This is a genomic window from Xanthomonas sp. NCPPB 3583, assembly GCF_041475715.2.
Taxonomy (GTDB): domain Bacteria; phylum Pseudomonadota; class Gammaproteobacteria; order Xanthomonadales; family Xanthomonadaceae; genus Xanthomonas; species Xanthomonas euvesicatoria.
In genome coordinates, this window is the sequence record NZ_CM191263.1 from 458551 (window position 1) to 516221 (window position 57671).

General features: G+C 65.2%; 41 protein-coding genes and 1 pseudogene (2 of these 42 only partly in view). 29 read left to right on the forward strand and 13 right to left on the reverse strand.

Annotated features, from left to right (window positions below):
* The 3 genes in view from sctP to sctU are tightly spaced (each overlapping or abutting the next) and all read right to left on the reverse strand, a layout consistent with a single transcriptional unit that may run on beyond the window.
* Positions 1 to 468, reverse strand: the 5' portion of a protein-coding gene (gene sctP, locus ACCQ07_RS02040; RefSeq protein ID WP_372363730.1) for a type III secretion system protein SctP. The gene continues 171 nt to the left of window position 1, outside the view; 468 of the gene's 639 nt are visible here — the first part of the coding sequence; its start codon is at positions 466 to 468; its stop codon lies beyond the left edge, outside the window.
* Positions 468 to 2405 (reverse strand): FHIPEP family type III secretion protein, encoded by a 1938-nt coding sequence (locus ACCQ07_RS02045; protein WP_372363731.1) that lies wholly within the window; start codon positions 2403 to 2405, stop codon positions 468 to 470. Before ACCQ07_RS02045 ends, sctP begins: the two co-directional genes overlap by 1 nt.
* Positions 2399 to 3472 carry a type III secretion system export apparatus subunit SctU gene (gene sctU, locus ACCQ07_RS02050; protein ID WP_136733333.1) on the reverse strand — a complete coding sequence of 358 codons (1074 nt, stop codon included), beginning with the start codon at positions 3470 to 3472 and terminating at the stop codon, positions 2399 to 2401. The genes ACCQ07_RS02045 and sctU overlap by 7 nt, the downstream gene beginning before the upstream one ends.
* Before the next feature lie 214 nt (positions 3473 to 3686).
* On the opposite strand from sctU, the gene ACCQ07_RS02055 reads away from it, so the two are divergent.
* The 9 genes from ACCQ07_RS02055 to sctC all read left to right on the forward strand — a co-directional run bounded on the left by ACCQ07_RS02055 (position 3687) and on the right by sctC (position 11206).
* Positions 3687 to 4142 (forward strand): HrpB1 family type III secretion system apparatus protein, encoded by a 456-nt coding sequence (locus ACCQ07_RS02055; protein ID WP_014089140.1) that lies wholly within the window; start codon positions 3687 to 3689, stop codon positions 4140 to 4142.
* A gap of 33 nt (positions 4143 to 4175) precedes the next feature.
* On the forward strand, positions 4176 to 4568 hold the full coding sequence (locus tag ACCQ07_RS02060) for a type III secretion protein HrpB2 (protein ID WP_008575450.1): 393 nt from the start codon (positions 4176 to 4178) through the stop codon (positions 4566 to 4568).
* 1 nt (position 4569) lies between these two features.
* Positions 4570 to 5331 (forward strand): type III secretion system inner membrane ring lipoprotein SctJ, encoded by a 762-nt coding sequence (gene sctJ / locus ACCQ07_RS02065; protein WP_031420805.1) that lies wholly within the window; start codon positions 4570 to 4572, stop codon positions 5329 to 5331.
* Positions 5332 to 5338: 7 nt separating this feature from the next.
* Positions 5339 to 5968, forward strand: coding sequence for a type III secretion protein HrpB4 (locus tag ACCQ07_RS02070; RefSeq protein WP_031420806.1), 630 nt, complete (start codon positions 5339 to 5341; stop codon positions 5966 to 5968).
* Positions 5953 to 6654 carry a type III secretion system stator protein SctL gene (gene sctL, locus ACCQ07_RS02075; RefSeq protein WP_031420807.1) on the forward strand — a complete coding sequence of 234 codons (702 nt, stop codon included), beginning with the start codon at positions 5953 to 5955 and terminating at the stop codon, positions 6652 to 6654. The genes ACCQ07_RS02070 and sctL overlap by 16 nt, the downstream gene beginning before the upstream one ends.
* Entirely contained in the window at positions 6644 to 7972 is a 1329-nt protein-coding gene (gene sctN / locus ACCQ07_RS02080) for a type III secretion system ATPase SctN (protein WP_057682066.1), read from the forward strand. The genes sctL and sctN overlap by 11 nt, the downstream gene beginning before the upstream one ends.
* Complete coding sequence (locus ACCQ07_RS02085; RefSeq protein WP_057682065.1) at positions 7965 to 8474, forward strand: type III secretion protein HrpB7; 510 nt, start codon at positions 7965 to 7967, stop codon at positions 8472 to 8474. The genes sctN and ACCQ07_RS02085 overlap by 8 nt, the downstream gene beginning before the upstream one ends.
* On the forward strand, positions 8471 to 9301 hold the full coding sequence (gene sctT, locus ACCQ07_RS02090) for a type III secretion system export apparatus subunit SctT (RefSeq protein ID WP_029818425.1): 831 nt from the start codon (positions 8471 to 8473) through the stop codon (positions 9299 to 9301). Before ACCQ07_RS02085 ends, sctT begins: the two co-directional genes overlap by 4 nt.
* Before the next feature lie 81 nt (positions 9302 to 9382).
* On the forward strand, positions 9383 to 11206 hold the full coding sequence (gene sctC / locus ACCQ07_RS02095) for a type III secretion system outer membrane ring subunit SctC (protein WP_029818426.1): 1824 nt from the start codon (positions 9383 to 9385) through the stop codon (positions 11204 to 11206).
* A 737-nt stretch (positions 11207 to 11943) separates the two neighbouring features.
* Here sctC and xopA read toward each other — a convergent pair.
* Positions 11944 to 12309: a XopA/Hpa1 family type III secretion system protein gene (xopA, locus tag ACCQ07_RS02100; protein WP_218556846.1), complete on the reverse strand. Its 366-nt coding sequence runs from the start codon at positions 12307 to 12309 to the stop codon at positions 11944 to 11946.
* A gap of 417 nt (positions 12310 to 12726) precedes the next feature.
* On the opposite strand from xopA, the gene ACCQ07_RS02105 reads away from it, so the two are divergent.
* Positions 12727 to 13293: a lytic transglycosylase domain-containing protein gene (locus tag ACCQ07_RS02105; RefSeq protein ID WP_057682288.1), complete on the forward strand. Its 567-nt coding sequence runs from the start codon at positions 12727 to 12729 to the stop codon at positions 13291 to 13293.
* A 458-nt stretch (positions 13294 to 13751) separates the two neighbouring features.
* On the opposite strand, the gene ACCQ07_RS02110 is transcribed toward ACCQ07_RS02105, so the two are convergent.
* Positions 13752 to 15317 carry a hypothetical protein gene (locus tag ACCQ07_RS02110; RefSeq protein WP_372363732.1) on the reverse strand — a complete coding sequence of 522 codons (1566 nt, stop codon included), beginning with the start codon at positions 15315 to 15317 and terminating at the stop codon, positions 13752 to 13754.
* A 789-nt stretch (positions 15318 to 16106) separates the two neighbouring features.
* Here ACCQ07_RS02110 and ACCQ07_RS02115 point away from each other — a divergent pair.
* Positions 16107 to 16508, forward strand: coding sequence for a hypothetical protein (locus ACCQ07_RS02115; RefSeq protein WP_372165047.1), 402 nt, complete (start codon positions 16107 to 16109; stop codon positions 16506 to 16508).
* Positions 16509 to 16750: 242 nt separating this feature from the next.
* Here ACCQ07_RS02115 and ACCQ07_RS02120 read toward each other — a convergent pair whose 3' ends face one another.
* A complete protein-coding gene (locus ACCQ07_RS02120) occupies positions 16751 to 17092 on the reverse strand; it encodes an HPF/RaiA family ribosome-associated protein (RefSeq protein WP_007974834.1) in 342 nt (113 codons plus the stop codon).
* A gap of 464 nt (positions 17093 to 17556) precedes the next feature.
* Here ACCQ07_RS02120 and ACCQ07_RS02125 point away from each other — a divergent pair, with 464 nt between their 5' ends.
* Positions 17557 to 20058, forward strand: a complete 2502-nt coding sequence (locus ACCQ07_RS02125) for a DUF3772 domain-containing protein (protein WP_206516367.1) — start codon at positions 17557 to 17559, stop codon at positions 20056 to 20058.
* 96 nt (positions 20059 to 20154) lie between these two features.
* Here ACCQ07_RS02125 and ACCQ07_RS02130 read toward each other — a convergent pair whose 3' ends face one another.
* Positions 20155 to 22263, reverse strand: coding sequence for a phosphoglycerol transferase I (locus ACCQ07_RS02130; RefSeq protein ID WP_372363733.1), 2109 nt, complete (start codon positions 22261 to 22263; stop codon positions 20155 to 20157).
* A 694-nt stretch (positions 22264 to 22957) separates the two neighbouring features.
* Positions 22958 to 24859 carry an ABC1 kinase family protein gene (locus ACCQ07_RS02135; RefSeq protein WP_011346118.1) on the reverse strand — a complete coding sequence of 634 codons (1902 nt, stop codon included), beginning with the start codon at positions 24857 to 24859 and terminating at the stop codon, positions 22958 to 22960.
* Positions 24860 to 24918: 59 nt separating this feature from the next.
* Between ACCQ07_RS02135 and ACCQ07_RS02140 the strand changes: the two genes are divergently transcribed.
* Entirely contained in the window at positions 24919 to 25860 is a 942-nt protein-coding gene (locus ACCQ07_RS02140; RefSeq protein WP_031420813.1) for a DUF808 domain-containing protein, read from the forward strand.
* 86 nt (positions 25861 to 25946) lie between these two features.
* Here ACCQ07_RS02140 and ACCQ07_RS02145 read toward each other — a convergent pair whose 3' ends face one another.
* Positions 25947 to 27575, reverse strand: a complete 1629-nt coding sequence (locus ACCQ07_RS02145; protein ID WP_014089156.1) for a GGDEF domain-containing protein — start codon at positions 27573 to 27575, stop codon at positions 25947 to 25949.
* A 487-nt stretch (positions 27576 to 28062) separates the two neighbouring features.
* Between ACCQ07_RS02145 and glgA the strand changes: the two genes are divergently transcribed.
* The 8 genes from glgA (at position 28063) to ACCQ07_RS02185 (ending at position 41322) form a co-directional block, all read left to right on the forward strand.
* On the forward strand, positions 28063 to 29646 hold the full coding sequence (glgA, locus tag ACCQ07_RS02150; RefSeq protein WP_008575489.1) for a glycogen synthase GlgA: 1584 nt from the start codon (positions 28063 to 28065) through the stop codon (positions 29644 to 29646).
* On the forward strand, positions 29643 to 31874 hold the full coding sequence (locus tag ACCQ07_RS02155; protein ID WP_372363735.1) for a 1,4-alpha-glucan branching enzyme: 2232 nt from the start codon (positions 29643 to 29645) through the stop codon (positions 31872 to 31874). Before glgA ends, ACCQ07_RS02155 begins: the two co-directional genes overlap by 4 nt.
* Before the next feature lie 2 nt (positions 31875 to 31876).
* The gene (treZ, locus tag ACCQ07_RS02160; protein WP_071118543.1) at positions 31877 to 33634 is read left to right on the forward strand and encodes a malto-oligosyltrehalose trehalohydrolase; all 1758 of its coding nucleotides are present in this window, start codon (positions 31877 to 31879) and stop codon (positions 33632 to 33634) included.
* Positions 33631 to 35580: a 4-alpha-glucanotransferase gene (locus ACCQ07_RS02165; RefSeq protein ID WP_372363736.1), complete on the forward strand. Its 1950-nt coding sequence runs from the start codon at positions 33631 to 33633 to the stop codon at positions 35578 to 35580. The genes treZ and ACCQ07_RS02165 overlap by 4 nt, the downstream gene beginning before the upstream one ends.
* Positions 35577 to 38186: a malto-oligosyltrehalose synthase gene (gene treY, locus ACCQ07_RS02170; RefSeq protein WP_372363737.1), complete on the forward strand. Its 2610-nt coding sequence runs from the start codon at positions 35577 to 35579 to the stop codon at positions 38184 to 38186. Before ACCQ07_RS02165 ends, treY begins: the two co-directional genes overlap by 4 nt.
* Positions 38187 to 38207: 21 nt before the next feature.
* Entirely contained in the window at positions 38208 to 38393 is a 186-nt protein-coding gene (locus tag ACCQ07_RS02175; RefSeq protein WP_008575499.1) for a DUF2934 domain-containing protein, read from the forward strand.
* 117 nt (positions 38394 to 38510) lie between these two features.
* A complete protein-coding gene (glgX, locus tag ACCQ07_RS02180; RefSeq protein ID WP_008575501.1) occupies positions 38511 to 40673 on the forward strand; it encodes a glycogen debranching protein GlgX in 2163 nt (720 codons plus the stop codon).
* Between the two features lie 16 nt (positions 40674 to 40689).
* The gene (locus ACCQ07_RS02185) at positions 40690 to 41322 is read left to right on the forward strand and encodes an NAD(P)H-binding protein (protein WP_029818445.1); all 633 of its coding nucleotides are present in this window, start codon (positions 40690 to 40692) and stop codon (positions 41320 to 41322) included.
* Positions 41323 to 41492: 170 nt separating this feature from the next.
* On the opposite strand, the gene ACCQ07_RS02190 is transcribed toward ACCQ07_RS02185, so the two are convergent.
* Positions 41493 to 42251: an SDR family NAD(P)-dependent oxidoreductase gene (locus ACCQ07_RS02190; RefSeq protein WP_008575504.1), complete on the reverse strand. Its 759-nt coding sequence runs from the start codon at positions 42249 to 42251 to the stop codon at positions 41493 to 41495.
* A 376-nt stretch (positions 42252 to 42627) separates the two neighbouring features.
* Here ACCQ07_RS02190 and ACCQ07_RS02195 point away from each other — a divergent pair, with 376 nt between their 5' ends.
* The gene (locus tag ACCQ07_RS02195; RefSeq protein WP_011346129.1) at positions 42628 to 44037 is read left to right on the forward strand and encodes an FAD/NAD(P)-binding protein; all 1410 of its coding nucleotides are present in this window, start codon (positions 42628 to 42630) and stop codon (positions 44035 to 44037) included.
* Between the two features lie 230 nt (positions 44038 to 44267).
* Positions 44268 to 44699, forward strand: a complete 432-nt coding sequence (locus ACCQ07_RS02200) for a VirK family protein (RefSeq protein WP_136733324.1) — start codon at positions 44268 to 44270, stop codon at positions 44697 to 44699.
* 123 nt (positions 44700 to 44822) lie between these two features.
* Here ACCQ07_RS02200 and ACCQ07_RS02205 read toward each other — a convergent pair whose 3' ends face one another.
* Positions 44823 to 46331 (reverse strand): efflux transporter outer membrane subunit, encoded by a 1509-nt coding sequence (locus tag ACCQ07_RS02205; protein WP_218507207.1) that lies wholly within the window; start codon positions 46329 to 46331, stop codon positions 44823 to 44825.
* Positions 46332 to 46419: 88 nt separating this feature from the next.
* Between ACCQ07_RS02205 and ACCQ07_RS02210 the strand changes: the two genes are divergently transcribed.
* The 5 genes from ACCQ07_RS02210 (at position 46420) to ACCQ07_RS02230 (ending at position 52813) form a co-directional block, all read left to right on the forward strand.
* Positions 46420 to 47037, forward strand: coding sequence for a TetR/AcrR family transcriptional regulator (locus tag ACCQ07_RS02210; protein WP_008575513.1), 618 nt, complete (start codon positions 46420 to 46422; stop codon positions 47035 to 47037).
* A 78-nt stretch (positions 47038 to 47115) separates the two neighbouring features.
* Positions 47116 to 48264, forward strand: a complete 1149-nt coding sequence (locus ACCQ07_RS02215; RefSeq protein WP_057681070.1) for an efflux RND transporter periplasmic adaptor subunit — start codon at positions 47116 to 47118, stop codon at positions 48262 to 48264.
* Positions 48261 to 51359, forward strand: coding sequence for an efflux RND transporter permease subunit (locus tag ACCQ07_RS02220; protein ID WP_277574511.1), 3099 nt, complete (start codon positions 48261 to 48263; stop codon positions 51357 to 51359). Before ACCQ07_RS02215 ends, ACCQ07_RS02220 begins: the two co-directional genes overlap by 4 nt.
* Before the next feature lie 15 nt (positions 51360 to 51374).
* Positions 51375 to 52298 (forward strand): oxidoreductase, encoded by a 924-nt coding sequence (locus ACCQ07_RS02225; protein WP_372363738.1) that lies wholly within the window; start codon positions 51375 to 51377, stop codon positions 52296 to 52298.
* 179 nt (positions 52299 to 52477) lie between these two features.
* Positions 52478 to 52813, forward strand: a complete 336-nt coding sequence (locus ACCQ07_RS02230) for a DUF6172 family protein (RefSeq protein ID WP_109291299.1) — start codon at positions 52478 to 52480, stop codon at positions 52811 to 52813.
* Between the two features lie 435 nt (positions 52814 to 53248).
* Here the strand turns inward: ACCQ07_RS02230 and ACCQ07_RS02235 are convergent, their stop codons facing one another.
* Entirely contained in the window at positions 53249 to 54541 is a 1293-nt protein-coding gene (locus ACCQ07_RS02235) for a DEAD/DEAH box helicase (RefSeq protein WP_071118538.1), read from the reverse strand.
* 1570 nt (positions 54542 to 56111) lie between these two features.
* Between ACCQ07_RS02235 and ACCQ07_RS02240 the strand changes: the two are divergent.
* Positions 56112 to 56741: pseudogene (locus ACCQ07_RS02240) on the forward strand (IS5 family transposase); the annotation flags it as partial.
* A gap of 2 nt (positions 56742 to 56743) precedes the next feature.
* On the opposite strand, the gene ACCQ07_RS02245 reads toward ACCQ07_RS02240, so the two are convergent.
* A protein-coding gene (locus ACCQ07_RS02245; protein ID WP_372165061.1) for a dihydrolipoamide acetyltransferase family protein crosses the window boundary here: on the reverse strand, positions 56744 to 57671 show its 3' portion. It continues 587 nt past the right edge of the window; 928 of the gene's 1515 nt are visible here — the last part of the coding sequence; the start codon falls outside the window, past its right edge; its stop codon occupies positions 56744 to 56746.

Consider the following 57671-nt stretch of genomic DNA (forward strand, 5'->3'; position numbering starts at 1 on the left):
GACCTCTTGGTCGATATCCAGCCACGCTTCCCAGCTCCCTGCGCTGCGCACCGGTTGGGCATTGCAGAACTCGGCCACCCGCAGCGCGATGCGGTCGATCGCCATTTGGGCGCGTTGGGTGCGTATCCACTCGGTCGCAATCTGTCGCCCCACTGCGCCATCGTCGTTGCCTTGGGACGGCTCTTGGTGTTTCGTCATCTCGATACGTAAGGGCGGGTCGGTTTGCACGGGCACGCTGTCATGCGCCTCGGTGAAGCCCTCCTCGGCATCAGGCTGGGGCCGATCCTCGTCGCACTGCGGTGGCAACACCATGCAGGGAAGCGCGAGCTGTGCGCTGCGCAAGCGCTGGCGCAGTTGCAGGAAGCTGGAGCGCAGCGCCGACCGGGCCGGCGTGGCTGGAGCCGCCGGCCGCTGCAGTGCGCCGCTGACCGGCAGGATGCGCACATGGCGGAGGGGCGGCTTGCGCATCACACCACCACTCTACCGATCGGCTGCAGCTGCACCTCCGAACCCAGCTCCTGGAACGAATAGACCTGCAGCCAAGTCAGCCGTGCTTCGATCATGCGGCGCACATACCTGCGCACGTCCATCGACGCGACCACCGCCAGCGGATGCTGCGCATGGTCGCCGACGATGCGTTCCACCTGTTCGACAAGCTGGTTCGCCTGCTCGGGCGGAAGTGCCAGGAAATTGCCGGCCGCGGTCGCGCGAATCGATTGCCTGATCAGTTGTTCGACAGCATGGTCGAGCATTACCGCGGGCAGCTGCCCGGTGCCTGCGGTTGCGGTATGCGCCAGATAACGGCCCAGGTCGCAGCGCACATATTCGGTCAACATCAGATGATCCTTTTCCTTCGGCCCCCAGACCACCAGACTCTCCAGGATGCTCTTGATATTGCGCACCGGAATCCTTTCTTCCAGAAGACGCCGCAACACATCGGCTATGCGCTGGGCGGGCATCGCCTTGTTGACCTCCGCAACCAGCCCGGGATAGTCCACGGCCACCTGCTCCAGCATCCACTGCGTCTCCTGGATGCCGACGAACAAGTGCGCCCGTGCATGCAGGGGCGCGATGGCCTGCCGGGCCAGTGCGGCCTGCATGTCGTCGGTGTTCTCCAGTTCGGCGCGTGTCTCGGGGACATCGTGGATCAACACTTCGTATTGCATGCCTTGCAGCGACTCGGTCTGCCATATCGCGATCCCGGGAAACGGCAAGCCCAGCAGTTCGACCAATTGCCGCCGCTCGCTTTCGATCGCCTGATCCAGCCGCGCGGGGTCGAGCAGAGCGGCCAGCTGCGGCGACAGCCGCATCGACAAAGGGGAGGCGAAATCCGGGGCGTTTTTGCGAATATGTGGCGCCTCGCCTTTGGCACCTTTACGGCTCGCCGAAGGCAACTTGCGCTGATCGGTGCCGCTGATGTCGCGTTGCTTGCGCCAGATCGTATAGCCGCCGGCGCCGACGGCCGCTGCCAGCAGCAGGAACAGCACGGCGGGAAAGCCGGGGACGAACGCAAAGCAGGCCAGCAGCACGCTCGCTGCCATCAGGGCCCGCGCATTGCTGGTGAGCTGACGGCCGATATCGAGCCCGAGCGAGCTGAGCCTGGTCTCGTTCTCGTTGGCCACGCGGGTGATCATGACGCCGGCGGCCACCGATATCAGCAGTGAGGCGATCTGCGACACCATCGCATCGCCCACCGACAGAATCGCAAAGCGGTTGGCGGCGTCGCCGGCCGTCATGCCGTGGTAGGTCACGCCGACCACGATACCGGCCAGGATGTTGACCATGGTAATCACCAGGCCGGCGATCGCATCACCCTTGACGAATTTCATGGCGCCATCCATGCCGCCGTGCAGTTGGCTTTCCATGGCCAGCCGCGCGCGTTTGCGGCGTGCCTCATCTGCGGTCAGGTTGCCGCCACGCAGGTCGGCATCGATACTCATCTGCTTGCCGGGCATTGCGTCCAACGTGAAGCGCGCACCGACCTCGGCAACGCGTTCGGAGCCCTTTGCGATCACGATGAACTGCACGGTGGTGATGATCAAGAAAACCACCAGGCCCACCACCAGATTGCCGCCGACCACCAGCTCGCCGAAGCTCTCGATGATATGGCCCGCCTCGGCATGCAGCAGGATCGACTTCGTCGAGGCGATATTCAAGGACAGCCGCAGTAGCGTGGTGAACAGCAGCAGGGAAGGAAACGACGAGAGCGAGATCGAGTCGGGCACATACATCGTGACCATCAACAGCACCACGCTCAGGGTGATGTTGATGCCCAGCAACGTATCGATCATGGGCGTTGGCAGCGGCAGGATCATCAGCCCGATGACCGCCACCACCAGGGCGGCGATGGCCACTTCGCCGCTATAAGCGAAATACCTTGTCGCTCGCACGCGGTCTCCTAGCATGGCAGGGCTCCATCGCCGTCGCCGTGGTCGCGACCGAGTTCATCGACCCAGCGCAACACCACCGCAACCGTTTCGAACAGTGGCTCGGGGATTGCATCGCCCAATTCAACCTGATACAGCGCACGCGCCAGTGGCGGATTGGCAACGATCGGAATGCCCTGGTTATGCGCGAAAGCGCGCAGTTCCAGTGCGCCGTCGTCCACGCCCTTGGCAACGACCTGCGGCAAGCCGAAGTCGTCGGGCTCGTAGGCCAGCGCCACTGCGTAATGGGTCGGGTTGACCACCATCACCTTGGCCTTGGCCACGCGCTCGCGCGGGTCGCCGAAGACCAGCTCCTTGGCGAATTCCTTGCGCTTTCCCTTGATTTCGGGGTCGCCCTCGCTTTCCTTGAATTCGCGCTTCTGCTCGTCCTTGCTCATTCGCTTGTCGCGGATGAACAGCCAGCGCTGCACGCTCCAGTCTGCAGCGCCGACCAGGACGAACAGCAGCACGCCCAGTGCGAAGAGCATGCCCAGGGTGCGCCAGGCAATTTGCGCAACGTCAAGCGGTGTCTCGTAGGCAAGCCCAATGATCATCGGCATGAGGGCGCGGATACCGACCCACAGCACTACGCCGATCAAGATGGCCTTGATGATCAACTTCAGCAAGTTGATGAGGCTTCGCAACGAAAAGAGTTTCTTGACCCCGGTTGCGGGATTGAGGGAATCGAACTTGGGCGCCACCGGCTTGAGCGAGGCATTCAGGCCAGTCTGGAACGCACCGCCCGCCATACCAGCCACCAGGCAGGCAGCAAGGAACGGCAGCATTAACAGCAATCCCTGGATGCCGATATGGCCGAGTGCGCGGTTGATGGCCGCTGCATCGCGTGTATGTTCCGAGAAATCGAAGCCGATCGTCATCAATGCGCGCATGTGATCGGAGAAGTAATCGCCGGCCGATTTCATCACCAATAACGCGCCGAAGAGCACCGCCGCTGCAGTGACGTCCGGGCTGACCGGAACTTCCCCGTCCTTGCGCGCATCCCGCAGTTTCTTCTCGGTCGGCTTCTCGGTTTTTTCTTCCGACATTGCCTTCTCCTTCCGCGATTGCTGCGCCCCCGATTGTGGGCAGCTGCGGTGGAGTGATCCGTTTTCCAGGCGAATGTGTGGATGGGCTGGCGAAGCCGGAATGATTTGTTCGCCAGCGAATTCCGATATTCGCTTCCGAAAGGATCCGGCCGGCGTGGCGCGCGTAGCGTTCCCCACGTGTACTGTCCGCATGCCATTAAAAACGAGGTGCAGTGTGGAGAAGATTCAATGTCCCGGGTCGGTCGTGAGTGGGCTCATCGAACTGATCACGGTCGGACTCACCCATGAAAAGATTCAGGACGCTGCCGCTGTGCTGGCCGCAGTCCGCGTCCTGCGGCCGGAGCTGAAGGCGCTGGACACCTTCGATGCATGGATTTCGATCAAGCGCGGCAATTACGTCGAAGGTGCGCGCCTGTTGCGCGAACTGGAGAGCGACGCCGGCTCCAAGCCGCTGTGCAGGGCCTTGTACGCCTGCTGCCTGTTCGCGATGGGGGACCCGTCGTGGCATGGCGTTGCAGACGGGCTGATCGAAGAAGACGCCGATGCCGATGCGGTGGCCCTGGTCAAGGCGCTGTCCGGGCGAAGCACCCCAACGTCCGCGCCGGCGGAAGTACCGGTCGAATCTTCAGCACCGATGGAAGTTCCGAATTCGCAGTACCTGCGCGCCTGAGTGACGCCAGTCCCGACCCCATAGGAGTATGCGATGACGCTCATTCCTCCTGTCCAAGCGATTGCCGGCACCAGTGCTGCCGCGACCCAAGCGCTGTCGCCGGTAGCGACGCCCAACCAAGCGCTGGTGAATCGCTTTCAAGCGCTGATGCAATCCTCCAGCCCCTTGCCGCCCGCCATGCAGCGCGTAGGCAACCCGAGCATGATGAGCCGGGTGGTCGATGTGCAGAACGATGGCGTGCGTACCATCGCCGAGCATATCGATGCCTTCAGCATGCAGGCACCGACCATGGGGCTGCAGGAAATGGCAGCGCAGCAGATCAAGTTGATGCACGAGCTGACCATGGTCGGCTTCAACCTCAATGTCAGCGTGGGCGTGGCGCAATCGGGAAAGAACGCCGTGCAGACGCTGGTGAAGAACCAGTAGCATGCGCGCGCCGAGATGCCTGGTGGTGCTGCTGGTGGCGCTGCTGCTGTCTGCGTGCAGTCAGCAGCTGTACTCCGGGCTCACCGAAAATGATGCCAACGACATGCTCGAGGTGTTGCTGCATGCGGGCGTGGATGCGTCCAAGGTCACGCCAGACGACGGCAAGACCTGGGCGGTGAACGCACCGCACGATCAGGTGTCCTATTCGCTGGAGGTGCTGCGCGCGCATGGTTTGCCGCATGAGCGGCACGCCAATCTCGGCGAGATGTTCAAGAAGGACGGGCTGATCTCGACACCCACCGAAGAGCGCGTACGTTTCATCTATGGCGTGTCGCAGCAGCTATCGCAGACCTTGTCGAATATCGATGGGGTGATCTCGGCCGATGTGGAAATCGTGCTGCCCAACAACGACCCGCTGTCCACCTCGGTAAAACCGTCCAGCGCTGCGGTGTTCATCAAGTTCCGCGTCGGTAGCGATCTGACCAGCCTGGTGCCCAACATCAAGACGTTGGTCATGCACAGCGTGGAGGGACTCACCTACGAAAACGTCAGCGTCACGCTGGTGCCGGGCGGAGCGGAGAGCGATGCGCAGTTCACCGCATCGGCACCGCCGAGACCTTCGCCATGGCCGTGGCTGGCCGGGTGTGCGTTGGCGTTGTGCCTGGCGGGCGCGGCGGCGCTGTACTGGTGGCCAAACCCACAGGCGGGCCGGTGGGGCGGCTGGCAGCGCCTGCGCGAGTTGACGAAAGGCAAAGCCGGGTGAGCGCGGGATGGACGACACGCGGATCGACAATGCGGCACGCTGTGTTCAGCGCTGGACGGACGCGTTGGCGCAACTGGCAGAGTCCTTGGACGCCGCACGGGTGGCGCATTGGCTTGGCCCGGTGGCAGCGTCGGGCTGGGCAGCGGCGCCCGTCCACCGTCGTATGCGGGTAATCCAGGCGTGGTCTGGATGGTCGGAATTGTCGCCGTCTGCACTCGGCCTGCATGCGAACCAACTTGCCCTGCTGATGCCCGCGCGATTGGCCAAGGTCCTGATCGCGCGGGCGTTGTTCTCGCGCGGGTTGGCGGTGCGTCGTTGTATCGAGCGCGAACGTCTGGACTGGCTCGAACAGTGTGTGGGGCCGGCCGTGCTTGAGCATGTGCGCCAGAACGCGTCGGCCGGCCTCCCCGTGCCCCTGTTGCCACGCGATGCCGATCAGGCGGCGTGGGTCGGCGACGGTTGGCGTCGGATGCAGGCCGATGGCGTCTGGTCCAACCCGGTTGTTGCCAAGCTGCTGGCGCTGTCCTTGCCGTTGGGCGCCGCGCAGGTGGCCACCGTCGCAGCAGACGGTGCGAGCGATGCCTTCCTGACCGCGCTTCCCACCCTGATACCGGAGGCGTCATGCGTCTGTGGTTGAGGTCAACGCCCGATGCGATCGGTCTGGATTGCGATGTCATTCCGCGCGAGGCGCTGGCCTCGGTGTTGGCGCTGGACGCTGCCACTGCCGAGGTGCACGCACGCTGCGAACAGGCCCTGAGCCAGGCGCAGACACGTGCACAGACGCTGGTCGACGAGGCCCAGCAGCAGGCCGAGGCGATCCTGCACGATGCGCGCCAGAAGGCCGAGCGCAGCGCACGCCTGGGATATGCAGCCGGCCTGCGACGTCAGCTCGATGAGTGGAACGAATCGGGCCTGCGCCATGCCTTTGCCGCCGAAGCGGCCGCGCAGCGGTCACGCGAGCGTCTGGCCGAGATTGTGGCGCGCACCTGCGAGCACATCATCCTCGGACACGATCCTGCGGCGCTGTACGCGCGTGCGGCGCAGGCCTTGGAAGGTGCCCTGGACGAGGCCAAAGCCCTGCGGGTGAGCGTGCACCCCGACGCGGTGGACGCTGCGCGGCGCGCCTTCGATGCGGCCGCCACCGAGGCGGGCTGGACCCTGCAGGTCGAGCTATGCGGCGATGCCGACCTGGCCGTGGGCGCCTGCGTGTGCGAATGGGATACGGGCGTGTTCGAGACCGATCTGCGCGATCAGCTGCGCAGTCTGCGGCGCGTCATTCGCCGCGTGTTGGCCGCACCCCAGGAGCCGGCGGATGCTGGCTGAGACGCCCCTGCTGGAGACAACGCTCGAACGCGAACTGGCCACGCTCGCGGTCGGTCGCCGTTACGGCAAGGTGGTCGAAGTCGTCGGCACCATGCTCAAGGTGGCCGGCGTGCAGGTCAGCCTGGGCGAGGTGTGCGAGTTGCGCCAACGCGATGGCAGCTTGTTGCAGCGGGCCGAAGTGGTGGGCTTCAGTCGCGATCTGGCGTTGCTGGCGCCGTTCGGGGAGCTGATCGGGCTGTCGCGCGAGACGCGCGTGATCGGATTGGGGCGCCCGTTGGCGGTGCCTGTGGGACCGGCCTTGCTGGGGCGCGTGCTCGACGGCCTGGGCGAGCCATCGGACGGGCAAGGCGCCATCGCCTGCGACACCTGGGTGCCGATCCAGGCGCAGGCACCGGACCCGATGCGTCGGCGGCTGATCGAACACCCCATGCCGACCGGCGTGCGGATCGTGGATGGCCTGATGACGCTGGGCGAAGGCCAGCGCATGGGCATCTTCGCCGCAGCAGGCGTCGGCAAGAGCACCTTGATGGGAATGTTCGCGCGCGGGACGCAGTGCGATGTCAACGTGATCGTGCTGATCGGCGAGCGCGGGCGCGAGGTGCGGGAGTTCATCGAGCTGATTCTCGGTGCCGACGGTCTGGCACGCAGCGTCGTGGTCTGCGCAACCTCCGATCGCTCATCGATCGAGCGCGCGAAGGCCGCCTACGTCGGCACCGCCATCGCCGAGTATTTCAGGGATCGGGGCCTGCGCGTGCTGCTGATGATGGACTCGCTGACGCGCTTTGCCCGCGCGCAACGCGAGATCGGTCTGGCGGCCGGCGAGCCGCCCACGCGCCGCGGCTTTCCGCCATCGGTGTTTGCCGAGTTGCCGCGCCTGCTCGAACGCGCGGGCATGGGCGAGAGCGGGTCGATCACAGCGTTCTACACCGTGCTGGCCGAGGACGATACCGGCAGCGATCCGATCGCCGAAGAAGTGCGCGGCATCCTCGATGGGCACCTGATTCTCTCTCGCGAGATCGCGGCCAAGAACCAGTACCCGGCAATCGACGTGCTGGCCAGCCTGAGCCGGGTGATGAGCCAGATCGTCCCGTCCGACCACTCCCAGGCCGCCGGCCGGTTGCGGCGCCTGCTCGCCAAGTACAACGAGGTGGAAACCCTGGTGCAGGTGGGCGAATACCGTCAGGGAAGCGATGCCGTTGCCGACGAAGCGATCGACAGGATCGATGCGATTCGCGACTTTCTCAGCCAACCGACCGACCAGCTCAGTGCCTACGAAAGTACGCTGGACCTGCTGGCCAGCGTGACCGACGATGCGTGAGCCTGCCCACACCTGGTCGGTGCTGCACCAGCTCAAGGCACGCCGCTGCGAGCGCATGCAGGAACGCCTGAGTGACTGCAGGCGTGCGTTGGAACACTGCGACCGCGAACTTGCCAGGTGCAGACAGGAGGCAGAGGCCTGCACCACACGCTTGGCCAACTGCGATGCCGCACTGATGGACAAAACCGGCGTGGGGGGTTCGATCGATATCGACACGATCCTGCAGCACGAACGCTTCCGCACCGTGCTGCTGGAGGCCTGTCGTGCTGCCGAGCAGGCGCAGGCAGCGGCGGATCAGTCATTGCAGAGCGCCCGCGATGAGCTCGCGTCCGTGCAGCAGGCACTGAGCAAGCTGCAGGCACAGGCGCAGGTATACGCAGACAAGGCCGCCAGTGCGCGCCGCGCCCGACAGGCGCAACGCGACGCAGCGGAGGAAGAGGACGCGATCGAGGCACTGGTCGCGCTGCGTTCGCACCGCGCCGCACATGGGGGCGCCCGATGAACGACGCCACCGATGCCTTGCTGGCCATTTCCTCGCAGGGCGTGTCGCTGTTGACCCTGCTGGCACTGTGCGGGGTGCGCGTGTTCGTGATGTTCATCGTGCTACCGGCAACAGCGCAGGACAGTCTTCCTGGAATCGCGCGCAATGGCGTCATCTACGTCCTGAGCTCGTTCATCGCCTATGGGCAGCCGGCCGATGCGCTGGCGAAGATCCAGGCGGCGGGCCTGGTCGGGGTGGCGTTGAAGGAGGCGTTCGTCGGCCTGCTGATCGGGTTTGCCGCATCGACGGTGTTCTGGATCGCCGAGAGCGTTGGCCTGCTGATCGACGACCTTGCCGGTTACAACAACGTGCAGATGACCAACCCGCTCAGTGGCCAGCAGAGCACGCCGGTGTCCACGGTGCTGCTGCAACTGGCCATCGTGTCGTTCTACGCATTGGGTGGCATGCTGATGTTGCTCGGCGCGCTGTTCGAATCGTTTCGCTGGTGGCCGCTGACCCAGCTTGGGCCGAACATGGGGGCGGTTGCCGAATCGTTCGTGATCCAGCAATCCGACAGCATGATGGCCGCCGTCGTCAAACTGTCCGCACCGGTGATGCTGGTGCTTGTGCTGGTGGATCTTGCGATCGGCCTGGTGGCGCGAGCGGCCGACAAACTCGAACCGTCGAACTTGAGTCAGCCAATCCGTGGGGTGCTGGCGTTGTTGCTGCTCGCCTTGCTGACCAGCGTCTTCATCGCGCAATTCGGCGAAGCACTTGGTTTCCTGCATTTCCAGCAGCAATTGCACGATGCCGCCAACCTGGCTGGCAAGGGAGGCGCGACGCACTGATCTTTATTGAGACATTCCCGGCTTTGCACTTCCTACACTGGTCGCTATCGACTTTTTCACTTGCCTAGCAGAGGGAACGCCATGGCTCCTGCCTGTACCACCGCCCACCGCCGACGTGCTCCATTGGCCGCCGTACTGATGCTCAGCCTGCTGCCGCTGTTGTCGCCACATGCCGACGCCGCCCAGGTCCCGTGGCACTCGCGCACGTTCAAATACGTCGCCGACAACAAGGATCTCAAAGAAGTGCTGCGTGATTTGTCCGCCAGCCAGTCCATCGCCACCTGGATCTCGCCAGAGGTGACCGGCACCCTGAGCGGCAAATTCGAAACCTCCCCGCAGAAATTCCTCGACGATCTGGCGGCCACCTACGGCTTTGTCTGGTACTACGACGGTGCCGTGCTCAGGATCTGGGGTGCGAACGAATCCAAGAGCGCGACCTTGAGCCTGGGGACTGCATCGACGAAGTCACTGCGCGACGCACTTGCACGCATGCGCCTGGACGATCCGCGCTTCCCGGTGCGTTACGACGAGGCCGCGCATGTGGCGGTGGTCTCCGGGCCGCCAGGGTATGTGGATACCGTTTCGGCGATTGCCAAGCAGGTCGAGCAGGGCGCGCGTCAGCGCGATGCCACCGAAGTGCAGGTGTTCCAGCTGCATTATGCGCAAGCGGCCGACCACACCACGCGCATCGGCGGCCAGGATGTGCAGATTCCCGGCATGGCCAGCCTGCTGCGCAGCATGTACGGCGCACGCGGCGCGCCGGTCGCGGCGATACCCGGGCCTGGCGCCAACTTTGGCCGGGTACAGCCCATCGGCGGTGGGTCCTCCAACACATTCGGCAATGCCGCACAGGGTCAAGGTGGCGGAGCCAGCGGCATCCTCGGGCTGCCTTCGTCCTGGTTCGGGGGCGCATCGTCGTCCGATCGCGTGCCGGTCAGCCCGCCGTTGCCCGGCAGCGGAGCTGCTGCGGCTGCGGGGTCGCCGGCCAGCGTATGGCCGGAGCTCAGCAAGGCACGGCGCGACGAGTCCACTCCGATCGACGTCGGTGGTGGCGCAGAGCTGGCCTCTGATGCGCCGGTGATCGAAGCCGATCCGCGTACCAACGCCATCCTGATCCGCGATCGACCGGAGCGGATGCAGAGCTATGGCACCCTGATCCAACAGCTGGACAACCGGCCCAAGTTGCTGCAGATCGATGCCACCATCATCGAGGTCCGCGATGGCGCCATGCAGGATCTCGGTGTCGACTGGCGCTTCCACAGCCAGCACACGGACATACAGACCGGCAACGGCAGTGGCAGTCAGTTGGGCTTCAACGGCGCATTGAGCGGCGCTGCCACCGATGGCGCGACCACGCCGGCTGGGGGCACCTTGACGGCCGTGCTGGGAGACGCCGGACGCTACCTGATGACGCGCGTGTCGGCGTTGGAGACGACCAACAAGGCCAAGATCGTGTCTTCGCCCCAGGTTGCGACGCTGGACAACGTCGAAGCGGTCATGGACCACAAGCAACAGGCATTCGTCCGGGTCAGCGGATACGCATCGGCCGATCTTTATAACCTCTCCGCCGGGGTGTCGTTGCGGGTCCTGCCCAGCGTGGTGCCGGGCTCGCCAAACGGTCAGATGCGTCTGGATGTGCGTATCGAGGATGGCCAGCTCGGATCCAACACCGTGGACGGCATTCCGGTCATTACCTCCAGCGAGATCACGACCCAGGCATTCGTCAATGAAGGCCAAAGCCTGCTGATTGCAGGATACGCCTACGATGCCGACGAGACCGATCTGAATGCGGTACCGGGCCTGTCGAAGATTCCATTGGTCGGTAATCTGTTCAAGCACCGCCAAAAAAGCGGGACCCGCATGCAACGGCTGTTTCTGCTGACCCCGCATGTGGTTTCGCCCTGATGGTTCGCGAACGCCATCGCTAGGCGATGAGGGGCTTGCTGCGATCGCCTGACATTCGGCGCATGCCATTGGCCCAATACTGCCGGGATTGTTTGGGAAAGCATCAAACCGGCCATGCAATTGGCGCGTATGCGTATTGACCCGGAGCGCCTGGAGCCACCGCCTGGATGATCATCGGGCGGTGCCCGGAATCAGCATGTGTCACTCGCACATGCTGTTTCTTATGCGTTGCCGGAGCCTGAACTGGCCATCACATGGCAGGCTTGTCGCGTGCGAAAGACGAGTTCCTGGCAGTCAGCTCGGTATCTGCGGTAGACGCTAAGAGGGCGGAGCGGCATCCAAGCCTTCAGCGGGCGGCGGTTGCGCGCAATCGTGTCAAGAAGTGCTGGGCCGGCAGCAGTGTGCATGGCCGGTACGTGGGCACGGCAGGCTCTAGTGGAGCGACAGTGGCGCGATGGTGTGCGATTGAACATGCGATCAACGTCACGCCCGTAGTGAAGACTCACTTGAGAAGGCGTGTGCCGGAATAAAAATCCGGACATTTCGTCGGCGTTGAAGCCGGAACGGCTCGGCTCGCATGCCGATGGCTGTATGTCAGGCACCTGCGGCGCGAAAGCTGACAAGCGCGCCTGAAGTGGGTAGCGAATGTTTGCGGTGACAGCAACGAAGGCACCTGCAGGCTGACGCATGAAGCGGCAACCTGCAGGCCGTGGCCGGTAGGGGCGACCAGCAGTTTTTTACTGCATCGATCCGGTGTCGCTGGCCAGGCTGGTGCCGAGGCCGCCACCAAAGCCACCGCCGAACCCGCCGCCAAAGCCACCACCATTCTGCGCCTGCAGAATGTCTCCGACGATATTCATGAGCATCTGGGTGTATGGCGACGGGGAGCCGTTGGACTGCCCGGCCTGCTGCGGATTCCCGCCCTGGCCACTTCCACTCGTACCACCCTGACCCTGACCCTGACCCTCCTCAGCATTGTTGCTCTGCTGAAGCAGGGCCATGATGAGCTGGGTCAGCAGTTGGTCCAGCTGCTGTTCCGACACACCCTGGTTGCCCTGATTAGGGCCAGCTTGTGTGTTCTGGCTTGGGTCAGCGACGATCATATGAGGCGCGTTGGGGTTGAAACTTGTGGTCACAAAAGGATTCGACATAAGAATACCTCTCTGGTTATTAAGGGTATTGAATTAGATGAATGTCAGAGCCTATTAGTGGCTAGGGCGGAGCATGTCTGCTGCCGCACTCGAACAATAAGATGATGGCGCGCCACCAACCTGACTTCTGCGAAATTTCGCTTTTACTTGCGAACAGAACTCAAGAGGAAAATGATGATGGATCGACATGAAGGTGCTGATGAGTTCAGTGCCAGAGGTTCATTTCGCTTGGCTGTTAAGTGCTTCGTCGGTGCTGACTCAACGGTGTACAGGTGCAGTTATGTTTCTGCCGCCAAGCGCTGCACGCATATTTGCATCAGCGCTCTGCCCAGTTGAAGAACTGTATTCAGTCGATCGAGGTAACCGTAAATGAGCCATTTCATGCTCACCTACCAGCATGTCGAAGACAAATATCATCGGCGGCACCTAAAGCCCTGCGCTGTGTCTTCGCCAAAACGACGCGTGCGCGCGCAGTGGTCCGGAAGCTGCCGTCGGGTAGTAGCGGGGTCGCAGCGCATTTTTTTTGTAGCAGCGCTGGTATGTGCGGCGCCCTTCGCGCGCGCGGACTGCTTCGAGGAAGCAGCCGGCTATCAGCACGTCAACCCTTGGGTGCTGCGGGCCATTGCCTGGCAGGAATCGCGCGGTCGCGCCGACGCGATCCATCGCAACAACAACGGTACGGTGGATTACGGAAAGATGCAGATCAACTCCATCCACCTGCGGCGGTTATCCGGCTATGGAATCTCCAAGGACGCGTTGATGCAGCCGTGCGTCAGCGTGTATGTGGCAGCTTGGAGGTTGCGCGAGATGACCAATAAATATGGAAATACCTGGGCTGCAGTAGGCGCCTACCATTCCGAAACGCCGGGCGAGCGCGATAAATATGCGCATGCCATTCATTCGATTCTGCTGAGGCGCGGTGTGATTGATGAATAGCGGGTGTGCCACTGCAGGAGGACGTAGGCGCAGCCCGATGTGCGCGGGGATTCCCTGGGGTGATGGCGTAGGACCGTACAAAGCGGCGGCGCGCCGCGGCGGAACTATCTGCAGAAAATAGCGCGGTGACCATGCTGTCGCGCATACGGTGACTGAAATGGCGATCGCCAAAGCAGCATCCGTCATCATGGGTCGACAAGGTGCGTCGCGCGGCTGGAGGCCTGTGGTGCAGAGACCAGCTAGCCGCGACCTGAGCTGAGAACTGGCATACGCAGCCTAGCTTTCGATCAATCCCTGCTGTCCGCCACCGCCGGTCGGTTTGTTAGGACGTGCTGGAGGCTGCGCATGGAGCCACCACACAGCTGTTGCACACGCACTGCCGGTGAACCGGCAGTGCGTGTGCGACCACCAGGTGCTGCACTCGCCGATGGCTGCGCGATAGCCGTCGCCAGGCGCGGTCACGCTGACTCAGTTCGCGTGCGAGCGGCCTCGGCTTCGCGCACTGCCGCTGCAGCCTGCCAGGTGCCGGCGATGACCTTGTACTGCATGCCGGCAGCCATGCCCGCCAACGTATTGGAGAGCAATGCGCTGCGTGCTGGCGACAAACCGAGCCAGGTGCCAATCATGTTGACTGCTGTACCGAATGCGATGTTGGAGTTGATGGCGGCCGTGCGCGCGACAGAATGATCCATGACCCGCTCATAATCCTCGCGCTTGGCCTTCCAGGTTGGTTCCCAGATCTGCTGCGTCCCGGCTTCGTCGGCTTCGTGTTGGGTGACATTGAGCCAGTCGGCTGTCTCCAGACCGACATTCAAGGCCGCGTTCACCGCTGCTTGCTGAAAGACGACCCTGGTCGCCTCTCCCATATTGAAGGGCGACATCAGTCCTGCCCAGCGCTGCCTGGCCGATGCAAAGTCTGGTGCCTCCAGCTCGTTCGACGCCAGGTTGGTCAGGACGTTGGCCATGCCGTAGAACCTGCCTGCACTGGTGACGTGGGGATCGCTGACGCCACCGTTGGTCGGTGACCGCATTCCCACCATGCGGAATGTCGCCTGGATGGCGTCGCGGGCCGCAGCATAAGGGGCGACCTTGAGCTCACTGGCCAGCAGCCTGGCCGCCATCTCCGGTCGGCCAGAAGCCTTGCCCGCAGCGCCGATGGCGATATTGCTCAAGATGCCGGTCAGCGCGAGCCGGGTGACCAGATCCGAGTAATGTTGCTGCTCGCTCCTCTTGTGGTGACGTTCGTCTTCGGACAGCGCTTCCCACTGTTCAAGATTCAGGTTGTGAAAACCTCGGGCGGCGGCATCCGGATTGCGGTTTTCGCGGGTGCGCCGCAGCGTATGCAGGGCCAGATGCAGCGTGCCCGACACCGCCTGCATGGCAACGACCGCTTCGGGTGGGAGCTGGCGAAACGCGGCAAACAGCGCTTCGCCGATCAACTCGCGCACGAACGTGGTCGGTCCCACGGAAGTGGTCTGGTGCACGAGATGTCCCAGCGCAGCCCCCAGGTATTGTTTGTCGAAGCTGATCGGTATGACACCGCGCGCCGCAGCTGCGACCGCTGTCGCGGCGGGTCCAAGGAGGGTGGTGACTCCATGTGTTGCACCTGCGCGGACCGACGCCGCCAGTGCGCCCAAGCGCGCAGTGCCTGTCGCAGAGGTGGATGCATGCGCTTGGGAGCCATGTTGTGCAGCGTGTTCCTGTGGAAGTGATGGCAGAGCCGATGGTTCCAAGGAGTCTTCAGCGTCGTAGAACTGCTCGCTGCTGCTCTCTTCCCCACGCAGCGGAGCATGCGGCTGCGGACTTCCATAGGGGGACAGGTCTGCGTCGTTGGCCGTTTCATATCCGCTGTCGCTTCCTGTGCTATTGCGTCGTCCCGAGGGTCTGGGCGGCAGGGCGGAAAGGGGAGAATCGATCCTGGGCGTCGATGTATCGTCGCGTCGTTGTGCCGGTATCTCGATCACAATATCGCCGCTTGTGGCTTGCGGTTGCTGGGAGGTACTGGCTGAAGAGATCTTCGTCACGGCTTGTCCTCGCGTTGGGGGGATATCGGCATGCTCTCGCCCAGGCTTGCGGGGCGATTGATCGATAGCGCCGGACGATGGGTACCTCATCAAGAAGGGCATGGCGGCGAGGGCCTTGATTGCAGCGTGGGGATCGCGATCGGCAGCCAGACGCGTGGACCGGACAATCATGCGTGACGTGCGGCACGCCGACCCGGCAAGGTGCATATGCTGCGCTCAGCTGCCCGTGCAACCAGAGCGTGACTTCTTCGCTCGCAATCGATGCGCCCAGGCGTCCCTGCTATCCACGGCCACCTTGCGCGGTATGTGTCATCGTCGTCGGCGAGCTTGAAGTTCGCATGAATCCACAGAATCTTGACGCGCGCTTGGCGAAACGATCATTCCACATCCGAACAATCAATTCGTCTGTGCTGGCCAAATATGTTTGCTGCCGCGGCCGTCCTTGCAGGGGCGAAGACGTGCGCGCGTGTGCCGCCAGCACGGCGACATGCGTTGGTTGATGGACGTCGGTGCCCGCGCGGATCGATGGCGCAATGACGGGTTAGAGCGTTCGAGCGATCGCCCAGGACGCGTGGTGTGGCTTGGAGAGCAGATGGCAGCATTTCCTAGCACCAAGATCGCGAAACCAACAAGGTGCAACCGCACCAAGGCAGCAGTCGGCCGTTTGATCCGCGTTTTCCCTACCACCACTGCGACCTATCTGTTTCTGCGCAAACCCTGATTCGCATGCCAGCCACACGCCGCCGAACCCTGCGGACCGGGGCGAGCCGGGCTGGATGAGGGAATCGAGTGGCTGCGTCGGTCCGTGGCCAGTCCGCTGTTGAACGATTGCATTGCTGCGATCATGGAAAATTGCAGCAGCGGTTGGCTATTTTTCCAGGCCTTGCAATTACGGTGACGCGCCTGGGAGTTGCCGGGAACTCGAACGCGCTGACTTACGAATCTGCCGGTAAGTCATGGAGATCGAAAGCCGAACTGCGCAAGGCGAGTTTGATCGGTTTGCTGCCGGACTCAAGACATAACCCCGTGCTGCTGTGGGAAGCAAACCATACGTATACCTTCAGCAGTGCCGTGCAATGGGCGAAAGGATCCAGGCAACGTTGCACCCGATTGGTGCGGCTCAGCCTGTCGCTACGCGGGTTATCCGCGTCGCTGGTCATGAGCCCAGTTGCCTGGACGCTGCTGGCGTAAAAGCCAGAGATCAGCTCGACAATCCTAAAAATCGGCGCCGTGTGCTTGGGATTGGGCTCTTTCCGTAAGCACCAAGAGATTCAAAGCATTCGGCCCGCCGCAAGATGAGTGCGACGGGCCGAATGCCGTTTAATGGTCACAGGTTTTGGAGGGGCGCTTCGCGCATCGCTAGATGACGTGCCGCGATGCCATCGCCGCAAAGGTTGGCAGCCGCCGAGGCAGATGCCAACCTCCAGATCAGATCAAAGCATGTCCGGCGGCGGGGCGGTGGCCTTGGAGTGCTGCTTGCCGCGTGCATGTTCGATGGCAGTGCGCAGTTTGCGCGCAGCTCCGGTCACAGCAGAGGCCGTCGTTTCGGCGCTGTTGGTAGCCGCGATCGGCGGCAGGCCGGCGACGTGCGCCTCGATGCTGCAGGTTCGATCCGCCGCGCCGCCGCGCTGGCCGTTCTCATCACGCAAATGCACTTCCACACGGGTGATGTCGCTGGCGAAATGGGCCAGCTGGGCGGTGCAGGTCTTTTCGACATGCGCCACAACGGACGGATCGTGTGGCACGTGCTTGTCGGTCTGGATCTGAATCTGCATAGAGGATCTCCTTTGCGGTCATCCGCTGCGTCTGCCGCAGCGGTGGCTCGATTCTGCGTCAGCGGCGTGTTGTCGCAAAGTGACAACGCGGCATGCCCATTCATGCGCGGGTTGGCTGAGTGGGCGCGCAGGTCCTTGGCAAAGCGCGGCGCGCGCTGGTTGGCGTTCTGCGCCGCTGAGCCGAGACCCGGTCCGCCTGCGGCCATGATGGCGTGACTGCGCCTTGGTTGCTGCGAAGCAGCAGGATGCCTGCGGCATGTGGGTCTGCTCCGCGCTATCGATCAGATCTTGCACTGTAAACGTCGTTGTACTTGCCGACAGTGTCCTCCCGGTCCTGTCCGAGTCTGTGAGTCATCGCGGCTGGGTTGCCTGCGGACGCGGCGCATTGCGTGCCGGTCGGTACGCTTGCGTCCGTATGAATCGACACCGCGGCGGTGATTGGCCCGATAGGAAGGTGCCTTAAAATGCCGGCACCGCGCGGTCCCGCGCTTGTGCGATGTCTGCCTGTGTCCGAATTTCGATCCGCGTCTGCCCGTTCGAGCGTGTTGCTGCGTGTGCTGCTGTGCTGCGCCTTGTGGCTTGTCCATGTGGGTGCTTTCGCCCAGGAAGAAGACACGCTGTTGGAGACAGCTCAGACGCAGTTGGACAATGCACAAAAGTCGCTGGACACAGCCGATGCCGCATTGGAAAAGGCCGACGACGAGCAGCTGCGTAAGCTGATTGACCAAGTGACAACGGCGCAGCGGCAGGTACAGGACCTGGCGCGCGAGCTGGATCCGCCACTCAAGCAAATCAGTTCACAGCTGGCCGGATTGGGGGATGCCCAAAGCGGCGAAGCGAGCGATCTGAAAAAACAGCGGGAAGCGCTAAAAAAAGAGCAGAGCGCGCTGGATGCAGAATTCAAACGCGCCAATCTTCTGGATTCCAAAGCGCGTGATCTGGCCGATCGACTTGAGCAAAAGCGCGCACAACTGTTCAGCGTGCAGATGTCCACGCGTGTGGCATCTCCTCTATCGCCGGCTCTCTGGAACCAGATTTCACAGCAATGGCCGGATGACCGCGCGCGTTTGCGAGCTTTGTATGATGAGGCAGCGCAGCTCCTGCGGAGTGGGACGGCCGCCAATGGTGTGGGCAGCCTGGTGACTGGCGCGCTGATCGCACTACTGTTGGCATTTCCGCTGCGCATTTTCCTGCGACATCTCGGTCGTCGCTATGCCGCCTCACGTGCGCCTGGGGGCCGTTTGCGCCGCTCCGGATTGGCCCTGTGGTTTCTGTTGATCGGAACGCTCAGTCTTGGCATCGCGGCATGGGTCCTCGTCGAAACGGTTCGTGCCATTGCTCAGGTGCCGGCCGATCTGGATCAATTGCTGAGTGCTTTTGTCATTATCAGTTTCGTCGCTGCGTTTATCGGCTCGCTGAGCGCCAGCTTGTTGATGAAGCACCAGCCCACCTGGCGGTTGTTTCCACTGGATGACGCGACCGTCGATCGCCTGAGGCTGCATTGCTTGGCGACCGCGGCGGTGAGCTGGTTCAGCGGTATGGCGATGAAGCTCAACGAGGTGGCGCACACGAGCGATGCCGCAACCACTGCCACCGACGCAATTGCTGCGCTGTTGTATGCCGGTTTGATCCTGTCAGCCCTGGCTGGCCTGAGTCTGTCGCTGCGTGCACGCGCTGCGAGCGCCGGGCAAGCCAATGTCGACAGCAGCGAGCCACCACCTGTGGTGTCGCGAGGTGGCGGTTTCATCGTGCTGATCCGCTTGCTCGGGCATGTTGCGGTGATTGTGTCGCTGTTGGCTGCCCTGTTCGGCTATATCAATCTGTCGCTGTTTATCGCCCGGCAGATCATCTGGATCACGCTGATCTGCAGCCTGCTCGGGTTACTGGTGGTGTTCGCCGACGACCTGCTGACCTGGATCTTCAACCCGGACGGACGCTTTAGCCGTGCGCTGTCGCATGCCTCTGGTGCCGGCAGCGGGCGCCTGGTGCAACTGGGCCTGTTGCTGTCTGCAGTGGTGCGTGTCCTATTGATTCTGCTGGGCATTGCCGCATTGGTCACGCCTTATGGGGCCAACCTGTCCGCCGTGACCGGCTGGGCCGAAAACGTCTCGCACGGTATCAAAATCGGCAATGAGCTGACGATCACGCCGGCGGCGGTGGTGCGTGCGTTGCTCGTCTCCGTCCTAGGACTGGTCGTGGTCCATGTGGTGCAGAAGTGGCTGCTCAACACCTATCTGCCCAAGACCGAACTGGATGCGGGAGCGCGGAATTCGATCAGCACGGTGGCGCGCTATCTGGGCTGGTTGATCGTGGTGGTGTGGGGGCTCACGGCGCTGGGTCTGGATTTGAAGCGGTTGGCGCTGGTGTTGAGCGCACTGTCGGTGGGCATTGGTTTTGGTCTGCAGGCGATTACGCAGAACTTCGTGTCCGGGTTGATCTTGCTGGCCGAGCGTCCGGTGAAGATCGGCGATTGGGTGCGTATCGGCGATCAGGAAGGCGACGTGCGCAAGATCAGCGTGCGAGCGACCGAAATCCAGGTGGGCGACCGCTCCACGTTGATCGTGCCCAACTCGGAGTTGATCACCAAGAGCGTGCGCAACATGACGCTGTCCAATCCGATGGGCCGTGTGCAGTTGCAGTTCTCGGTGCCGCTGGAAACCGACGTGGCCAGGGTGCGCGACATGTTGCTGGCCTTGTTCGCCGAGCACGAGAAGGTGCTGGCCGAACCGGCGCCATCGGTGTTCATCGATTCGCTGGCCGGCGGGCACGTCAATTTCAACTCGTTCGCCTACGTGAGCAGTCCGCGCGATTCGTATGGCGTGCGCAGCCAGCTGTTCTTCGCGCTGCTGCAGCGCATGGCGACGGTGGGCATTGCGTTGCAGTCGCCGCAGGAGATCCGCTTCAGTCGTGCAGGGGCCGCCGTGGCACGCGAGGCCGGAGATGGTGCGCCTGCGTCGGATGACTGAGCTGGCGAGGTCGGCGAGGGCTGCGCAGCGGCAAGTCGGTCGGCTTGCGCTGATTGCACAACCATGCCCGACCATCGATGGACGCATGTCGGCACATCAGGAGCGATCCGCCACCGGGATGTCCTTGACCAAGGCCAGGTCGTCCACGCTGACGTCTTCGGTGTAATCAAGCCAGGCACGAATCTCCAGGTCTTCCACCGCATGTTCCAGGCCCACCGGCATGCGGATGCGCCCGGCGGCGTCGGGCACGACCCATTGCTGTGCCAGCACGACCTTACGTTCGGAGGACACCGCTTCCACCCAGAACGCGCGCGTGGGCCGGCGCTTGGCGTAGAGCTCGAGCATGTAGCGGCCGGCATCGGTCTTGCGCGCAGCCTGGGTGAGCATGATCGGCTGACGCACGCGCGGACGCGGGCCCTGCTGGGTGGCTTCCAGCGGCGCGTCGACGGCGATGCCGCGGGTGAGGTCCGGGTCGCGATACAGCTTCATGCTCTGGTGGCGGTCCACCACCAGCGCACACCAGTGGCCATCGGCCGAGCCGTCTTCGAACGCCGTGCAGCGGTCCACATAGGCCAGCGTGCCCTTGGAATGCGTGCGGTCGAACTGGCGCGAGGTGTTTCCCAGGTACACGTTTTTCAGGTTGGTGTCCTTGTCGTATTCCAGCAGCACCGGTGGGCGCACCTGTTGCACGCCGACCACCACATCGCCATTGCCATTGATGCGCAGCATGCGCGTACTGCGCCCGGTCCACAGCGTGCGCGCGTAGGCCAGGTAGCGCGGATAGTCCTTGCCGCTGTCGCGGCTGGCGGCCGCGCTGGCACTGGGTGGGGCATCGCGGGCCAGCAACGAGCGGCCAAAGCCCAGCGTGCGCATGCCTGGTTCCAGCAACTGCAGCAGCGTTGCGCCCGAATCGAGCGTGCTGCCTGCGCGCGTGTGGACCTGTTGTGGCGCGATGTCCTTGCCCAGGAACAACAGCAGGTTCTCGCGTTTCTGCTTGGCCAGCACGTCGCTCAGGTCGTTGGGCATGGCCAGATGATCGGAGGCGATGACGATGATGGTGTTTTTGCCATACCGGCTGCTGCGGATGCGTGCGACGAGTTCGCCGATCAAACGGTCGCTGCATTTGATTGCATGCAGCAGACCGATATCGCCCAGTGCGCTGTCGTACTGCTGGCCCTTGCACGCCAGTGGCAGGTGGCCGGCCGGATGGTGGGTGTCCATGGTCAGCGTGGTCAGCATGAAGGGTTGGCCGGCACGCGACAGCGTCTGGAAGGTATCCCAGGCGTCGTCCAGCAGGACATCGTCGTGCACGCCCCATGCAGAAAAGTGCTTTGGCGCGACACCCTGGTCGTGGAAATGGTGCACGTCATGCACCACGTCGAAGCCATGGCTGGACAGGAAACGGCCCTTGCCGGCGAAGCTGGCATCGGCACCGCCCACGTAATGATTGCGGTAGCCCTGATCCTTGAGGTAATCGCCCAGGCAGCGCGCTTCGGGCAGGAACATGCCCATGCGGTCCATGCTGTTTTCATCGCCCGGCGCGGTGGTGAGCGGCACGCCGCACATCGAGGCGACCATGCCGGCGATGGTCCAGCCGCTGCCTTCGGCGGAGGCGAGATTGCGTACGTCCACCGCTTCGGTCGCAAGCGCGCGCAAATTAGGCATCAGGCCCGGAAACACCTGTTCGTCGAAGTAGGTGCGCTCCAGGCTTTCGCCGTAGATCCAGACGATGTTCTTGCGCTTGTGCAGCGGTTGCTGCGGCACCTGGTATTCCGGCACCACGGTGGCGTAATCGACCGGGCGCAGCTGGTAGTACAGGCGCTTGCCATCGCGATACAGCGGGCTTGCGGCGATGCCGACCAGCAACATGCCCACAAAGCCTGCGAACACGGCGCCGCCGTCACGCGGACGCTGGAAGCGGCGTACCCGCACCAGCAACAGCGGGCTCAGCGAGAGCAACAGCATGCCGACGAAAACCGCGATATAGCCGGAAAAGTCGCTGACGCCGGCGCCGTCCATGTCGGCGCGAAGGTGATACAGCGTGGCTGCATTGATACCGTCGCCGCTGAGCCGGTCGACCAATCCCCAGACGCTGAGCAGCAGCAGAAAGAGCGACAACAGGCCAGCCTTGAGCCATGCCAGACGCGGAGAAGCGACCAACAGCCACAGCAATAGCAACAACGAAACCAACAACATCCAATGCATGCGCAGCGTCCGTGGGGGAATGGTGCGAGCGCGTACCGGACGCCTTGCTCGCCATGTCCTGTGCGCCACCTGCCATGTGACACCCGGATGACGGACTATGCCGCGCCGAAGCTGACTGAAATGTTTGTTGGAGACAGATCCGGCCTGACCTCCGGCCAGCATCGCCGGACAGCGGCGACGCATCCGTGCGCACCAACCAGCGCGAAGATGCTGAAACGCAGGTGGCGTCAGATGCCTTGCGCCCACGCGTGATAGTGGTTGTGCTCGCTGCAGCGCTGCTGCACGCAGCGAGCCGGGGTGGGGACACGGTGGTGTGCGAAGGATGCCTGCAACCCGCTGCATCGAGCACGTTGCAAGACGCACGAACGGAACCGGCGCTTTTCTTGCACCGTTCCCTGCGTGTCGCGCACGCATGCAATGCGGAGATCACAGGCGCTACCCCTGACGCGCAATCGCTCACACCTGCCTGCGCGGTTGAACGGACTGTCGACACGATAAGAAGCAGTCGTCACTGAACGTGGACAGCGCGCAGCAACCGTCGCTTACACGTCACATGCCGGTTCCGGCCGCGCCCGCCGGGTGCGTGCAGCGCGGTCTTGTCAGGGACACTTGTTCGCAGGCTGGTGACTGACGCAGACCCAATGCCTGACCGCAGGGCACCAAGGCGCCCACCTGCGGCAACCAGCCCTGACGACTAGCGGTGCCCACGCTCTTCGCGCGCTCGCACGCGGCGGTCGAACAGCAGCGCACTGACCACGATGCCCAGCCCCAGCACGACCCCGAGCAGGAACAGCACCATCGCAATAGCCGGGTAGCCCCATAGCTTCAAGCCGGTTTCGATGCGCATCATCTGCGCCGACGCCATGATCAGCGCAGCCGTGACGATGCCCGCCGCCACGCGGTTGGCGATTTTCTGCAGGCTTTCCATCAGGTGCGATTCTTCCAGCCCGGTGACGCGCATCTGCAGGCGGTTTTCCGCAGCCAGCGACAGGATCTCGGACATGCGGCGCGGTCCTTCGCGCACCAGGTGTTGCAGTTCCATTGCCTCGCTGGCCAGGTTGGCCGCGGACAGGGATTTCTTCAGGCGCGCGCGCATCACGTGCTGCAGATGGCGCTCGACGATGCGGCGGGTATCCAGCGTGGGCGACAACGCGCGGCACACGCCTTCCAGATTCAGCAAGGTCTTGCCGAGCAGGCTCAACTCCGGCGGCGTCCGCAAGCCGGTCGAGGTGGCGATGCGCACCAGATCCAGCACCACCCGGCCTTCGGAGGTGGCATCGTGCGCTGCGTAGCGCGCGATCATCTGCCCGGTTTCGCGCTGGTAGCGTTCTTCGTCGTAATCCTCCAGCCGCGTGCTCAGCGCAATGGTCTCTTCGGCCACTTCCTCGCCGCGCCCATCGACCGCGGCAAACAGCAACTTGAGCAGGCGCTCGCGCAGGCGCGGCGGCACATGCGCCACCATGCCCAGGTCGAAGATGGCCAGACGCCCGTCCTGCAGCACCCGCAAATTGCCCGGATGCGGGTCGGCATGGATTTCGCCATGCACGAACATCTGGTCCAGATACCCCTTGACCAGTTCCGCGGCCAGCTCGTCCATCGGCTGTTCGGTGCGGCGAAGACCGGAGATCTTGTCCACGCGCACGCCTTCGGCCAGCTGCATGGTCAGCACCTTGCGGCTGCTCAGGTCCCACACCGGTTGCGGCACCCACAGCAAGGGGAACGGCTTGAGGTGCTTGCCGAAGCGCGCCAGGGTTTCGGCTTCGTCTTCGTAGTTGAGCTCGGCGCGCAGAGTCTTGCCGAATTCGCCCAGCCAGTCGGCAAAGCGCACACGCCGGCCAATGCCGGTGAGACGGTCGGCGGCAGTGGCGAAGCTCTTGAGCACGTCCAGATCCGAACGCACCTGCGCGGCCACTTCGGGCTTCTGCACCTTGATCGCCACCGGCGTGCCGTCGCGTAGCGCAGCGCGGTGCACCTGCGCCAGCGAGGCACAGCCCAACGGGACCGGGTCGAAGAACGAGAACGCCTTGTTGACCGAGACCCCGAGCTCTTCCTCGATGATCTGGCGGATGCGCTCCACCGGCACCGAGCTGGTGTTCTCCTGCATGCGCTCCAGCGCGGTGGCAAATTCCGGCGGCACGATGTCCGGCCGGGTCGACAGCATCTGGCCCAGCTTGACGAAGGTGGGTCCGAGCGATTCCAGGTCGGAGACGAACTGGTCCGGGGTGCCTTCTGCAGGCACTTCGTATTCGTTGATGGCCGCCGGGTCCAGGTTCATGCCAGCGAACACGCCCGAGCCGCGGTAGCGCAACAGCAAGCGCAGGATCTGCGTGCGCCGGCTCATGCCGCCAATCACGGCATGATCAGCCGGGCTTGCAGCCGGGGCGCGGTGCGGGTCGTTGTGACTCAAGGCCATCTCCGGGGCGTCATGCAGGCGGCGAGTGTGGCCAGCGACGGGTCGTCGCGTGGTGAATCCGCGCGCTTGCGCACACCGCAGGCAAACCTGCCCAGGGCAGGCACGAACGGCCGCAAGCGCAGGCGCAGCGGTGCCTGCATCGCCCTGCCAACAGCATGCAACGACCGCGCAATGGCGGCTCATCACCCCACGCGGGTGCGGGATCGGCGAGAATTCGCGACCACCCCAGAAGGACCTTGCGCATGGCCGGTGCCAGCCTGTTCACCCTGCTCGACGACATCGCCACGCTGCTGGACGACGTTTCCATCCTGACCAAGGTTGCGGCCAAGAAGACCGCAGGCGTGCTGGGCGACGATCTGGCGCTCAATGCGCAGCAGGTCACCGGCGTCACGGCCGACCGCGAACTGCCGGTGGTGTGGGCGGTGGCCAAGGGCTCGCTGGTCAACAAGATGATCCTGGTGCCGGCAGCATTGGCGATCAGCGCGCTGGAAGCGTGGCTGCGCGGGCGCGGCTACAACGTGCCGTTGGTGATGCCGCTGATGATGATCGGCGGCGCCTACCTGTGCTTCGAGGGCGTGGAAAAGCTGGCGCACAAGTTCCTGCACAACGATGAGCAAGAAGCGCAGCGGCATGCCGAACGTACCCGCGCGCTGGCCGACCAGAACGTGGACGTGGTGGCGCTGGAAAAGGACAAGGTGAAGGGCGCAATCCGCACCGATTTCATCCTTTCGGCAGAGATCATCGTGCTCTCGCTGGGCGTGGTCTCGGAGGTGTCCTTCGGGCAGCAGGTGGCGGTGCTGGTGGCCATTGCGCTGGCGATGACCATCGGCGTGTACGGCGTGGTGGCCGCGATCGTGAAGCTGGACGACCTGGGCCTGTACCTGACCAGGAAGGGCGCCGCGCTGGCGGCCCTGGGTCGCGGCATCCTGGTGGCGGCGCCGTGGTTGATGAAGTTCCTGTCGGTGGCCGGCACGCTGGCGATGTTCCTGGTCGGCGGCGGCATCCTGGTGCACAACATCCCGGCGCTGCATCACCTGGTGGTGGATCTGGCCGAGTCGTCCGGCAGCATGGGCTGGCTGGTCGAAGCGCTGGGCAACATGCTGGTTGGCGTGGTCGCCGGTGCGCTCGTGCTGGGCGCGGTGATGCTGTTTCAGAAGCTGCGCGGAGCCAAGCCCGCGCATTGATGCATGGCGCGCCGCCAGACCAGCCAGCACGGTACACGCCGCTTAGCGATTGCCCGGGTGCACGGTGCGTTCGCCGACGATCGCCGCTAATCGGCGTTGATCACCCGGTTCTTGCCAGCCGCCTTGGCGTCGTACATGGCGCGGTCGGCGCGGCGGATGACCTCGTCCTGGGTCTCGTCGGTCCCGCGTAGCGCCACGCCGGCGCTGAAGCTGATGAACACGCGCACGTCGTCATGCAGCAGCGAGCGCTGCGACAGTGCGCGTTGCAGGCGGATCACTGCCGCGCTGGCTTCGAAGATGGTCGAGTCCGGCAGCAGCAGCACGAATTCCTCGCCGCCGAAGCGGGCGATGGCATCGGTGGTGCGCAGCACCGCCTTGGCCACCTCCACCGTATGGCGCAGCGCGGCGTCGCCGCCGGCGTGGCCGTGGGTCTCGTTGAGGCGGCGGAAGTCGTCCAGGTCCAGCATTGCCACGCATAGGGGCTGGCCACTGCGCTGGGTGCGCACGGCTTCACGCTGGAACAGTTCTTCGAAGCCGCGCCGGTTGAGCGCGCCGGTCAGTTGGTCTTCGCGCACCAAACCGGCGACGTCCTTGAGCTCCTGTTCGAGCAAGGCGATGCGCTGTTCGGAATCTTCCACCTGCCGGCGTGCCGCGAGCAGTTCGTCGCGCGCTGCCAGGGCCTGTGCCTGTACGCCGGCGGTGTCCTGCAGCAGGTCCTGCAGCAGCCGGTTGAGGTCGGGGATGCCGCGCGCCTCGCCGATCGCCTGCGAATAGCCGGCAACGCGGTCGTGGTATTGCCCGGTGCTGGTGGCCATGCCGTCCAGCCGGTCGACGAAGGACACCATCATTTCGCGCATGGCGGTCTTGGACTCGGCGATGCCCTGCTTGAGCAGACCCTGCTTGTAGGTCACCTCGCGCAGGGTGCCGCGTGCCTGTTCGATGGAACTGACATCCAGCGGGCCGGAAATCAGTTGCCGCACCACCGAGATCTGGCCCTGCAACCAGCTGCGATCGTCCAGGAGTTCGCCGACGTTCTCCAGCAATAGGTCGAACAGGCCCAGTAACAGGTTCTGTTGTTCGCTGGCATCTTCGGCGCGCAGGCCGATCTGGTGGCTGAGTTCGCGCAGGCGTTGTTCCAGCGTGATCAGCTCGTGTCCGGGGCGCCAGTGGCGCAGCGCCGATGCCAGCGTTTGCGCCTCTTCGGCCAGCTCCGGGCTGCGTTGCAACAGCGTGGCCAGGGCATTGCCCAGCGCGTGGCGCAGCAGATCGCGCAGCTGCTCGGCTTCCGTGCGGCCTTCGGCCAGCGAATCGCCGATATCGATGGTGCGGATGTATTTGTCGATGAGCTGGCGCAAGGCACGGCCATAGCCGGGCCAATCACCGGCCGCATACGCCGCGCTCAGGCGCACGCCCATGTCGCCGAGCTCGCCATGCAGGCTGGCGATGCCTTCGGCGAACGCGAGCAGCAGCGCTTCGGGATGCGCGGCATGCGAGAACAGCCGTATCAGCAATGCAGTGGCAGCGGCCGGATCGTGCGCGCCGGACTTGGCCTTGGCCGGCACCAGCTGGTGCGCGGCCAGGCCATGACCGCTGCGCTCGCCATTGATCACCGTCGGCAGGGCAGCGGCAGGGCGCGCGGTGTCCGTGCCGCCCCAGGGCAACAGGCGGCGCAGCCCGCCACGGGGGCGGCTTGGGTGTTCGGGCTGGTCTGCCATGCGCCAGGGTCTCGAGAGGTCTTGTGCTAACGCTCGATATCGGCCCATGGAGGGGGCGCTTGAGCAAGCCGGGCCGTAGCGCGCGGCAACGGCATGCAGGCCGGGCGCGAAGCATGGTCGCCAGGCCCGAAACAAGGCATTGATGAACCGGTTACCCGGATGAGGGCGAACGCGGCCGGAAGTTCCCGCATTCGGTGCATGTCACGGCCAACGCACCGAGACGGGGATGTCATCGCACTGCAATGTGGCGCTTATGCCTTGAGGCGTGCGCAACTGCGCGTAAAGGAATGTGGGCTGTCGCAGAAAAGTCAGCACGTGTTCACGCATATTTTATTTGGTCGGGGTGTAGATTCCTCTGCAAGGGCGACGTGGAGTACGCGCGTTGCCCACGCTCCTCACTCGTAGCAAGTCGTCTGGCTGAATCGGCAGACGGCGGTTTTCGCTTCGCCGTTTTTCCGTCTCCACCCACATTACGACGGATGTTTCGATGGTTGCCATGATGCCGCTTCACGCTACTACCGCACGCTTAGAGCGCAGCACGCTGCTCCCGACTCTGAAAAAGAGCGGGCGCCCGCGCGATGCGCGTGGCCGCTTCATCCGTCACCACGAGCGCTTGCCGGTCTCGTTGGCAGACACGCGCGGTGCCTTGTTCGTGGTGTCGGAAATGGCGGACTTCATCAAGGCCGGCGGGTTGGGCGATGTGGCGGCCGCGTTGCCGCGCGCGCTGCGCCACCGCTACGACGTACGTGTGCTGATCCCTGGCTACCGCGCCGTGCTCGAGCGTGCGGGCAAGGTGGAGATCGTGGGCCGCGTGTTGGCGCATGCCGCGCTGCCGGCCTGCGACATCGGCCGCATCGTGCAATCGGACGGGCTGCCGATCTATATCCTGCTGTCCAAGGAGTTGTTCGAACGCGACGGCTCGCCCTATGTGAGCACCAGCGGTTCGGAGTTCGAGGACAACGCGATCCGCTTTGCCACCTTGTCGCATGCCGCCGCGCAGATTGCGGCCGGCCACGCCGGCCTGGGCTGGAAACCGCGCCTGCTGCATCTCAACGACTGGCCCTGCGCGCTGGCGGCCGGCTATGTGCGCTGGTCCGGCGGCACCACGCCGTGCCTGCTGACCATCCATAACCTGGCCTACCAGGGCCTGGTGCCGTATTCGATGGCTGCCGCGCTGGGCATCCCTGCCGAGCGAGTGGCCGAGCTGGAGTTCTATGGGCAGATGTCGTTCCTGCGCGGCGGCATCGTCAATGCCGACCACGTCAACACGGTCAGCGTCAGCTACGCCAAGCAGATCACCGGCCCGGCACAGGGCTGCGGCCTGGACCGGCTGTTGGCCGGTCGCGCTGCCAAGGGCGCGCTCACCGGCATCGTCAACGGCATCGACGCCAGCTGGGATCCGCGCACCGATGAATACCTGGATTCGCACTTCAGCGTGAACCAGTGGCAGGGCCGGCAGGCCAATGCAGCGCAGGTGCGCAAGGCATTCGGGCTGCGCGAGAGCACCGGCCCGCTGTTTGCGGTGGTGTCGCGGCTGGTGCATCAGAAGGGCCTGGACCTGATTTGCGAGGTGGCCCCGCAGATCGTGGCCGCTGGCGGCCAGATCGCGGTGATCGGCGGCGGCGAGCCGGAGATCGAACGGCAGGTGGCCGAGCTGACCAGGCGCTATCCCGGCCAGGTGGGCGCCTTCATCGGCTTCGAGGAAGGCCTGGCGCGGCGCATGTTCGCCGGTGCCGACTTCCTGCTGATGCCCTCGCGCTTCGAGCCCTGCGGCCTGAGCCAGATGTATGCGCAGCGCTTCGGCTGCCTGCCGATCGCGCATGCGACCGGCGGGCTGATCGACACCGTGGACGATGGCGTGACCGGCTTCCTGTTCCAGCACGCCAGCGTCGAAGCGCTGCGCCGCTGCCTGGAGCGCGCCTTCCGCACCTTCCGCCTGCCCAGCCTGCTGTCTGCGATGCGGCGCGCAGCCATGCTGCGTCCCAGCGGCTGGGACGTGGCAGGCAAGAAATACCTCTCGCTCTACGAACACACCGCCGCAACCGCGCCCGCGCTCGCGACGGTGTCATGAGCGAACGGCAGGGCGGGCAGGAGCAGCGCACGGAAGCAGACGGCATGACCACGGAAGGGATCTCAGAAACGTCGCAGACCCTGCAAGCCCTGGCCAACGGCTTGCCGGCCGATGCCTTTGCGGTGCTTGGACCGAAACCGCTGGCCGATGGCCGCCGTCAGGTGCGCGTGTTGGCACCGGGCGCCGAGGCGATGGGCTTGATCGACCCGCGCGGCAAGCTGCTCGCGCGCATGCAGGCCAGCGCCATCTATGGCGTCTTCGAAGGCATCCTGGCGGCCGATGGGCCGTACCGGCTGCGCATCGTGTGGCCAGACAGGGTGCAGGAGGTCGAAGACCCGTACGCGTTCGCGGCCACGCTGGACGAATCGCTGCTGCTGCAGATCGCTGCCGGCGATGGCCAGGCCGTGCGTCGTGCGCTGGGCGCGCAGCATGTCCACTGTGGCGATGTGCCAGGCGTGCGCTTTGCGGTGTGGGCACCCCATGCCCAACGCGTGGCGGTGGTTGGCGACTTCAACGGCTGGGACGTGCGGCGGCATCCGATGCGGCAGCGCATCGGTGGCTTTTGGGAACTCTTCCTGCCGCGCGTGGAAGCCGGCGCCCGGTACAAATATGCCGTCACCGCAGCCGATGGGCGGGTGCTGCTCAAGGCCGACCCGGTGGCCCGGCAAACCGAATTGCCGCCGGCAACCGCTTCGGTGGTGCCCAGCGCCGCCGCATTCGCCTGGACCGATGCGGCCTGGATGGCCAACCGCGACCCCGGCGCCGTGCCGGCGCCGCTGTCGATCTACGAGGTGCATGCCGCGTCCTGGCGCCGCGACGGACACAACCAGCCGCTGGACTGGCCAACGCTGGCCGAGCAGTTGATTCCTTACGTACAGCAGCTCGGCTTCACGCATATCGAATTGTTGCCGATCACCGAACACCCGTTCGGCGGTTCCTGGGGCTATCAGCCGCTGGGCCTGTATGCGCCCACCGCGCGCCATGGCAGCCCGGACGGCTTTGCGCAGTTCGTCGATGCCTGTCACCGCGCCGGGATCGGCGTGATCCTGGATTGGGTCAGCGCGCACTTTCCCGATGAGGCGCACGGCCTGGCCCAGTTCGACGGCGCCGCGCTGTACGAGCATGCCGACCCGCGCGAAGGCATGCATCGCGACTGGAATACGCTGATCTACAACTACGGTCGGCCGGAAGTGACCGCTTACCTGCTGGGCAGCGCGCTGGAATGGATCGAGCATTACCACCTCGACGGCCTGCGCGTGGATGCGGTGGCCTCGATGCTGTATCGCGACTACGGCCGCGCCGAAGGCGAGTGGGTGCCCAATGCGCATGGCGGCCGCGAGAACCTGGAGGCGGTCGCGTTCCTGCGCCAGCTCAACCGCGAAATCGCCACCCAGTTCCCCGGCGTGCTCACCATTGCCGAAGAATCCACCGCCTGGCCGGGCGTGACCGCCGCGATCAGCGATGGCGGCCTGGGCTTCACCCACAAATGGAACATGGGCTGGATGCACGACACGCTGGGCTACATGCAGCGCGATCCGGCCGAACGTGCGCAGCACCATAGCCAGCTCACCTTCGGGCTGGTGTACGCCTTCGACGAACGCTTCGTGTTGCCGCTCTCGCACGATGAAGTGGTGCACGGCACCGGGGGCCTGCTCGGGCAGATGCCGGGCGATGACTGGCGCCGCTTCGCCAACCTGCGCGCCTACCTGGCGCTGATGTGGGCGCACCCGGGCGACAAACTGCTGTTCATGGGCGCCGAGTTCGGCCAATGGGCCGACTGGAATCACGACCAGTCGCTGGACTGGCATCTGCTGGACGGCGCGCGCCATCGTGGCATGCAGCAACTGGTGGGCGATCTCAACGCCGCACTGCGCCGCACGCCGGCGCTGTATCGCGGCAGCCATCGCGCCGACGGCTTCGACTGGAGCGTGGCCGACGATGCGCGCAACAGCGTGCTGGCGTTCGTCCGCCATGATCCTGCCGGCGGCGCACCGTTGCTGGCAGTGAGCAACCTCACCCCGCAACCGCATCACGACTATCACGTGGGGGTGCCGCGTGCTGGCCTCTGGCGCGAGATCCTCAACACCGACAGTGCCCATTACGGCGGCAGCAACCTCGGCAACAGCGGTCGCCTGGCGACCGAGCCGGTGGGCATGCATGGGCATGCGCAACGTCTGCGCCTGACCCTACCGCCGCTGGCCACGATCTATCTGCAAGCGGAGAAATAACGATGAACCAGCGCAATGCAATCACACCGGCCTGGGGCGCCTGGCCGGCGGGTGAGGGACAGGTGCGCTTTGCGCTCTGGGCTCCAGCAGCCAAGAGCGTGGACGTGGTCTTCGACGACGGCGCGCGCCGCGCGCTGCAGGCGGGACAGGACGGTTTTTTCAGCGCCGTCATCGACTGCGCTGCCAATGCGCGTTACCGCTACAGCGTCGACGGCGCTGAGCCGGTCCCGGACCCGGCCTCGCGCTGGCAGCCCGAAGGCGTGCACGGCCCCAGCGCGGTACAGCCAACCGACGGCTATGCCTGGCAAAACGCCCAGTGGCAGGGACGGCCGTGGGACGAGGCAGTGATCTACGAAGTGCATGTCGGCACCTGCGGCGGCTATGCCGGTGTGCAGGCGCAACTGCCGCAGCTGGCGGCGATGGGCATCACCGCCATCGAACTGATGCCGTTGAGCGCGTTTCCCGGCGCGCACAACTGGGGCTACGACGGCGTGCTGCCGTATGCACCGGTGGAGGCGTATGGCACACCGGACGAACTGAAGGCGCTGATCGATGCCGCGCACGGGCATGGCCTGATGGTGTTGCTGGATGTGGTCTACAACCACTTCGGCCCGGACGGCAATTACCTGCACAGCTATGCCGCGCCGTTCTTCAACGAGGACAAGCCCACCCCGTGGGGCGCAGCGATCGATTTCCGCAAGCCGCCGGTGCAGCGGTATTTTCTCGACAACGCGCTGATGTGGCTGCACGAATACGGTTTCGACGGCCTGCGCCTGGATGCGGTGCATGCGATATCGCCCAACGCGTTCCTGGATACCTTGCGCGAGATCGTCGAGGCCAGCCTGCCGGCCGGGCGGCATGTGCATCTGGTGCTGGAAAACGAGGCCAATCAGGCCTCGCAACTGCAGCGTGGCTATACCGCGCAGTGGGACGACGACTTCCATAACGCACTGCATGTGCTGCTCACTGGCGAAGAGGAAGGCTATTACGCCGCGTTCGCCGACAAGCCGACCGAGCACCTGGCGCGCGTGCTGGGCGAAGGGTTCGCCTATCAGGGCGAGCCGGACCCGCGCGGGCATGTGCGGGGCGAACCCAGTGGCGCCTTGCCGCCGCACAAATTCGTGGTGTTTGCGCAGAATCACGACCAGATCGGCAACCGCGCCCGCGGCGAGCGGCTGAGCGTGCTGGTGTCGCCGCAACGCTTGCGCGCGGCCTTGGCGCTGACCGCATTGACGCCGATGATTCCGCTGTTTTTCATGGGCGAACCGTGGGGCGCCAAGCAACCGTTCCTGTTCTTCACCGACTTCGGCCCACCGTTGGACGATGCGGTGCGCGAAGGCCGCCGCAAGGAGTTCGCGCACTTCGCCGCGTTTGCCGATGAGGCCCAGCGCGCCACCATTCCCGATCCGAACAGCCATGCCACGTTCGCGGCATCGCGTGCGCCGATCGCTGACGCCGCGCATGGCGACGGCGCGCAGTGGGCAAGCTGGTTCACGGCGCTGCTGGACGTGCGTCGTCAGTGGCTGGTGCCGGGCCTGGCGCAGGCGCGCGCCGTGCGTGCCAGCGTGCTTGCCGACGGCGCGGTGACCGCCACCTGGGAGCTGCCGGGCGGGCTGTGGCATATCGCCTTCAATGTCGGCACCCAGCCGGTGCCATTGCCGCCGCTGCGCGGACGCGTGGCGCATGTCGAAAACGTGGCTGCCGATGCGCGGGAACTACCGGTCGATGGCTTCATCGCCTGGCACGAGGCGCAGGCATGAGTACGCGCGATCCGGGCGGGGATGATCTCAACACCCTGGCCGCCGCGGCCGGGGTGATGGTGGATTGGGTGGATGCCAGCGACCAGCCGCGGCAGGTCTCCGAGCAATCGGTGCATGCGGTGCTCAGCGCGCTGGAACTGCCGGCCGCCACCGCGGCGCAGCGCACCGACAGCCTGCGCCGCTGCCAGGCGCAGGCCGACGAGCCGGCGCCGTTGCTGACGGTGCAGGTGGGCCAGCCGCTGCCGTTGCGCGTGGCGGCACACGCCAGTGGCCGCTGGAGCGACGACAGCGGCGCCAGCGAAGACGCGCGTGCCGATGCGCAAGGGCAGGTGCGCGCGCCGCAGCGTTTCGGTTACTGGACGCTGCAGATCGGCGCGATCACCCAGCAGGTGGCCGTGGCGCCGCCACGTTGCTTCAGCGTGGCCGATGCCTGTGGCCAGCCATCGCCGCGTGCCTGGGGCATGGCGCTGCAGGTGTATTCGGCACGCAGCCTGGATGACGGCGGTATCGGCGATGCCGCCGGCACGGTGGAATGGTTGCGGCACGCGGCCTTGGCCGGCGCCGACGCCCTGGCATTGAGTCCGGTGCACGCCGCGCGCCCGGTGAGCGGCGGCTACAGCCCGTATTCGCCCAGCGATCGGCGCTTTCTCGATCCCTTGCATGCCGCGCCGGTGCGCATCCTGGGCGAACTGGCGCTGGATGCCATCAACGCGGTGCCCGGCCTGCGCGAACGTTTCGATGGCTTGCATAACGCTGCATTGATCGATTGGCAGGCCTCGGCGCACGCCAAGTGGGAATTGCTGCGCCAGTTGTACACGCGCGTTTCGCCCGATCATGCCGATCTGGTCGCCTTCCGCAACGCAGGCGGCGCGGCGCTGGAGGGCTTTGCACGCTTTGCTGCGCAGGATTTCGGCGACAACGATCCGCAGCTGCATGTGTTCACGCAATGGCTGGCGGCGCGCAGCTGGTCCGATGCGCAGCGCGAGGCGCACGAGCGCGGCATGAAGATCGGTTTGATCGCCGATCTGGCGGTGGGCTTCGACCCCAACGGCGCCGAAGCCGCAGCGGCGGCCGACACCGTATTGCGCGGGCTGGTGCTGGGCGCGCCGCCGGATGCCTTCAATGCCGATGGCCAGCATTGGGGCATCGGGGCGTATTCGCCCACGGCGCTGCGGCGCAGCGGCTACGCGCCGTATATCGCGCTGCTGCGTGCGGTGCTGCGCGACCGCGGCGGCATCCGCATCGACCACATCCTGGGCCTGATGCGGCTATGGGTGGTCCCCGATGGCGCCAGTTCCAATGAAGGTGCGTATCTGGCCTACCCGTTGCACGATCTGCTCAACCTGCTGGCGCTGGAATCGTGGCGGCACCGGGCGATCGTCATCGGCGAGGACCTGGGCGTGGTGCCGCCGGGCATCCGCGAAGAACTCTCGCAGCGTGGAGTGATGGGCATCGATGTGTTGATGTTCACGCGCAACGACGACGGCGCATTCGTCTCGCCGGCGCTGTGGCGGCCGGATGCGATCGCCACCACTACCACGCACGATCTGCCCACGCTCACCGGCTGGCGCACCGGCCGCGATATCGACTGGCGGCGCAAGCTGGAACTGATCCAGCCCGCGCAGGCCAGCGACGATGCGGCCGCGCGCAACAAGGACGTGGCACGGCTGGATGCCGCTGTCGAACTTGCCGGCCTGAGCAGTGCGCGCGACCCGCTGCTGGGCGCATTGCGCTTCACCGCCACCAGTGTCTCGCCGCTGGCCTTGTTGCCGGTGGAAGACGCGCTGGCCCTGGACGAACAACCCAACCTGCCGGGCACCGTCGAAGTGCATCCCAACTGGCGTCGACGCCTGCCCGATCCCTTGCCGCATGCGCGCCTGAGTTCGGCGCTGCACGGCTTTGCCGAGGCGCGTCGCGTCGCGGCCGTTTCGGAACCGCATCCATGATCGATCTTCGCGCTACCGCCCGCCTGCAGCTGCATGCCGGCTTCACCCTGCACGATGCGCTCGCGCAGGTGCCGTACTACGCAGGCCTGGGTATCAGTCACCTGTACCTGTCGCCGATCGGCACGGCCGTGCCGGGCTCCACCCACGGCTACGACAACATCGACCCCACCGTGGTCAATCCCGAACTGGGCGGCGAAGACGCCCTGGTGGCGCTCTCGCAGGCCGCGCGCGAACACGGCATGGGTCTGATCGCCGACATCGTACCCAACCACATGGCCACGCATGCGCAGAACGCGTGGTGGTGGGATGTGCTGCGCAATGGCCGCAGCGCCAGGCACGCCGACTGGTTCGACATCGACTGGCGCGCGCCCGGGCGCGACGGCAAGCTGTGGCTGGCGGTGCTGGATCGCCCGTATGCGACAGCGCTGGCCGAAGGCCTGATCACGCTGGTGATCGAAAACGACGGCAGCGCGGCGTTGGCGCATTACGACCAGCGTTACCCGATTCGTCCGCAGACGCTGGACATCCCCGAGAAAGCCGCACGTGCGCAGTGGCTGCGCGACTACAACGACGGCGCCAAACGCGGCGACGGCCGCCTGCACAAGTTGATCGAACGCCAGCCGTATCGCCTGAACTGGTGGCGCGTGGGCAACGACATGCTCAACTACCGCCGCTTCTTCGATATCACCTCGCTGGTGGCCTTGCGGGTGGAATTGCCGGCGGTGTTCGACGCGGTGCACGCGTTGCCGCTGCGGCTGGTGGCCGAAGGCCATCTGGACGGCTTGCGCATCGACCACGTGGACGGGCTGACCGACCCCACCGGCTATGTGCGCAAGCTGCGCAGCCGGCTGGATGCGGCCGGCCGCACGCGTGGGCTCAAGCCCGGCACGCTGGGCCTGTACCTGGAAAAGATCCTCGCACCGGGCGAGCACCTGCCAGCCGACTGGCCGTGCGATGGCACCACCGGTTACGACTTCATGGACCAGGTGGGCGGGCTGCTGCACGATGCGGCCGGCTTCCGGCCATTGGCGCGTGCCTGGCAGAAGGTGAGCGGGCGCAGCGGCGATTTCGCGCAGGAAGAACGCACCGCCCGCGACGAAATCCTGCGTGGCCCGCTGCAGAGCGAATTCAATCGCGCCGTGGGGGCGTTGTCGGCGTTGGCGCGGCTGGATCCGCCCACGCGCGAGTTCAGCCCGCAGATGCTGGCGCGCGGCTTGTGCGTGCTGCTGCGCTGGTTCCCGGTGTACCGCACCTATGCCGGCGCCAAGGGCATCACCGGCAGCGAAGCGGAGCGATTGCACGCTACCTCCGCAAAGGCGCGCGAGGGGATGCCGGAATCGATCGTGGCGGCCGTGGATGCGATCGAGCGGTGGTTGCTCGACGATGCCGGCGCAGACCGTGCGCAGATCGCCTTGCGGCGCATCCTGCGCCGTCGCGTGGAGCAGCTGTCCGCACCGCTCAATGCCAAGTCGGTGGAGGACACCGCGTTCTACCGGCACGGCGTGCTGCTGTCGCGCAACGAGGTCGGCAGCCACCCGACCCATTTCGCCAACGAAGCGGCCGAGTTCCACGCGCAGAATCTCGAGCGCGCCAAGCATTACCCGCGCGCGTTGCTGGCTACCGCCACCCACGACCACAAGCGTGGCGAAGACCTGCGCATGCGGCTGGCGGTACTGTCCGAGCAACCGCGCTGGTGGATCGAGCAGAGCGCCCAGTTCGATGCGCTGGTCGACTCGCTGGAATCGCCGGCCCTGTCCGGGGGCGACCAGCAGATGCTGTGGCAGACCCTGGTGGCGGCCTGGCCGATCGGCCTGGGCGCCGACCAGACCGAGCCGCTTGCCGGCTACGCCGAGCGCATCGCGCAATGGCTGCTCAAGGCGGTGCGCGAAGCCAAGCTGCACACCAGCTGGACCGACGGCTCGCCGGCCTATGAGCACGCCGTGCAGGCCACCGTGGAGCAGGTGCTGTGCAGCCGCGCCGGGCTGCCGCTGCGGCGCGCGCTGCTGCGCGCAAGCAACTACATCGCCGCCGCCGGCGCGCGCAACAGCCTGGTGCAAACCACCTTGCGCCTGACCGTGCCCGGCGTGCCCGACCTGTACCAGGGGACCGAAGGCTGGGATCTGTCGCTGGTGGATCCGGACAACCGCCGTCCGGTGGATTACGTCCAGCGCCAGCAGTGGCTGCAGCAGGCGCGCGACTTCTCCGGGTTGCTGCGCAGCTGGCGCGATGGCGCGGTCAAGGCGCGCCTGACGGCGCTGTTGCTGCAGTTGCGCCGCGAATTTCCAGCGCTATTTGCGAAGGGCGACTACCAACCCTTGAACGTGGCGGTCAGCGGCGATACGCAGGTGCTGGCATTCCGTCGCCAGTATCGCGGTCAGTCGCTGGTGGTGGCCGTCACGCGGCTAGGCGCCGGCGTCGAGGGCGAGGGCGATCTGCCGTTGCTGGTGGCGCCTGCCACCTGGGGTCAGGCGTCGTTGGCATTGGGCGAGGGCACATACCGTAATGTGCTCGACGGCAGCACGCTGCAGTCGCAGCGCGGCCGCGTGGCGCTATCCACGCTGTTTGCACGTGCGCCGGTGGCAGTGTTGTTGTCCCAAGAAAATTGACCCCTGAGAGAAACGTACGCAATGAATGACATGGAACGGCAGGCGCGGCTTGCCCAGTTGGCACGGGAGATTTGGGAGGCGGAGGGCCGCCCGGACGGGCACGCGGACCGCCATTGGGCCATGGCCGAGCGGCTGGTGGAGGCCGAGGAGCGCGCCGCCGAACAGGCTGCCGAATACGCGGCCACCCCGATCGCTGCACGCCAGTAACGGCGTGTCTGGCAGCGTGCATGGGCCGGCCTGCTGCGCGCCGGCCCGTGTGCTGCGGACTGCACCGCCAGTGCAAAATCGCGCACCGTTTGCGTTCACCGTTCTAAGGAGTCACCGATGGCCACTCGCAAGTTCACCCAGCGCTCGCGCATTCGCGAAGGCCGTCCCAACCCGCTCGGTGCCACCTGGGATGGGTTGGGCGTCAACTTCGCGCTGTATTCGCGCAATGCCACCCGGGTGGAGCTGTGCCTGTTCGACGAACGTGGCCGCGAACAGGAGCGCATTGCGCTCCCCGAATACACCGACGAGGTCTGGCACGGTTATCTGCCCGACGCACGGCCCGGCCAGTTGTATGGCTACCGCGTGCACGGGCCATATGCGCCCGATGCCGGGCACCGCTTCAACCACAACAAATTGCTGCTGGACCCGTACGCCAAGCAGATCGTTGGCGAACTCAAATGGGCGCCGCACCTGTTCGGCTACATCATCGGCCATCGCGACAAGGACCTGAGCTTCGACCGCCGCGACAGCGCCGCGTTCATGCCCAAATCCGCCGTGATCGACCCGGCCTTCACCTGGGGCCAGGACCGCCCGCCGCAGACGCCCTGGAACCGCACGGTGATCTACGAAGCGCACGTGCGCGGGCTGAGCATGCTGCATCCGGCGGTGCCGCCGGAAGAGCGCGGCACCTTTTCGGCGCTGAAGACCGACGAATTGATCGACCACATCAGTTCGCTCGGCGTCACCGCCGTGGAATTGCTGCCGGTGCATGCGTTCGTGGACGATCAATATCTGCTGGAAAAAGGCCTGCGCAATTACTGGGGCTACAACACGCTGGGCTTTTTTGCCCCGCAGGCGCGTTACATGTCCACGCGCACGGTGGCCGAGTTCAAGCAGATGGTGGCGCGCCTGCATCACGCCGGCCTGGAAGTGCTGCTGGACGTGGTCTACAACCACACTGCCGAAGGCAACGAGCTCGGGCCCACGCTCTCGTTCAAGGGCATCGACAACGCCAGCTATTATCGCCTGGCCGACGATCGCCGCTTCTACATCAACGACACCGGCACCGGTAACACCTTCGACCTCACCAATGTCGGCGCGCTGCGCATGGTGATGGATTCGCTGCGTTACTGGGTGCAGGAGATGCACGTGGACGGCTTCCGTTTCGATCTGGCCAGCATCCTGGGCCGCGAACGCTATGGCTTCGATCCGTCCGGCAGTTTCCTGGATGCGGTGCGCCAGGATCCGGTGCTCAGCCAGACCAAGCTGATCGCCGAGCCGTGGGATATCGGCCCCGGCGGTTATCAGGTGGGCAATTTCCCGCCCGGCTGGGTGGAATGGAACGACAAGTTCCGCGACAACGTGCGCGCGTTCTGGCGCGGCGACAGCGGCCAGCTGGCCGAGTTGGCCACGCGCCTCACCGGCTCTGCGGACCTGTTCAATCACAGCGGCCGCCGCCCCACCGCATCGGTCAATTTCGTCACCGCGCATGACGGCTTCACCCTGCGCGATCTGGTCAGCTACGAAACCAAGCACAACCTCGCCAATGGCGAAGACGGCAGGGACGGCAGCGACCACAACATCTCTTCTAACTATGGTGTGGAAGGCGAGACCAACGACCCGGCGATCAAGCAGCTGCGTCGCCAGCAGATGCGCAACCTGCTCGCCACCTTGCTGTTGTCGCAGGGCACGCCGATGCTGCTGGCCGGCGATGAGTTCGGCCACAGCCAGAACGGCAACAACAACGCGTATTGCCAGGACAACGAGCTGACCTGGATCGACTGGACTGCCGCCACCAAAGCCGCCGCCGCCGACCAGGCCGCATTCGTGCGCCGGTTGATTCGTATTCGTCAGCGCTACCCGCTGTTGCATCGCGCGCGTTTCTTCGACGGCAAGTTCGACGAAGCGCTGGGCCTGAAGGATCTGACCTGGCTGGCGCCCAACGGCACTGAGATGGATGAAGCCGCCTGGCACGACCCGGAAGCGCGCGCGTTGATGCTGCGTCTGGATGGCCGCTCGCCGACCACCGGCCTGCGCGAGATTGCCGCCAACGTGACCTTGCTGATGCTGATCAATGCCGCCTCTACCGCGGTGTCGTTTACGCTGCCGGCCATGCATGACGAACATTGGCGCGTGCTGGTGGACACCGCGCGCCACGGCGGCCGTGTGGTGGCCGGTGGCAGCGAATGGAAGGCCCCGGCGCATTCGCTGACGCTATTGGCGGTGGAGCGCGATCGCATTGTCAGCAGTGCGCGGATCGTCTCCGAAGGCGCGCGCTGATGGCGAGGATGGCCTGATGGATGTCTTGTTGGCAGGGGCGACCGGCCTGGTCGGCAGGCACGTGCTGCAGCAATTGCTGGGCGATACGCGGTGCACCGGCGTGGTCGCGATGACGCGGCGGCCGCTGGCGCAGATCCATCCCAAGTTGCGCAATCAGGTGATCGACTTCGAACGGCTCGAGCACTGGACGGCACCGCGCATGGAAGCGGCCATCTGTGCGTTGGGGAGCACGATGAAACAGGCCGGCTCGCGCGATGCGTTCTATCGTATCGACCACGATTACCCGCTTGCCATCGCGCGCGCCGCCTGCGCACAAGGTACCTCGGTGTTCGTGCTGAACTCGGCGGCCGGCGCCAACGCGCAGTCGCGCATCTTCTACAGCCGCGTCAAGGGCGAACTGGAGCGCGATCTGCGCCAGATCGGTTTCCCCTCGCTCACCTTCGTACGCCCCGGCCTGATCGGCGGCGAACGCGAAGAGCGCCGCACCGGCGAGCACATCGGCAGCGTCGTCCTTGGCGCGCTCGGCCCGCTCCTGCCACGTCGTTTTCGCATCAATCCGGCCGAACGGATTGCCGCGGCGATGGTGTCAGCTGCGCTGGCACCGGCACGGGGTGAGCACAGCATCGAGGCGGCGGAGTTGGCTGGCTAACGGGATCTCGTCGCTTCGGCGTGGGGACATCGGATACAGGCGAAACGCCGCCGTGTCGTCGAGCGTGACTGCGCGCGAGGACGCGTTACCGATGCAGCTGGGTCGCGCGCAGGCACGCTCCTACGAGTCCGCGAGCAGCCGATCGGTATCTCCGTCAGCAGAGATGGTGCTTACACGCCCAGCGACTGCCCGCCATCCACGGCCAACACTTGCCCGGTGATCCAACTCGCCTGTGGCGATGCCAGAAACAACGCGGCATCGGCAACATGCTGCACCTGTCCGAAGCCGCCGAACGGGATGCTGTCGCGGATGCGTGCGTAGAGCTCCGGCTCCTCGCGGCTGCGTTTGTCCCACAGACCACCTGGAAATTCGATTGAGCCAGGCGAGATGGCATTGACGCGGATGCGCTCGCGCGCCAGCTCTGCAGCCAGGGTGGTGGTGTAGTAATCGAGCGCGGCCTTGGCGGTGGAGTAGGCGATCGCGCGCGGGGTGGGGCGTTGCGCATTGATCGAACTGATGTTGAGGATCACCGCAGCCGCGCTGCGGCGCAGATACGGCAACGCGGCGCGGTTGCAGCGCACTGCGGCCATCAGGTCGACATCCAGGCCCGCCTGCCAGCTTGCATCGTCGTTGCCATGGCCAAAGCCGGAAGCATTGTTGATGACCACGTCCAGGCCGTCCAGCGCCTGTGCTGCAGCGTGCACGTAGGCATCGATCTGCGTGGCGTCTGCCAGGTCGCAAGGCAGTGTATGCACCGGGGTGCCATGCGCTGCCAGTGCGTCTGCAGCGTGTGCAAGACCGGCGGCATTGCGTGCGCAGATCGAAACCTGCGCGCCATGACGCACGAAGCCTTCTGCGATCGCCAGGCCAATGCCACGGCTGCCGCCAGCGATCAGCACGCGTTGCGGACGAACTGCGGTGTTTGACATGGCGGCTGCTCGGTTTGGATGGCCGTATTATCCGATAGCCGCGGGCCACGGGGTCGCCACGCGTATCGCAAGTGCGGCACGGACGACGATCGCCCTGCATGTTTGCGCTGCACCGGACCATTGGCCTCAGCCGTTTGCATCGCCAGATTGCGCAGCGCCGCAGAAAACAGCCATGCGCAACGCACGCGGCATCACCACGTACGGTGGCGACCGCTGTCATATCGCTGCCATAGACGATCGGCGCTGCATGCCCCGCCTGCCTCATCACTGCCGGCGATCAGCTCATGCGTTTTTGCTTGCTCGGCGCTAACCAAACGTTTACACATCGGCGGCGCGCTGCGGGCACAACGTGCGGGTCATTCAGCGGGATTTGCACATGGAAACCCATATCACCGTGATCGGCGCCGGCTTCTGCGGCACCGCGCTGGTCCGTGCACTGGCGCAGACGGCCGATGCGCAGGTACGCATCACCCTGGTCGGCGTGGCCGACACCTTTGGCAGCGGGATCGCCTACGGCGCAGCGCGACCAGAGCATCTGCTCAACGTGCGTGCCAAGGACCTGGGTATCGACGCCCAGGCCCCGGGCGCCTTTGCCGACACCCTGCATCTGGGCGAGAGCGGGCGGCTGGAATTCCTGCCGCGGCTGGCGTACGGCGACTATCTGCGCAGCGAACTGGATGCAGCAGTGAGCAGTGCGCAGGCGTCGGTCATGCGGCTGTCGCAGGAAGCGGTGGCGGTGGAGCGCGTGCGCAAGGGGTTCCGCGTGTTTCTGGCCAATGGCGATGCCTTCCAGAGCGATCGCGTGGTGCTGGCGGTCGGCGCGCTGCAGCCGCAGGCGCTGGCGGGCATCGGCCCGCGTTTGAGCGTGCATCCGCGTTACATCGGGTGGCCGTGGCAGGGCGACGCATTGGCGCGGCTGTCGCCGGACGACGATGTGCTGATCGTCGGCACCGGGTTGACCATGGTGGACGTGGCGCTGACCTTGCACACGCGCGGGCATCGCGGCCGCCTGCTGGCGATTTCGCGGCGCGGGCTGGCACCGCAGGCGCATCTGCGCCAGCCCGGCGCGCCATTGGAATTGCCGCCGCATCTGCAGCGTGCGCTCAAGGACGCCGACCTGCGTGGCCTGCTGCGCGGAGTGCGTCAGCTCAGTGCGGTGGTCGACGATTGGCGTCGCGTGGTGGACGCGCTGCGCCCGCATCTGCAGCCGCTGTGGCAGCGCCTGGAACTTCCCCAGCGTGCACGCTTTTTGCGGCACCTGCGCCCGTACTGGGAAGTGGCGCGCCATCGCGTGGCGCCCGGTGCGGCCGAACAGCTGGCGCAATTGCAGGCATCTGGCCAGTTGCAGATCGTCTCTGCGCGCTTGCTGCGGGCGCGCTGGGTGCCAGATGGCGTAGAGGCGGTGATCCGCCCGCGTGGTGCTGCCGACGCGCAGACCGGTCATTACGATGCGGTAATTCGCGCTACCGGGCTGGATACCGACATCGATCGCACCAGCGATCCCTTGATCGCCGGCATGCGCGAAGCCGGTCTGTTGCGGGCCGATCCCTTGGGCCTGGGCGTGGACACCGATGCGCAGTTGCGCGTCCGTGACAGCGCCGGTCAGATCGTGCCGGGACTGTATTGCGTCGGGCCGCTCTTGCGGGGGCGTTACTGGGAAATCACCGCCGTGCCCGAGTTGCGCGTGGCCACGCGTGCATTGGCCGACCGCTTGTTGCTGGGCGCAACGCCGGCATTACAGCCCACGCCCGAGCACGTGCCGCGCGAGGTCAACGCGCGGTTGTAGATGTGGTAATTGACGAGATCTTTGACGATCTTGACCTGCGCATCGCGCCGCCCGCGCATGCGCAGTGATGGCCGACCTCTGGATCTGTGCGCGGCGTCCGCCGGCGAGCGCACTCATGCCGCGCGATGCGTAGTGCCGCGTGCTCATGCAGGCCGAACTGGGTCATGTTGGCGGTCCTGGGCGCATGCAAGCCCAGGCCGTCGCACCCATTTCCCCGCCTGGAGTCCGCCATGCCACGTCTTGTTCCTGTCGCGCTGTTCGCCACGCTGTGCGCGTGTGCGCTGCCTGCCCTGGCCACCGAATCGCTGAATAACCGCGCCGAAGTTCTCGCTGCCCTGGACGCCGGATACGACGTCAGTGTGAGCACCGACCTTGCACGTTGCACGCCCGAAGAAGGCACGCCGGCCACCCAGACCCGCGGCGGCCGCCACATCGACGCCTATCGCATCACCGCCGACGGTACCGTGGCTTTTTCCGATGCGCATTTCACCGTGGCCAACGACGGCAAGCCGATCCAGCAATTCATGCGCTACCAGCTGCGCCCGGATGACACGCTGCGCTTCACCACCTACATGTACGACTTGCCGGGCCTGCAGCAACGCGGGCCGGTGCTGGCGTATCAATGCAAGATCAATGCAGGCGTGCGCTTCCATGCCGATTGAGCACGGCTGACAAGCATTTGCTGACCCTGTCGGCCAGCTCTTGCGGTTGCGTGTAGCCGGCGCATCGGTAGCGGTGGCGTGCCACCTGCGCAGACGCCCATCAACGTCGGCGCGGCGTGTCATTCACTTAGTTGCTGTCGTGTCGTCTTGGTGACGATTGCTGTCCACGGCGACAGCGATCGCAGCAGGACCCGCACCGCCGGCCTGCCAACCGCCGCCCAGCGCCTTGAAGGTCGCAACCGCGCTGCGCGCCGCGTCGGTACGCGCCTGCACCTGCGCGTCGGAGGCGCGTAGCAGGCTGTCGTCGGCGTTGAGCACTTCGATCAGGCTCACCGTGCCTTTTTCGTAGGCCAGCGCAGAGGCGCCGCGTGCCTTGCCGAGTGCATCCACGCCCTGCGTCAGCACCGCTGCCTGCTGCTCGCGTTTGATCAGCGCGGTGAATGCGTTTTCGACGTCTTCGGTGGCGCGCAATACCGCAAGGCGATAAGCCGCCAATTGTTCGGCTTGCTGGCCTTTGGCCTGTGCGATCTGTGCGTTGATGCGGCCGAAGTCGAACAGCCGCCAGCGCAGGCCGAGTACGCCGGACGACTGCGCGGCGTCGCCGGTAAACAGGTTCGCACCGGAGATGGCGGTGGCGCTGCCAAGCAGGCCGCTGAGCGAAAACTTGGGGTAGTACTCGGCCATCGCCACGCCGATACGCGCATTGGAGGCGGCCAGCCGACGCTCGGCCACGATCAGGTCGGGCCGGCGCCGTAGCAGGTCGCCGGGGGTGCCGCTGCCGGCGATCTGGGGGGCTGGCGGAATGGGTTTGGTCGCCGACAGCTCGGCACGGTGCGTGCCGGGCGGCACGCCAAGCATCACGTCCAGCGCGTTCATTGCCGCAACCAGGCCGGCTTCCAGAGGCGGCACGCCGGCCTGCGCCTGCGCGAGTGCGCCCTGGGCCTGCTGCAACTGCAGTTCGGCGGCAAGGCCTTTGCCGTGCAGCAGCGTCACCATCGAAACCAGCCCTTGCTGGGTGGCGACCTGGCGCTGCGCCACGTCCAGCCGCGCCTGGAGGCCGCGGATGCTGATGTAGATATCGGCGGTCTGTGCGGCCACCGCCAGACGGGTGGCCGCGGCGCCGGCTTCGGTGGCCTGGTAGTCGGCCAAGGCCGCCTGGCGGCCGCGGCGCAGGCCCCCGAACAGATCCAGCTCCCAGCTGGCGCCCAGGTTGGCTTCGTACACGCTGGCATGGCGGTCGAAGTTGGGCGTGCTGTTGAGCACCTGGCCCAGTGGGGTTTCCAGCGATTGGTAGGCACGCGTGGCGCTGCCGCTCACGTTGCCCGCCGGTAGCAGCGCGGCAGTGGCGGCGGTCAGCCCGGCGCGCGCCTGGGCCACGCGTGCGCCGGCCTGGGCCAGGTCCAGGTTTTGCGCCAGCGCCGCATTGATGTAGCGGCTCAGGTCGGGATCGTTGAAGCCGTCCCACCAGGTCGACAGGTCGGCTGGCACTGCGGCCTGGCGCTGCGCGATATCCGCTTGGCCGATGTAGCGGTCCGGCAGCGGCACCTCCGGCCGGGCGTAGTCGGGACCAACCGCGCAACCTGTGACGAGGCTGGCGGCAACGAACACTGCGAGGGTGCGGAGTGACGACATGGGCGGGGCCGGAATGACGAGTGGTAAGTGACTATAATACGAAATAGTCACTTTTGTAAGTCGGCAACGACGGCGCTAAGCTGTCGCGATGAGCAAAGCATCCAACTATCCCGTGTCGGGCCGCGGCCCGGCCGACCATGACGTTCGCGACCAGATCGTGGTGGCCGCCACCGAGCATTTCAGCCGCTACGGCTACGAAAAGACGGCCGTGTCCGACCTGGCAAGGGAGATCGGTTTTTCCAAGGCCTACATCTACAAGTTCTTCGAATCCAAGCAGGCCATCGGCGAGATGATCTGCTCGCATTGCCTGGGGGAGATCGAGGCCGAGGTGCTGGCTGCGGTGTCTGCCGCGGCGTCGCCGCCAGAGAAATTGCGTAGCCTTTTCAAGGCGATTATCGAGGCGAGCCTGCGGCTGTACTCGCGCGAGCGCAAGTTGTACGAGATCGCCACGTCGGCCGCGACCGAGCGCTGGCCGCCCGTCATTGCGTACGAGGGCCACATCCAGGCACTGCTGCAGGACATTCTGGTGCAAGGGCGCCAGAACGGTGACTTCGAGCGCAAGACGCCGCTGGACGAACTGACCCAGGCCACCTATCTGGTGATGCGCCCCTACATCAATCCGGTGCTGCTGCAGCACAGCCTGGATCATGCCGGCGACGTGCCGCTGCTGTTGTCCAGCCTGGTATTGCGAAGCCTGTCGCCGTAAAAAGATGTTTGTGACTATTGACTGATTTAGTCACAAGTCTCAGGATGCGAGCCTTCATCCGATCGCTCCGGGATTGCCATGCGTCGCCGCCGCCTTGTCGCCTTTACCTTCCTCTGTGTCTTGCCGCTGGCGCTGAGCGCCTGCGGCGGCAAGGCGCAGCCCGATCCACGGACCGCCGCGCCGCGGGTGCGGGTTGCCACGGCTGGCGATGCCAGCGCTGCGGTGCGCACCTTCTCCGGCACGGTAGCGGCGCGCGTGCAGAGCGACCTGGGGTTCCGGGTGGCCGGCAAGGTGTCCGAGCGGCTGGTCGATGCCGGGCAGAGCGTCAAGCGCGGGCAACCGCTGATGCGTATCGACCCGGTGGATCTGCAACTGGCTGCGCGTGCGCAGCAGGACACGGTGGCCGCCGCGCGCGCCCGGGCGCAGCAGACCGCCGAAGATGAAGCCCGGTACCGCGACCTGCGCGGTACCGGCGCCATCTCGGCTTCGGCCTACGACCAGATCAAGGCCGCCGCCGATGCGGCCAGGGCGCAGCTGAGCGCCGCCCAGGCCCAGGCTGACGTGGCGCGCAACGCCAATCGCTACACCGACCTGGTGGCCGACGCCGACGGCGTGGTGATGGAAACGCTGGTCGAGCCGGGCCAGGTGGTTGCGGCCGGGCAGCCGGTGGTGCGGCTGGCGCACGCCGGCCCGCGCGAAGCGGTGATCCAGCTGCCGGAAACCCTGCGCCCGCAGGTCGGCTCGGTGGCCCAAGCCACGCTGTTCGGCAACGCCGCCGTCACCGTGCCGGCCACCTTGCGCCAGCTGTCCGAGAGCGCCGACCGGCTCACCCGCACCTTCGAGGCACGCTACGTGCTGGACGGCGCGCTCGCACAGGCACCGCTCGGCACCACGGTCAGCGTGCGCGTCCCCGGCGGCACCGCTTCCGGGAACCAGGCCGGCCTGCAGGTACCGCTGGCCGCGCTGTTCGACGCCGGCAAGGGGCCGGGCGTGTGGGTGATTGCCGGCAACCCGACCAGGGTGAGCTGGCGGCCGGTGACGGTGTTGGGCCTGGACGATGACCACGCCAACGTGGCCGGCAAGCTGGCACGCGGCGAGCGCATCGTGGCGTTGGGGGCGCATCTGTTGCGCGAAGGCGAGCAGGTACGCATTGCCGGCGAAGGCGTGGCCGGTAGCAGCGCGGCCACTGCTGGCAGCACCGCCAAGGCGGCAGGAGCGCAGCCGTGAGCGAGGGCCGGTTCAATCTCTCGGCGCTTGCCGTGCGCGAGCGCTCCATCACGCTGTTTCTGATCTTCCTGATCTCGCTGGCCGGCTTGGTGGCGTTTCTCAAGCTCGGTCGTGCCGAAGACCCGGCATTCACCATCAAGGTGATGACGATCGTGACCGCCTGGCCCGGTGCCACGCCGCAGGAAATGCAGGACCAGGTGGCCGAGAAACTCGAAAAGCGCATGCAGGAATTGCGCTGGTACGACCGTACCGAAACCTACACGCGTCCGGGTCTTGCGTTTACGACGCTGACCTTGATGGACAGTACCCCGCCTGGGGAGGTGCAGGAGCAGTTCTATCAGGCGCGCAAGAAGGCCGGCGATGAAGTGGCCAACTTGCCGGCCGGCGTGATCGGGCCGCTGATCAACGACGAATATGCCGACGTCACCTTTGCGCTGTTCGCGCTCAAGGCAAAGGGCGAGCCGCAGCGCTTGCTGGCACGCGATGCCGAGACCCTGCGCCAGCGCATCCTGCACGTGCCGGGCGTCAAGAAGGTCAACATCATCGGCGAGCAACCCGAGCGCATCTTTGTCGAGTTCTCGCATGAGCGTCTGGCCACGCTGGGGGTCAGTCCGCAGGACGTGTTTGCCGCACTCAACGCGCAAAACGCGTTGAATGCGGCCGGCTCGGTGGAAACGCGCGGGCCACAGGTGTTCATTCGCCTGGATGGTGCGCTCGACAGCCTGCAGAAGATCCGCGACACCCCGTTGGTCGTGCAGGGCCGCACGCTGAAATTGTCCGATATCGCCACCGTTAAACGCGGCTACGAAGATCCGTCCACCTTCATGATCCGCAGCGGCGGCGAACCGGCATTGTTGCTGGGCATCATCATGCGCGATGGCTGGAATGGCCTGGATCTGGGCAAATCGCTCGACGCCGAAGTGGGGGCGATCAATGCCGAACTGCCGCTGGGCATGCGTCTGAGCAAGGTCACCGACCAGGCCGTCAACATCGATGCGTCGGTCGGCGAGTTCATGACCAAGTTCTTCGTCGCGTTGCTGGTGGTGATGCTGGTGTGCTTCGTCAGCATGGGCTGGCGCGTGGGCATCGTGGTGGCGGCAGCCGTGCCGCTGACGCTGGCAGCAGTGTTCGTGGTGATGCTGGCGACTGGCAAGAATTTCGACCGAATCACGCTGGGCTCGCTGATCCTGGCGCTGGGCTTGCTGGTCGATGATGCCATCATCGCCATCGAGATGATGGTGGTGAAAATGGAAGAAGGCTATAGCCGCGTTGCCGCCTCGGCGTATGCCTGGAGCCACACCGCTGCACCGATGTTGTCCGGCACCCTGGTCACCGCGGTGGGCTTCATGCCGAACGGATTTGCTGCTTCCACGGCCGGCGAATACACCAGCAACATGTTCTGGATCGTGGGCATTGCGTTGATCGTGTCGTGGGTGGTGGCGGTCGTGTTCACGCCGTATCTGGGCGTGAAGATGCTTCCCGACCTGAAGAAGGTCGAAGGCGGCCACGCAGCGATCTACAACACGCCGCGCTACAACCGCTTCCGCCAGGCGCTGGGTCGCGTCATTGCCCGCAAGTGGCTGGTCGCAGGGTCCGTGGTGGGGCTGTTCGTGCTGGCGGTCGTGGGCATGGGCATGGTCAAGAAGCAATTCTTCCCGATCTCCGACCGGCCCGAAGTGCTGGTGGAAGTGCAGCTGCCGTACGGCACCTCGATCAACCAGACCAGCACGGCGGCCGCCAAGGTGGAAGCCTGGCTGTCCAAGCAGAAGGAAGCAAAGATCGTGACCGCCTACATCGGTCAGGGCGCGCCGCGCTTTTTCCTGGCGATGGGTCCGGAACTGCCGGACCCCTCGTTCGCAAAGATCGTGGTGCGCACCGACGACCAGCACGAGCGCGATGCGCTGAAGCTGCGCTTGCGCGAGGCGATCGCGCAAGGCCTGGCGCCGGAAGCGCGCGTGCGCGTGACGCAATTGACCTTCGGCCCGTATTCGAAGTTTCCGGTCGCCTACCGGGTGAGCGGTCCGGACCCGACGGTGCTGCGCGGCATCGCTGCGCAGGTCATGCAGGTGATGCAGGACAGCCCGATGCTGCGCACCGTCAATACCGACTGGGGCGTGCGCACACCGACCCTGCATTTCAGCCTGGACCAGGATCGCCTGCAGGCGGTGGGGCTGACCTCGGCCGCGGTCGCCCAGCAGTTGCAGTTCCTGCTCAGCGGCGTGCCGACCACGCTGGTGCGCGAGGATATCCGCAGCGTGCAGGTGGTGGCGCGGTCGGCCGGCGATACCCGTCTGGATCCGGCACGCATCGCCGACTTCACCCTGGCCGGCGGCAACGGCCAACGCGTCCCGCTGTCGCAGGTAGGTAAGGTGGATGTGCGGATGGAAGAGCCGGTCATGCGGCGCCGCGATCGCGTGCCGACCATCACGGTGGGCGGCGATGTCGACGACACGCTGCAGCCGCCGGATGTCTCGGCTGCGATCACCAGGCAGCTGCAGCCGATCATCGACAAACTGCCCAGCGGATATCAGATCAAGGAGGCCGGCTCCATCGAGGAGTCCGGCAAGGCCACCGCCGCGATGCTGCCGCTGTTCCCCATCATGCTGGCGGCCACGTTGCTCATCATCATCCTGCAGGTGCGCTCGATCTCGGCGATGGTGATGGTGTTTCTCACCAGCCCGCTCGGCCTGATCGGCGTGGTGCCGACCTTGATCCTGTTCCAGCAGCCGTTCGGCATCAATGCGCTGGTGGGATTGATTGCGCTGTCGGGCATCCTGATGCGCAACACGCTGATCCTGATCGGACAGATCCATCACAACGAAGCCGAGGGTCTGGATCCGTTCCATGCGTTGGTGGAAGCCACCGTGCAGCGTGCGCGTCCGGTGATTTTGACGGCACTGGCGGCGATCCTGGCATTCATTCCACTCACCCATTCCGTGTTCTGGGGCACCTTGGCCTACACGCTGATCGGCGGCACGTTGGCCGGCACCGTGTTGACCCTGGTGTTCCTGCCGGCGATGTATTCGATCTGGTTCAAGATCCGGCCCGATCCCGGCAAAGGGAATAACGCACCGGACATTGCCCGGCCTGCATGAAGCACTTCTGCGACGGTGGCCACGGTGCCGTCGCAGCGCAATGTCGTGCGCCATCGTCACCACCTTCCGAACGCATGCCCTGCAGGCCGCACGCGTATCGCCGATGTCTTTCTCTTGATTGAAGGAACCGCAATGCAACAGCAGACCGTTGTGCTGATCACGGGCGTGTCGTCCGGCATTGGCCGTGCCGCCGCAGAACACTTCGCCCGAGCCGGCTGCATCGTTTACGGCAGCGTGCGTCACCTGGCCGGTGCCACACCGTTGACGGCCGTGGAGCTGGTGGAAATGGATATCCGCGATGCCGCTTCGGTGCAGCGTGCGGCCGATGGCATCATCGCCCGCGCGGGCCGCATCGATGTACTGGTCAACAACGCAGGCACCAATCTTGTCGGTGCCATTGAAGAAACCAGCGTCGACGAAGCGGCCGCATTATTCGACATCAACCTACTCGGCATCCTGCGCACCGTGCAGGCCGTGCTGCCGCAGATGCGCGCACGCGGCCAGGGCCGCATCGTCAATGTCAGCTCGGTGCTGGGGTTCCTGCCGGCGCCGTACATGGGTGTGTATGCCGCCTCCAAACATGCGGTGGAAGGGCTGTCGGAAACGCTGGATCACGAGCTGCGTCAATTCGGCATTCGCGTGACGCTGGTGGAGCCTGCGTATACGAAAACCAGCCTGGGCAGCAATTCGCCGGTGGTGCAGGCCACCATTGCCGATTACGACCGCGAGCGTGGCGTGGTGGCGCGGGCAGTCACGCACAGTATCGACACCGCGCCGGAACCGCATGGCGTGGCCGCCAACGTGGTGGAGGCGGCCCTGGGCAGGTGGCGCATGCGCCGCACACCCGCCGGGCAGGCATCGCTGCTGAGCAAGCTGCGCCGGTTCCTGCCCGCCAGCGCGGTGGACGGCAGCCTGCGCAAACAGCTCGGGCTGCGGTGAGATGCGTCAGGGCGTCGATGCGGCCGGGAACGCAGGGGTTGGGCCGTACGGCGCGATTGCGTCAGTCCAGGCGCGCATGCCGCCATTTGGCGGTTCTGCAGCGCCACTTGATGCTGGATTCACCGAGGATGCCGCCTTGGCCTCACAATAGGCGGCCAGTCCCCACCACCGATGTCGCCATGCGCAAGACCTACCAGCTCAACCTCGAAGGCAAGAACCGCGATCGTCTGCTGGAATCCAGCAAGCACGATATCCGCAAGTACATCCGCCGCGAGCGCCGCAAGGAGCTGCCGGCTGGCGCGGACTACTGGGACTTCGATATGCGCTTCGGTGTGGATGAAGCCAGTGCCGTGGCACTGCCGCCGGCCGAGCTGATCCGCTCGATCAACGCACTCGTCGCCGACGGTGGCGAGCAGTTCTTCGTCGAAATCCTGCGCAAGCCGGGCAAGCGCACGCCGCGCGCGCAGAGCGATCATGCGTTCGGTGATGGCGAACTGGATTTCGAGCAGGACTGAGGTTTGATCGTCGTCCCGTCGGCGGCGCACCGCTACGGGACGAGCAGTTGCTGGCGGATTGTCGACCGCATCGCATGGACGAGCCAGGCCTCGCGCGTTGCGGATGGCAACTGGCAGGGGTGCAGGAGGCCTGCGGTGCCTTAACGCTGGCGAGCGCCCTTGTTGGCGGAGCGACGGGGACGCTGCCATCGGCCAACCCTGCTGGTGCTTGGTAGCGGGCACTTGCCGCTCGGACGCAGCGGTTCGAGCGGGCCGTGGCTGGCCGACGCTGTTGCGCCAGCGCGTTTTGCTGGGCGGTTGCGGCTTAGGCATGCTGAGCGCGTTCGGCTGCCGAGGCGGGCGGTTGCCAGGCCAGCCCGCGCTGCAGTGCGGCGGTGTGGGCGCAGTCATCACGCGCCGGTGCTAGGACTGCTCGCGACGATGCGTTCGCTACTCTCAGCCCGGCTTGCCAGCCTGCGCCTGCGCCGCGGCGCGTAACTTGTCCTTCTTGCTCGGCCGCTTGCCCTTGATGCCGCCGTTGTCATCCGCTGCACGCACCGCTGCGCCGGGCGCATGGTCGGGGGCAGGCGCCTGGACCGGGGTTGGCTCGAACCCTTCGATCACGCTGGTCGGCACGCGCAGGCCCTGGCGTTTTTCGATCAGCCGCCACTGCTGGGCGCTGTCTGCCGTGACGAAGCTGATCGCCACGCCGCTGGCACCGGCGCGTGCGGTGCGGCCGATGCGGTGGGTGTAGTCGACAGTGGAGCGGGGCAGGTCGTAATTAAGCACGGCCGGCAAGGCGTCGATGTCGATGCCGCGCCCGGCCAGGTCGGTGGCCACCAGCACCTGCACGTCCGCCTGTTTGAAGGCGCGCAGCGTGCGTTCGCGGCGGCCCTGGCTCAATTCGCCGTGCAGCGGCAAGGCGGCGATGCCGGTCTTGCTCAGTTTCTCGGCAACCTTGTCGGCGCTGTGGCGGCTGGCGACGAAGACCAGCAGTTGCGGCCATCCGTATTCCAGCAGCAGGTGACGCAGCAGCTGCGTACGTTGGCCGGCATCCACTGCGATGGCGCGTTGCGCGATCGCCGGTGCCTGTTCGGGCGTGGCGTCGAGGGTGATGCGCAACGGATCGCGCAGGCGACGCTTGGCCAGCGACGCGATGGCGGCTGGGAAGGTGGCCGAGACCAGCACGCTTTGCCGCTGCGCCGGCAGCAAGGCCAGGATGCGATCGAGCTCGGCGCCAAAGCCCAGGTCGAGCAGGCGATCGGCTTCGTCCAGCACCAGCGTGCTTACCTGCGAGAGGCGCAGCGCATTGTGCGTCACCAGGTCCAGCAGCCGCCCCGGGGTGGCGATGACGATGTCGGCGCCACCGCGCAAGGCCATCAGCTGCGGATTGATGGCTTCACCGCCGGTGGCGGCGACGATCTTCAGCCGTCGCGGCAAGGCGGCGGCCAGCGACAGCAGGGTCTGCGCGACCTGCGCGACCAGCTCACGCGTCGGTACCAGGATCAGCCCGCCCAGCACGCGCGGCGCCTGTTCCGGCGCCTGCAGGCGCTGCTGCAGCAGCGGCAAGGCATATGCCAGGGTCTTGCCCGAGCCGGTCTGCGCGGTGGCGATCAGGTCGCGTGCGGCCAGCATCGGCGGAATCATCGCGACCTGGATCGGCGTGAGCGCATGCACACCGGCCCTGGCGAGCGCGGACTCGAATACGGGCTGTAGCTGTAGCGACAGCAAATCTGCTTTCAGTGACATCGCGCGATTATCCGCGCATTGTCGACGGCGTGCATGCCGAAACGAAGTGCAGGTGCGCTGGCCGCGCATGGCGCTCCATGGCGCCGCCAAGCGGCAGTGGCAACAACCGGTGTGTCGACCCGAGGTCTGCTGCGTCCAATGCGACTTCGCCTTGGCCGTGGCCCGGTCTCCCGGGGTGGGTCAGGCTATGGGGAGCGTGCGCCTGTGACCCGGGTGTTTCCCACGGAAAGCGCCAGAAGTGGCGAAAAATCTGAAGATCCACGCGCGACTCTCCGGAACGAGGCGACATCGCGCACTCTCAGGACTCAATGTTCAGACCTTCCCTAGCGCAGCGTTGCTCAAGCGGTCCGAATTGCTGAAGACCTTCCGGAGATGCACACGGACGATGCAATGCTTCGCCTATGGGGAATACGTTCTAACTGCGCGCGTTGTTTGACTGGCGATGAATGCTAGGTAGAAATTCTTGTTTCTAAAAGTGGTGGTATCACGCTATGGAAGCAAAGATTGCCGACGGCAGGGTCCACTTCATGCGCAGAGGGGACTTCCTGCGCGCAGAGGCAAATGCGCCAGTGCAGAGTTGTGGGCGACGGCAAGGTGCTACTGCCAGCCGGCGCCGAAACGCGTTGTTGCAGAAGCGACAAAGCAGGCACACAACGCGCTTTCCAGTTACAAGGGATGTAGCGAGGCCGCTTTATCCGTTCAAGGTGTGGTCGCCATCGCGACTTGTCAGCGTGGCTGTGGGCAGCCTGCCGGCTTGCCAATGGCATGTATGCGCCGAGTGGCACACTCTTTTGCGGTGGTCGCCATTTGCAAAGAGTGCAATACCACCTTTGCTTAAGTTGATGCACTCATCGGTAAATTTCGCTTCTCGCACCAAATATTCCTGGTGCAAAAAGAAAAGAATCTAAACATGGAGGAATATTGACGTTGCGGCGTCACACTGAGGTGAAAATTGTATTTCTTATTGGCGCTGCAATAAGCCTTAATCGTGGAGATTTTTTTACATGACAAGTCCGATTCGTGGCGCATCAAGCAGTAGCTATAACTAGTCCCATGAAAGCAATCCAGAAAGCTCGCCACCGCAGCAGGGACAACCTTCGAATCCACCTCCGTCTGCTCAGTTCAGCGGTCTGCAGCACTTGAGTAGTCGCCATCGTCGGCCTGGAGAGCTCTTAAATGTCAGATTCTCGACAGAGGAGCCCACTGTTCACGATTTGCCTCGCGAGGATCGAAAGCCTGGTATTGTGCTGAGTGATGACACTGCACTTAGTTACAGCGCAGGCCAGCTCTACGCTACGTATCCGCGAGGTCTTCCCAGCGATGTCAAGAGGTCTACTAAGAGAGATCCAAAACTATATGCTGCATACAAAGACTTATTAAAAAATAATGGTTATAAAGGTTAGAAATTAAAGATAAACCTGTCTTAGCCGGGCCGACAAATTGTCGGCCCGGTCGCATACGCGTTCCAATATTGCAGCGCGGTCTGAGTTATAAGGCGTTTGGCTAAGGAGCCTCTGAACAAGGCGCCACAGATACACGAAATTGCCCGCCTCATGTTGATGAGTGATCCATGCAACTGATGTTCGGTGACACCGAGAGCCTGGGCAAGCGCAAGCAGACCCGGCACGAGATTTTCCTGGCCGAGATGGAGCAGGTCGTTGCGTGGCAGAAACTGCTCGGGCTGATCGCGCCGCACTATCCGGCGTCGGGGCGGCCAGGGCGGCAGCCCTACGCACTGGCGACGATATTGCGGATCATCTGCTGCAGCAGGGGTATGCGTTGAGCGATCCGGCGAGGGAAGAAGCGCTGCACGAGATTCCGACCTTGCGGCGATTTGCCCAGCTCGGTGGGTTGGACGACATTCTCGACGAGACCACGATTCTCAACTTTCGACGCTTGCTGGAGGCCCATGGTGTTGCTGGAAGCGGTCAACGCGCCTCTGACGCGCAAGGGCCAGAGTCTACGTCCCGGGACGATCGTCGATGCGACGCGGATCGCTGCGCCCGGTTCGACCAAAAGCGCCGATCACGCGCGCGACCCTGAGATGCATCACGCCGAGAGGGCAAGCAGTGGTATCGGGATGAAGGCGCACATCGGCGTGAATGAGTGTTCCGGGCCGGTGCAGCATGTGCATCGGACAGCGGCCAATGTTGCCGCTGTCACGGTGACGCACATCGTGCTACATGGCAAAAAAGACAGTGCTCAGTTGGTCAACGCCAGATCGTCCAGCAAGGCGCGCAGGAAGCGCGCCGCTTCACCGCCGGTGGCGGCGCGGTGATCGAAGGTCAGCGACAGCGGCATCACCTTGTGCGTTTCCACGCCGCCCATCACCGGGGTGAGCTGGTAGCGCGCGCGGCCGGCGGCCACGATCGCCACGCAGGGCGGCACCACCACCGGCGTGGCGTAGCGGCCGGCAAACATGCCGAAGTTGGACAGCGAGATGGTGTAGCCGCTCAGCTCGGACGCGGCGATGCTGCGGCTTTCCACCTGCTGGCGCAGCCGGTTGACGCCTTCGCGAATGCCATGCGCATCCAGCATGTCGGCGTTGCGCAACGCCGGCACGAACAAGCCTTCTTCGGTATCCACGGCAATGCCGATGTCGACCTGGTGGTGCAGGGTGCGGCTGAGTGCGTCGCCGTCGAACCAGGCATTGAGTGCGGGCACCGCCTGGCAGGCGCGCACGATACCGCGCACCAGACGCACGGTGACATCATTACCGGGCTGCCAGGCGTGCAGATCGGCATCGTCGTTGAGCGTGGTCGGCACCACCTTGGTGTGTGCATCGGCCATCACACGTGCCATGTTGCGGCGCACGCCCTTGAGTTGCTCGGGTTGGCCCTGGGCGCTGATGCCGGGCGACTGGGTGCGCATCGGCTTGCCGCTGGCCGACAGCGTGGAGCGGGCGTTGCCCTCGTCCGCCCTGCGGGCACCTTCTCCCGCAGGCGGAAGAAGGGGTGCTGTTGCGGGTCGATCCCTGCCGTCGGCAGCGCTCCCAGCAGCTCTCCCACCGTCATCGATCGGACCACCTCGCCCGCGGGCAGGAGAGGTCGGCGCGCCGTGCGCGCCGGGTGAGGGCTGCGCGGTACCGGCGGCCGCTGCCTGCTTTACGTCTGCCAGCGTGACCGTGCCG

Excerpts from the sequence above, each read along its gene's own strand:
- ACCQ07_RS02045 (WP_372363731.1), bottom strand. The coding sequence starts at position 2,405 with ATGCTAGGAGACCGCGTGCGAGCGACAAGGTATTTCGCTTATAGCGGC.
- sctU (WP_136733333.1), bottom strand. The coding sequence starts at position 3,472 with ATGTCGGAAGAAAAAACCGAGAAGCCGACCGAGAAGAAACTGCGGGAT.
- ACCQ07_RS02060 (WP_008575450.1), top strand. The coding sequence starts at position 4,176 with ATGACGCTCATTCCTCCTGTCCAAGCGATTGCCGGCACCAGTGCTGCC.
- sctJ (WP_031420805.1), top strand. The coding sequence starts at position 4,570 with ATGCGCGCGCCGAGATGCCTGGTGGTGCTGCTGGTGGCGCTGCTGCTG.
- ACCQ07_RS02070 (WP_031420806.1), top strand. The coding sequence starts at position 5,339 with ATGGACGACACGCGGATCGACAATGCGGCACGCTGTGTTCAGCGCTGG.
- sctL (WP_031420807.1), top strand. The coding sequence starts at position 5,953 with ATGCGTCTGTGGTTGAGGTCAACGCCCGATGCGATCGGTCTGGATTGC.
- sctN (WP_057682066.1), top strand. The coding sequence starts at position 6,644 with ATGCTGGCTGAGACGCCCCTGCTGGAGACAACGCTCGAACGCGAACTG.
- ACCQ07_RS02085 (WP_057682065.1), top strand. The coding sequence starts at position 7,965 with ATGCGTGAGCCTGCCCACACCTGGTCGGTGCTGCACCAGCTCAAGGCA.
- sctT (WP_029818425.1), top strand. The coding sequence starts at position 8,471 with ATGAACGACGCCACCGATGCCTTGCTGGCCATTTCCTCGCAGGGCGTG.
- sctC (WP_029818426.1), top strand. The coding sequence starts at position 9,383 with ATGGCTCCTGCCTGTACCACCGCCCACCGCCGACGTGCTCCATTGGCC.
- xopA (WP_218556846.1), bottom strand. The coding sequence starts at position 12,309 with ATGATCGTCGCTGACCCAAGCCAGAACACACAAGCTGGCCCTAATCAG.
- ACCQ07_RS02105 (WP_057682288.1), top strand. The coding sequence starts at position 12,727 with ATGAGCCATTTCATGCTCACCTACCAGCATGTCGAAGACAAATATCAT.
- ACCQ07_RS02120 (WP_007974834.1), bottom strand. The coding sequence starts at position 17,092 with ATGCAGATTCAGATCCAGACCGACAAGCACGTGCCACACGATCCGTCC.
- ACCQ07_RS02125 (WP_206516367.1), top strand. The coding sequence starts at position 17,557 with ATGCCGGCACCGCGCGGTCCCGCGCTTGTGCGATGTCTGCCTGTGTCC.
- ACCQ07_RS02130 (WP_372363733.1), bottom strand. The coding sequence starts at position 22,263 with ATGCATTGGATGTTGTTGGTTTCGTTGTTGCTATTGCTGTGGCTGTTG.
- ACCQ07_RS02135 (WP_011346118.1), bottom strand. The coding sequence starts at position 24,859 with ATGAGCCGCCATTGCGCGGTCGTTGCATGCTGTTGGCAGGGCGATGCA.
- ACCQ07_RS02140 (WP_031420813.1), top strand. The coding sequence starts at position 24,919 with ATGGCCGGTGCCAGCCTGTTCACCCTGCTCGACGACATCGCCACGCTG.
- ACCQ07_RS02145 (WP_014089156.1), bottom strand. The coding sequence starts at position 27,575 with ATGGCAGACCAGCCCGAACACCCAAGCCGCCCCCGTGGCGGGCTGCGC.
- glgA (WP_008575489.1), top strand. The coding sequence starts at position 28,063 with ATGGTTGCCATGATGCCGCTTCACGCTACTACCGCACGCTTAGAGCGC.
- ACCQ07_RS02155 (WP_372363735.1), top strand. The coding sequence starts at position 29,643 with ATGAGCGAACGGCAGGGCGGGCAGGAGCAGCGCACGGAAGCAGACGGC.
- treZ (WP_071118543.1), top strand. The coding sequence starts at position 31,877 with ATGAACCAGCGCAATGCAATCACACCGGCCTGGGGCGCCTGGCCGGCG.
- ACCQ07_RS02165 (WP_372363736.1), top strand. The coding sequence starts at position 33,631 with ATGAGTACGCGCGATCCGGGCGGGGATGATCTCAACACCCTGGCCGCC.
- treY (WP_372363737.1), top strand. The coding sequence starts at position 35,577 with ATGATCGATCTTCGCGCTACCGCCCGCCTGCAGCTGCATGCCGGCTTC.
- ACCQ07_RS02175 (WP_008575499.1), top strand. The coding sequence starts at position 38,208 with ATGAATGACATGGAACGGCAGGCGCGGCTTGCCCAGTTGGCACGGGAG.
- glgX (WP_008575501.1), top strand. The coding sequence starts at position 38,511 with ATGGCCACTCGCAAGTTCACCCAGCGCTCGCGCATTCGCGAAGGCCGT.
- ACCQ07_RS02185 (WP_029818445.1), top strand. The coding sequence starts at position 40,690 with ATGGATGTCTTGTTGGCAGGGGCGACCGGCCTGGTCGGCAGGCACGTG.
- ACCQ07_RS02190 (WP_008575504.1), bottom strand. The coding sequence starts at position 42,251 with ATGTCAAACACCGCAGTTCGTCCGCAACGCGTGCTGATCGCTGGCGGC.
- ACCQ07_RS02195 (WP_011346129.1), top strand. The coding sequence starts at position 42,628 with ATGGAAACCCATATCACCGTGATCGGCGCCGGCTTCTGCGGCACCGCG.
- ACCQ07_RS02200 (WP_136733324.1), top strand. The coding sequence starts at position 44,268 with ATGCCACGTCTTGTTCCTGTCGCGCTGTTCGCCACGCTGTGCGCGTGT.
- ACCQ07_RS02205 (WP_218507207.1), bottom strand. The coding sequence starts at position 46,331 with ATGTCGTCACTCCGCACCCTCGCAGTGTTCGTTGCCGCCAGCCTCGTC.
- ACCQ07_RS02210 (WP_008575513.1), top strand. The coding sequence starts at position 46,420 with ATGAGCAAAGCATCCAACTATCCCGTGTCGGGCCGCGGCCCGGCCGAC.
- ACCQ07_RS02215 (WP_057681070.1), top strand. The coding sequence starts at position 47,116 with ATGCGTCGCCGCCGCCTTGTCGCCTTTACCTTCCTCTGTGTCTTGCCG.
- ACCQ07_RS02230 (WP_109291299.1), top strand. The coding sequence starts at position 52,478 with ATGCGCAAGACCTACCAGCTCAACCTCGAAGGCAAGAACCGCGATCGT.
- ACCQ07_RS02235 (WP_071118538.1), bottom strand. The coding sequence starts at position 54,541 with ATGTCACTGAAAGCAGATTTGCTGTCGCTACAGCTACAGCCCGTATTC.